Below are 57,671 nucleotides of genomic sequence, written 5' to 3'. Positions count from 1 at the left end.
GCCCGCTTCGCGCACCCCGAACGCGCCGCCGAGGGCCCGGCCTTCCATCAGTGGTTCGCCGCCCGTGAACTGCGCGCACTAACCCCCGCCACCGAAATCAACGAGGGCGAAGGCGATTTCGCGTTCGCGGGCCAACGGATCCTGGCCGGTGTCGGGTTCCGGTGCTCGCTGTCCGCGCACGCGGAGGTCGCACAATACTTCGACCTGCCGGTGATCTCCCTGGAACTGGTCGACCCGCGCTTCTACCACCTCGACACCGCCCTGATGGTCCTGGACGACACCACCATCGCCTACTACCCGGCAGCCTTCAGCCCCGCCGCCCGCGACACCCTCGCCCACCTGTACCCCGACGCGATCCTCGCCGACGACAACGACGCGGTCTCCTTCGGCCTCAACGGCCTCAGCGACGGCCGACACGTCTTCCTCGACCCCGGCGCCACCTCCCTCATCGCGGCGTTGCGCGAGCGCGGCTTCACCCCCGTACCCGTCGACGTGTCCGAACTGCGCAAGGGCGGCGGCGGCGTGAAGTGCTGCGTGCTCGAGCTGCACAACCGCCGCGACACGACCGCAGGCTAGCCCGAACACCCCCTCCGCTCTCACGAGTTCGTAATCGATGGAAGGTCAGGGTTTTTCGGGACGCTGCAGGAGGGTGGGAAGATCGCGGCTTTGATGCAGTACTCGCCACACGTCGATTCGGTCGGTGCGCTCCAGGTAGAACACCAGGTATGGGTACTTGGCGAGGGCGCGGCTGCGTAGACCCGGCACGTCCAGTTCGTGGGCGTAGAATGACGACCCGATCCCTGGGTGCAAGCCGATCAGCCGATATGTGGCTTGCAAGGCATCCACGAAACCGTTCGCGGCGGCTGGGACACCCGCATCGAGGTAGAAGTCGACCGCATCGCGGACATCAGCCGACGCGCGAACGCTGGGCTGGACAGGTTTGACGCTCACTCGCCGGACCGCGACCGGATGTGATCACGCAGACCGTCGAAGTACGCATCATCGGCGGGCTCGCCCGGTCCGGACCCTGCGCCTTCGAGAAGAAGATTGCGGAGTTGGTCCCGGTCTTGTTCACGCCGGATGAGCTCACGAACGTACTCACTGCTCGTGCCGTAGCCGCGCTGCGCTACCTGCTCCTCGACGAACGCCTTCATCGAGTCCGGAAGCGAAACGTTCATCGTAGTCATCTGGCCATACTAGAAAGCTATGGCAAAGATTGTCAATGGTTGGATCGGTAACCGTGTTCCGTTGCGACGACGTCGGTGACCGGGCCTTGTGGGCGGCCGCAGCGGCGGTCGCAGCCGGACCAGTGTTGGCGGCCTGCCACGGTGACTTCTTCGGCGGGTAGGAGCGCGTCTTCTGTTGGGGCGTCCGGGTTTTCGGGCAGGACTCGGTCGGATTCGATGGCGGCGGTGAGGTCGGCGCGGACGTCGGTGAGGGATTTGGCGCAGCCGGGGCGGCCGGCGCAGGCGCTGACCTGCAGCCAGGGGGAGGCGGCGTCGAAGATCAGGCCCATCGGGGCCAGGACCCGAACCACGGTTTCGGCGGGGCCCTCCGCGAGATCGGGGATCACCAGGCTGCGCCACGGGGTGACGAACACGGGCTGTTCGATCGCGGCGAGGAACTCGGTGGTCCTGGCCGACAGGGTCCCCAGCGGAACCCCCGCGCCGAGGGTGACCAGGCCGTTGTCCTGGTCGAGCCAGCCGATCGGAATGTCATGTGCGGCACCGAGTTCCAGCGGTGCGCCGGCGGGGGAGCGGTCCAGTGCCTCGATCACCGATTCGACGCCACCGGGGATTTCGTGCAACCGCCACTGTCCGGTGTCGCCGGTGCCGCGCAGGTCGAGGAAGCCGCGCGCCGCGTCGAGCATGACGTCCACCGCCTCGCCCGCGGTGACGCGAAGCCCGGTGTCGGCGCCGGCCAGCAGCAGCGCGAACTCGTCGTCGCCGATAGCGTGAATGCCGATGTCGCCGTGCAGCGTGCTCACATCACCGCGACCGTCGTCGAGGGTGAACAGCACCCGCCCCGGCAGATCACCCAGCCGCGGATCGGCCAGCAGCCCGGCATCCAACCCGACGGCCAGACCCTGCACGTCGGCGAAACCACCGATGCGCCCCGACAGCGGCGACGCGACAATATTGCGCACCCGCTCATGTGTTTCGCTGGGCAACAACCCCGCCGCACCCAAACGCAAGGCGAGCTCGGACGCGTCCCGCACCTGCCTGACCTGAATGTTTCCGCGCGAGGTCAACTCGAGATTGCCGTTGCCCAGATCGCGGGCAGCATCGGCCAACACCTGCAACTGCGCCGATTCCAGCCGTCCGCCGGGCACGCGAATGCGCGCCAACGGCCCATCGGCGGCCTGATGCAACCGCAGAACCCCTGGGCAAGAATCGGGCGCACTCCTGGTCATGATGGTCCAGCCTACGACCCATCCGACCGCGATAGGTCGGCGGTGAGTCACCCAGTCGGCCGCTACGGCGAGGTCGTGCGGTCCGACGTGACCGGGCCGGGTCGCGTGATGGCGCGGCCGTGCGGCCTGGACTCGCGTCACGGCGTCGCCCGACCCGATGTGACCAGGCCGACTCGCGTGACGGCCCGGTTCGCGGGTACTCGCCTAGGGTGAGTGGCGGATCCTTCGCCAGCCCAGCACCGACAGGAGAGTCACCGCATGCTGCGTGAGTTCGTGGACAAGCGTGTCGTTCCCGCCCTCGACCGGGTCGCCCACGCGCAGGCGCCCGTGGTGAACCGGTACGTCGAGTGGTTGAGCACCCGCCACCCCGACGATCCGCCCGTGGAGATCGTGCAGCGCCTGTCGCGCCAGTACCTGTTCGTGGTCACCGCCAGCGGTGTCACCGTGGGGCTCACCGCCGCGGTGCCCGGGGTCGGCACGCTGATCGGCCTGGCCGCGACCGGCGTGGACTCGCTGGTCTTCCTCGAGGCGTCGTCGGTGCTGTCGGTCGGTGCCGCCGCGGCGTACCGACTCGACACCGAGGACCCGCGCCAGGCGAAACTGGTGTCGAAGGTCGTGCTCGGCGACGCGGGCACGAAACTGCTCGACGAGACCGCGGGCCACAAGACCGGCAAATGGCTCACCGTGGTCACCGACCACATCCCCGGTCTGTCGAGCATGCCCGACTCCCCGGCCAAGCGTTTCATCGTCAACTACCTGGTCAAACGCACATTACTGCTGTTCGGCACGCTGATCCCCGCCGGTATCGGCGCGGTCATCGGCGGCGTCGGCAACCACGCGCTGGGCCAGCTGGTGATCGCCAACGTGTACCGCAACCTGGGCACCGGCTCCCCGGACATGCTGGCCGTGGGCACCGAGGTCCCCGCGACTTGACCTTCGACTCGGTCGAACCCCGAGGATGATTCGGTGCCCGACACCGACCTGATCACCATCGGAGCGTTCGCCCGCGCCTGCGGCCTGAGCGCCAGCGCCCTGCGCTTCTACGCCGACGCGGGCGTCCTCGCCCCCGCCGTCGTCGACGACGTCACCGGCTACCGCTACTACACCCCCGACCAGTCCGACAGCGCCCACCTGATCCGCCACCTACGCGCGGTGGACATGCCGCTCCCGGCGGTCGCGGCCGTGCTCGCCGAACCCGACCCGTCCCGCGCCGCCGAACTGGTCGACCTCCATCTCGCCGACCTGGACCGCCACCTCACCGAGGTCCGAGCCGCCGCGACCGCCGCCCGCACCGCACTGCGCGCCGGTCGTGCCGTGTCCGACAAAAAGCCGATATCGCCTGACGGGTGGGACGTCGGCGCACCAGGCGACCCGATACCCACCACCGACCACACCGTGTGGTTGAGCGGACCGATGCTCGCCGCCGCCATCGACCAAGTCGCCACCGCCACCATCACCGACCCGACCATGCCGGTCCTCGACACAATCCTGTTCGAGACAGCCCGCCACGAGCTGACCCTCACCGCCACAGACCGCTACCGCCTGACCACCAGAACACTGCGCCCCACCCGCGGCGCCGAGACAGCGTGGACGGCCACGATCGATGCCGAGGATCTCCGCGCAACAGTCTCCTGGCTGCGCCGCCAACACTCCGTAGCTATCCGACCCACCCCCGAGGGCATCGAATTCACCACGCCCCCTACGGATTCCGAGGTCAACCCGGCCGCCGCACAACCCAGCATGGCCACCGGCATCGATGAAAATGCCCACCGCCACTGCCGCCGTTCAACCGAAAACTTCCCCGACTACCGGGCAATGCTGACCGCACTACCCCCAGTCGTCACCAGAGTCGTGATCGCCCGCGCCGACCTGCTCACCGCACTGGAAGCCGCAAACGCACCCACCATCACCCTCCACACCCACCCAAGCACCCTGTCCGTCGGCCGACACCGCCTACCCGCCACGATCACCGGCCCCGCAATGACTCTCCACTTCCCGGTCACCACCCTCTACCCAGCCATCGCAGCCGCAGTCGGCCCCGACGTCATGCTCGACCTCATAGCCCCCGACCACCCCGCCCGAGTCCGCTCCGCCGACGAAGGCGCCCTATCCACCCTGGCCATGCCCTGCCAACCCGAACCCACCGAGGATGCCTCCCGATGACCACCGTCGACACCGTGATGACCCGAATCACCCAGGCGGTCACCGTCTTCCGTGCCGGGGATCGCGACCGTGCCCGCGCGACCCTGCTCGAGATCTGGACCGAAGTCGGCGCCGCCGGCGACCCCCTGCACCGTTGCACCCTGGCCCACTACGCGGCCGACACCTTCGACGACCCGGCCGAAGCGCTCGTCTGGGACATCCGGGCCCTCGACGCCGCCGAAGCCCTCACCGATACGCGGCTCGACGACCACCACGCGGGACTGCAGGTCGCCGGCTTCTACCCGTCGCTACACCTCAACCTCGCCGACAATTTCCGCCGGCTGGGCTCCTTCGCGGCCGCCACCCGCCACATCGACGCCGCGCGCGCATGCCTGCACGTTCTCCCCGACGATGCGTACGGCTCGATGATCCGCCGCGCAGTCACAGAAGTAGCCGCCAGCATCATCGCTCACGAAACGGACAAACGCCCCACTCCTTGATCAAGATCACCAGGCTCTGGTGGATTTTCCTTCTCGGGCGATGTTTGCGCCATTGCCTGGTGATCAATCGTCCAGGAGTGGGAACGGCCTGGAAAGTTGTGGGTGGGGTGGGCCCAGTAGCATCGACATGCTCGGCGGGCGTCGAGGAAACCGGTGGAAATCCGGTGCGGTCGCGCCACTGTGAACAGCCAGACCCTCTCCGGCGAGCACCGCTGCACCCCCGATGGGCGCGTAACCCGAGGAAGGTCTCACCCTGTGATCCTGCTGCTGTCCACCTCCGACACCGATCTGCTCAGTGCCCGCGCGAGCGGCGCGCAATACCGGTGGGGCAATCCCGCCCGGCTGCTGGTCGAGGATCTGCCGGAGCTGCTCGACGGCGCGGACCTGGTGATCGTGCGAATCCTGGGCGGCAAGCGCGCCTGGGAAGACGGTCTGGACGCGATCCGCGCGAGCGGGGTGCCGATGGTGGCGCTGGGCGGTGAGATCGCGCCCGACGCGGAGCTGATGGAATGCTCGACCGTGCCGGTCGGTGTCGCCGCCGACGCGCACAACTACCTCGCCGCGGGTGGGTCCGAGAACCTGCTGCAGCTGCACAACTTCCTGTCCGACACCGTGCTGCTCACCGGTCACGGTTTCGAGCCGCCCGCCCAGCTGCCCACCTGGGGCGAACTCGACCGCTCCGCGCGCATCCTCGAACCGCACGCCCCGACCGTCGGCGTGGTCTACTACCGCGCCCAGCACCTGGCGGGCAACACCGCCTACATCGAGGCGCTGTGCAAGGCGATCGAGGCCAAGGGTGCCCGCCCGCTGCCGGTCTACGCGGCCTCGCTGCGCACCGCCGAACCCGAACTGCTCACCCTGCTCGGCCGCGCCGACGCGCTGGTGGTGACCGTGCTCGCCGCCGGTGGCAGCAAGCCGGCGACCGCCTCGGCCGGTGGCGACGACGAAGCCTGGGACGTGGCCGCACTGGCCGCCCTCGACGTGCCGATCCTGCAGGGCCTGTGCCTGACCAGCGGCCGCGCGCAGTGGGAGGTCAACGACGACGGTCTGTCCCCCCTCGATGTCGCCACCCAGGTCGCGGTGCCCGAATTCGACGGCCGCATCATCACAGTTCCGTTCTCGTTCAAGGAGTTCGACGCCGACGGCCTGTCCGCCTACGTCCCCGACCCCGAACGCTGTGCGCGAGTCGCGGGCATCGCGGTGCGTCACGCCCGCCTGCGCCACATCCCGACCGCGGACAAGCGGATCGCGCTCATGCTCTCGGCCTACCCGACCAAACACGCCCGCATCGGCAATGCCGTAGGCCTGGACACGCCCGCCAGCGCCATCCGCCTACTCACCGAAATGCGTGCCGCCGGTTACGATCTCGGCGATATCAACGAGATTCCCGGCTTGGTCGAAGGCGACGGCGACGCGCTGATCCACGCGCTGATCGCCGCGGGCGGTCAGGACCCGGAGTGGTTGAGCGCGGAACAGTTGGAGGGCAACCCGATTCGCATCGGCGCCACCACCTACACCCGCTGGTTCGAATCCCTGCCCGCCGACCTGCGCGAGGCGGTCGTCGAAGCGTGGGGCCCGCCGCCCGGCGAACTGTACGTCGACCGCTCCGCCGACCCCAAGGGTGAAATCGTCATCGCCGCACTGCGTTTCGGCAATGTGGTGCTCATGGTGCAGCCGCCCCGCGGCTTCGGTGAGAACCCCGTCGCGATCTACCACGACCCCGACCTGCCGCCCAGCCACCACTACCTCGCCGCCTACCGCTGGCTGTCCTCGCCCGACGGTTTCGCCGCCGACGCGATGGTGCACCTGGGCAAGCACGGCAACCTGGAATGGTTGCCCGGCAAGACAATCGGCATGTCCGCCTCCTGCGGCACCGACGCCGCACTGGGCGACCTGCCGCTGATCTACCCCTTCCTGGTCAACGACCCCGGCGAGGGCACCCAGGCCAAGCGCCGCGCCCACGCCACCCTGGTCGACCACCTCATCCCGCCGATGGCGCGCGCGGAAACCTACGGCGACATCTCCCGCCTGGAACAGCTGCTCGACGAGCACGCCAACATCTCCGCTCTGGACCCGGCCAAACTGCCCGCCATCCGCCAGCAGATCTGGACCCTGATGCGCGCGGCCAAAATGGACCACGACCTGGGCCTGGCCGAACGCCCCGAAGAAGACGTCTTCGACGACATGCTGCTGCACGTGGACGGCTGGCTGTGCGAGATCAAGGACGTCCAGATCCGCGACGGCCTGCACATCCTCGGCCAGGCACCCGAGGGTGAAACAGAACTCGACCTGGTGCTGGCGATGCTGCGCGCCCGCCAACTGTGGGGCGGCGAACAGAACGTGCCCGGCTTGCGAGAAGCGTTGGGGCTCAGCGAAGCCGGTGACGAATCCCGCGAGCGTGTCGACGTGGTGGAAGGCCGCGCCCGCGAACTGCTGGGTGCGTTGCAGGCGACGGACTGGTCGGTGGACGCGGTCGATCAGCTGGTCGACGACTACGCCACCGCGATTCTCGCTGGGGGAGTAGACGATTCGGCCACGGCCGCAGGTCTTGTGGCGGATCAGGCGGACGCAGCTGCAGATGACGTTGCCGCGAATTCCGCAACTCCCGCGACCCCGGCGGACGCCAGCTCTCCCGCGACAGGCAGCGTCGCCGTGAGCGGCCGTCTGCAAGCCGTGAAAGCCGTATTGCGTTTCGCTGCAACCGAAGTCGTCCCCCGCCTACGCGAAACCAGCATCGAGATCACCCGAATCCTGCACGCCCTCAACGGCGGCTTCATCCCCGCGGGCCCCAGCGGCTCCCCCCTGCGCGGCCTCATCAACGTGCTGCCGACAGGCCGCAACTTCTACTCCGTCGACCCCAAAGCAGTCCCGTCGCGCCTGGCCTGGGAAACCGGCCAGGCGATGGCCGAATCCCTGCTGGCCCGCTACCTGGCCGACCACGGCGAATACCCGAAGTCGGTAGGCCTGTCGGTATGGGGCACCTCCGCCATGCGCACCTCCGGCGACGACATCGCGGAAGTCTTCGCCCTGCTTGGTGTTCGACCCGTGTGGGACGAAGCGAGCCGCCGCGTCACCTCCCTCGAGGTGATCTCCCTCGACGAACTCGCCCGCCCCCGCATCGACGTCACCGTCCGCATCTCCGGCTTTTTCCGCGACGCCTTCCCGCACGTGCTCGCCCTGCTCGACGACGCAGTCCGTCTCGTAGCCGACCTCGACGAGCCCGCCGAGTCGAATTACATTCGCGCACACGCACAATCGGACCTGGCCGAACACGGCGACACCCGCCGCGCCACCACCCGCATCTTCGGCTCCAAGCCCGGCACCTACGGCGCGGGCCTGCTCCAACTCATCGACTCCAAGAGCTGGCGCACCGACGCCGACCTCGCCCAGGTCTACACCACCTGGGGCGGTTACGCCTACGGCCGCGACCTCGACGGCGCCCCCGCCGCCGACGACATGCGCACCGCCTACAAGCGCATCGCCGTGGCCGCCAAGAACACCGACACCCGCGAACACGACATCGCCGACTCCGACGACTACTTCCAGTACCACGGCGGCATGGTCGCCACCGTCCGCGCGCTGACCGGCCGCAACCCCGAGGCCTACATCGGCGACTCCACCCGCCCCGACGCCGTGCGCACCCGCACGCTGTCGGAGGAAACCGCGCGCGTGTTCCGCGCCCGCGTGGTGAACCCGCGCTGGCTCGAGGCGATGCGCCGCCACGGCTACAAGGGCGCGTTCGAAATGGCCGCCACCGTGGACTACCTGTTCGGCTACGACGCCACCACCAACGTGGTCGCGGACTGGATGTACGAAAAGCTGTCGGAGAGTTACGTTTTCGACGACGTGAACCGCAAGTTCATGGAGCAGTCCAACCCGTGGGCCCTGCACGGCATCGCCGAACGCCTCCTGGAAGCCGCCGAACGCAAGCTGTGGGAGCACCCGGAACAGGAAACCCTCGACAAGCTGCGTCAGGTCTACCTGGAGACCGAAGGCGAACTCGAGTAGTCCACCGAATTCGCCTGTTCGACCTGGAGCAGAATCCGGTCACGGTAAATCCGCAGCGCCGCGATCACCGCGAAGATCGCGGTGAGCAACCCGCAGGCGACGCGCACCGCATGGGCCACCCAGATCTCCTGGACCGTGCTGTGCAACTCGTCGACGGTGTACAACGCGCGATCATCGAACAGGATCGGCCAGCGCGGCCACAGGTACAGCATCGAGAGCAGGAACATTCCCGAGATATACGGCACGATCGACGCGAGCAGCCAGCCACGAGCCCGCCTCGTCCACAGGCTGACAGCGACCGCGAGAACCGCGCTCAGCGTCACGAACATCCCCAGTGGGCGCATCACACCGCTGACGATCACCAGCGAACTCGTGCGCGACGGCAACCGCGTCCGCTCGGTGACCACCACCGCGCTGGCCAACGAACGCAGACAGATCCGCGGCGACGTCATCGACAAACTGTCCGAATCGTTCGCGGTCAAACAGCCGCAAGCCCAGTGAACGCCATCGCCACGGTCGCCCCGCACAGCACCGCCCCAACGGTCGTGGTGGTCAACAGATAACCCAGCGCGATCGCCCGCGCCACCGGCAACAACCACAACACCACCGCGGGCACCAGCAGCACCGCCAGCGTCGACCCCCAACTGACCCAATACGACACAGCGATCGGCTCGATCTTCGCGAACGAAACAGTCCGCGGCATCGGCACCTGCCACGCGTTCTGCACCGCGAAAGTCGCTGGCACCAAAACGAATACAGCCACGAACAACCCCGCCGCCACACCCCACCCCGACCGCCACCTGACCTGCCCCGCCACCGCTACACCCACACCCGCACCTTCCCACGCCGTCACCGCCGAGCCCTACTTTGCCTCAGGGAGCGTCGGCGCGCTGGGAAGGCGTGCGCGGTGAGTGTTCGCTACGCGGAAATCAGCGTGACGATGAGTTCGTCGGCGATCGACTCCGCCTTCACCATGCCCGAACCCAGATACAGGGTCGCCGCGCGCGGGCGGCCGTCGGCCAGCGGCACCACCGAAACCGCGTCGACGCGACGGCCCGCGAGCTCGTCGTAGGGCGCTTCGTCGGTGACGTCGAAAGCGGTGTACTTGCCCGAGTTGGCGACGTATTCGATGTTGACCGGGTCCACCAGCGGCTCGAACGGATCCCGCCACGGCGACCCGCCGATGCGCAGTTCCGCGCCGTCGACACCGGCATCGAACAGCAGCGTCGACCCGTCGTGGAAGGTGAATTCGATCGGGCCTTCGGTGCGGTCGATCTCGTCGCCCAGGACATAGAACATCCGGCGGACGGCGACGATAGTCCCGTCGACCGCGGCATTGAGCGCCGTGCGGCCGTGCTCGTCGGTGTCGGACATAGGGTTTCCTCTACAGCGGTCGATGCCGGGCGGATGAAACATCATGTCGCCGCGCGCCCACCGCACGCAACTCCGCCCGGCGTGTTCGCGCCGCGCACACCACTCGTACAGTGAATTCATGGTGGACGACACCACCGGGGCGGTGGAACGCGCGGCGCGGCTGCTGGCCGGGCGCCGCGTCGTGGTGCTGTCCGGTGCCGGCTGCAGCACCGACAGCGGCATCCCCGATTACCGCGGTGCCGATTCGCCACCGCGCACCCCGATGACGTACCAGCAATTCGTCGGCGACCCGGTTTTCCGGCAGCGGTATTGGGCCCGCAATCACCTGGGCTGGCGCCGCATGGACGCCGCCCGCCCCAACCCCGGCCACCGCGCCGTCGCGCACCTCGAGCGCGCGGGTGCGGTGTCGGGCGTGATCACCCAGAACGTCGACCTGTTGCATACCAAGGCCGGCGCCCGCAAGGTGATCGATCTGCACGGCACCTATGCGCGAGTACGTTGCCTGCACTGCACCACCATGATTTCCCGGATGACCCTGGCACACCGTCTCGAAATCGCGAATCCTGGTTTTCTGGAAGATGTTTCGGCCACCGGTATCGAAGTAGCGCCCGATGCCGACGCGGTCGTGACAGATACCGGACAATTCCGGATGGTCGACTGCGAATCGTGCGGGGGAATGCTCAAACCCGACATCGTGTATTTCGGCGAGAATGTGCCACCCGACCGGGTCGAAGCCAGTTTCGCCATGGTCGATGACGCCGACGCGTTACTGGTGGCCGGGTCTTCGCTGACCGTGATGTCAGGCTTGCGTTTCGTGCGCAGAGCAGCGAAAAACGGTGTACCAGTGGTGATTCTGAATCGAGGACGCACCCGCGGCGACGAACTGGCCACTCTGCGAATCGACGCGGGCTGCTCGGAAACTCTGTGCGCGCTGGCAACGGAATTGACCGGCTCGCAACCGGCGTCCGCACGCGCGGATTCGGGTCGTTTCATAACGAAATGAACGGTAACTTGATCCCTCGGTGACGGCGGCGGATTCGACGTGGGTAAGCTCTGCGCACCAGTGCATGAAGAGTTCCACCCGCGGCGCAAAGTTTTCCTCGCAGCGGGGTTGTCGGCCCTGCAGCGGGTCGAATGATCGACCCCCACTTGCCAGCCGATCAGAACCAGGGCTTCTCCATGACCGATACCGTCGTTGCCGAATCACGCCTCACGCACCGCCAGACACTCACGATCCTGTCCGGCCTGCTACTGGGGGTGTTCCTAGCCGCGCTCGACCAGAACATCGTCAGCGTCGCGATCGTGCGGATCGCGAACAGTCTCGACGGGTTCGACGAACAGGCATGGGCGACAACGGCATACCTGATCACCGCCACCGTTGCCACCCCCCTGTACGGCAAACTCGCAGACATCTACGGGCGAAAACCGTTCTACCTGCTGGCGATAGCGCTGTTCGTGATCGGTTCCGCGGCCTGCTGTTTCGCCACCACCATGTACCAACTCGCGGGCTGCCGTGCATTCCAGGGCTTGGGCGCGGGCGGTCTGATGTCGTTGGCGTTCACCATCGTCGGTGACATCGTGCCCGCCCGCGAAAGGGTCCGCTACCAGGGCTATTTCCTGATGGTGTTCGGCATCGCGACAGTGCTGGGCCCGGTCGTGGGCGGCTTCCTGTCCGACTACGAGAGCCTGGGCGGCATCGAAGGCTGGCGCTGGGTATTCCTGGTGAACGTGCCCGTCGGGGTGCTGGCGTTCGTGGTCGTGGCGAAAGTGCTGAACGTGCAGCACCCGCGCCAACGCAGCCGCATCGACTGGCTCGGTGCGATCACCCTGGTCGTGGGTGTGGTGCCGCTGCTGATCGTGGCCGAGCAGGGGCGCGTGTGGGGGTGGACCGACTCGAAATCGCTGCTGTGCTACGGCATTTCGGCCGGCGGCCTGCTGCTGTTCGTACTGGTCGAATTCCTGATGAAGGACTCGGCGCTGATCCCGCTGCGACTGTTCCGCAGCTCCACCTTCAGCCTCGCGATCCTGGGTGGCTTCCTCGTCGGCGTCGCGATGTTCGGCGCGATCACCATGGTGCCGCAGTATCTGCAGGTCGTGCGCGGATTCTCGCCGACCCAAGCGGGCCTGCTGATGTTGCCGCTGGTGCTGGGCATCATGGTCGGCGCGCAAGTATCCGGGCTGATCACCAAAGCCACCGGCCACTACAAAGTGCTCCCCGTCCTCGGCGCCCTCATCCTGGCGATCGGCTGCGCCCTGTTCGCCCGCATCACCTACAACGGACCGCTCTGGCAGCCCCTCGCGTTCAGCGCGATCATGGGTTTCGGCCTCGGCGGGTGCATGCAGACGCTGATCATCGCCGCCCAGAACGCCGTGCGCCGCACCGAAATGGGCGTATCGACCGCCGCGGCGACCTTCTTCCGTCAACTCGGTGGCACCCTCGGCGTCGCGGTGTTCCTCACGGTGCTGTTCGACCAACTGCCCGGTTCGATCCTGGCAGCCTTCGGCGGCACCCTGCCACCCGGTTTCGACGCCGCCCGACTCGCGGACCTGCAGAGCGACACCAGCGGCATCGCCGCCCTGCCCGACGAGCTGCGCATCCCCATCCTCGAAGGCTTCACCGACTCGATGCACAGCGTGTTCCTGCTCGCCGCCGACCTCGCGATCGTGGCCTGCATCGTGCTCGTGTTCATGAAAGAGATTCCGCTGCAAGATGATCCGGCCCCCGAGGAACCCGCCGACACCACCTTGCTGCGCGATGTGAGCCTGCACGACGCCCACGAAATGGGCGGCCGACTGCGCCCCGCCGCCACCGGCCGCGTCATCGCGGGCCTGCTCCGCCGCGACGACGACCGCCCCGTCCCCGCCGCCACCCTCACCCTCATCGACCAACACGGACACCAGGTAGCGCGCGGCAACGGCGACGCCGACGGCGCCTACGTCATCGAAGCGCCCCGCCCGGGCAACTACGTCCTCATCGCCGCCGCCGCAGGCCACCAACCCGAAGCGGTGAGCGTGTCGATCGGCGAACGCGCCCAACACGTGGACCTGATGCTGATCGGCGCGGGCGAACTCACCGGCGTCGTCCGCTCGGCCCGCCGCGGCGACCCACTCTGGGGAGCAACGGTCACGCTGACCGACCCCCGAGGCGAAGTGGTCGGTGCGGCGATCACCGGCGAGGACGGCACGTACGTGTGCCGCGACGTGGTGAGCGGCACCTACACACTGGTCGCGGTCGCCGACCACATGCGACCGTCGGCCGTCGCGCTGACCGTGCCGGAAACGGGCTCGCTGGTCCGCGACATCGACCTCGAACCGATGGCGATCCTGCTCGGTTCGGCCTGGGTGGACGGCGACAGACCCGTCCCCGACGTGCAGATCACCGTCCTCGACTCAGGAGGCGACCCCGCCGCGACCGCCCTGACCGACGACAAGGGCCGCTATTTGGTCCCCGACCTGCCCGAAGGCGAATACACCGTCGTCGCCCGCGGATACCCGCCGGTCGCAAGCCAGGTATCGGTCACCCGCGGGGAGATCACCCACGATGTGAGTTTGGGTTACGAGAACGAGGAGTCCATGCACCGGCACTAGCTCATCCGGTCAGCCTCGCTTCGCCACCAAAGTGGGTGTGAATAGCCCGATTTCGACCAACGGTCGGGCCGAATGATGGCACTATCGACCCCGGTTTGTCACTCGCCGCACGCTCGATCGCGCGTGACATTCATTGGTGGGCACCGACCGTCGTCGGCGCACGAATCACGGGGAGCAGCTCATGCGGGTCGTGTCGGTCATGAACTACAAGGGCGGGGTGGGAAAGACGACCCTCACCGCGAATCTCGGCGCCGCCGCCGCGGCCAGGGGGCTACGCGTGCTAGTGATTGATCTGGATCCCCAGACCAATCTGACCTTCTCGTTCTACTCGGTAGAGGACTGGCATACCGCGCTCAAAGACGGGGGCACGATCAGGCAGTGGTACCAGGGGGACATGCCGGGACGTGGCATCGAACTGGTCGATCTCGTGGTCACCCCCGAGCGAGTGAACGCAGCCATCGATTCCCCGAGCGGGCGACTTGACCTGATCTCCTCGCACTTGGGGCTCATCGACATCGATCTCGAACTGGCCGCGCTACTCGGCGGAGCAACGACGCTGGAAGGGTCGAAACGGCGCTATCTCGACCTGCACGGCTGTTTGCGACAAGCGTTGTCAGACAGTCATTTCCAGGACAACTATGATCTGGTGCTGATCGACTGCGCGCCGAACTTCGGTCTGGTCACCAAGACCGCGATCGTGGCCAGCGAACTCATCCTCGTCCCCGCCAAGGCCGACTACCTCTCGACCCTCGGACTGGACTATCTCGTAGGCAACTGCGCGAACCTGGTCGAGGAGTTCAATGACTACGTGAACCACGGAGCCGCGACCACCAGTCACGCGACGATCCACCCCAGCTTCCTCGGCGTTGTCTTCACCATGGTCCAGATCTACTCGCAGCAGGTGACATTGGCCCAGCAGACCTACATCGATGAAGTCCGCGAAGGATCTCGTGTCCCGGTGTTGAAGAGCGTGATTCGTAACAGCCCCAAGCACTTCGGCGGTGCCGGCGAGGATGGAGTACCGGCGATGCTGCGCGGTGCCAGGACTGATGAGGTCGTCAAGGAATTTGATCAACTGGTCAACGAGATTCTGGGTGCACTGATCGAACCCAGCGGTGCACACGGTGGCTGATCTGAAAAGCTTGGTCCTGCTGCAGGCCAAGTACTACGAATTCCTGGAGCGTCAGGACGAGGCGACGTTGCGGGCGATTATCGACGGCACCGCGGAGCTGACTGTGGTGCCCGTCGGTTCCGCGACGGGCAGTCACCGAACCGCTGTGACGGGTCCGCGGATTTCTCCGTCCGCGCCCGTGTCTGAGATTGACCAGGTGGTGCAGGAGTTTCGGCGATTGACGCCGGGGGTGCAACGCGGCGTCCTGCTGAATCGGGCCAAGCTGTCGGTGAAGGCGTTACAGCAGGTGGCCAAACTGCTTGGTATGAAAGGCTACTCGAAACTGAAGAAGGACGAACTCGTCGACCTTCTTGTCAGGTTTTCGGTCGACGACGGTACGGGTGGCGTCGGCCCCACGGTGAACACCGACTTCGCCACCGACTCGTCGGCCGCCCCGGCGACGACGGTCAAAGCCGACGAGCCGAAGGTGCCGGTCCAGTCTCACGCATCTCGAGGGCTCCTGCACGTGCCAGAACCGGCGCCAACCGCATCAGCCGCCGCCACGACCGCCGCGGACGCAGCCGCGATCGCAGCACACCTGCGTGTCACCGAAACCGAGGACGCCGGCGCAGCATATTTACGCGAACAAAACCTTGACCGAGCACGCCTACTTGCGGTGGCCGCCGAGCTGCAACTCACCCGTGTCGACCGACTCAGCCGCGCCGAACTGGAAAAGCGAGTGCTCAAACAAGCGATCAGCGCCCGCCGCAAGTTCGCGGGCCTACGCAGGTGGTGAGCGCTATGCGTGGCGAGGTGTCCGCGGACCGAGCCGACAAGACAACTGGTCGCTCGTCGTATTTGATCGGTGGCCGCCGGGTGACTGTGCACGACTTGGTGTCGGCCGGTCTGCTCGCACCGCAGTCACGACTCAGGTTCAGCCGCAACAGGATTGGAGCCACCTACTACGCGACGGTTACCGACAACGGCCGCATACGCGTCGAACCGGAGGGCGAGGAATTCCGGTCGCCGTCGAGGGCTGCCATGGTGGCCGCCGGAACCGGGGCGCTCGACGGGTGGCGGGCGTGGTACGTGATCGACCAGGATCGGATGTTGGATGCGGTCCGTCAGGAACTCCTCGATCGAGTGATCTCCGAGGCTGCGAACCAACACACCGAAGACGCTGTGCGCCGTCGCGTCTATGACCGGCTGCGACAAGCCCGCGCCTTCGCCGATGCCCGTGATCCACAGCAGATCTCGGTCCGGGACCTGTTGTCGCTGTGGGGGGCCGCTGATCGTGGCGACCAGGTGAGCCGCATCGAGGCGGACTTGGCCAACCACGGGCTGGTGACTTCGCCGAGTTTTCGTGCGGTCACCTTGGACACGGTGGTGTATCTGGCCACGCCGCCGAGCGAGGCGGAAGCCGCGCCACAGGAGTCAGTGCTCCACGACGACGGCACGGGTGCGGAGGACGACGAGGGCGATCGTGATCTCGAGGTCGGCTTGACGGTGGGCAACCTCTCGCCCTTGAACGGAGTAGGCGCGGTAGGACCCAACAGCTCGCTCGATGAAGCGATCACCACCATGTTGCTCAACGACTACTCGCAGCTGGCGGTGCTCAGCGGCACTCGCAACCTGCGCGGCGCGGTCACATGGGCATCAATCGCTCTGGCGATGCACCAGAGTCCGAGCGCGACCCTCGCCGACGCCATCGATCCCCACGTCGAGGTCGTCGACTACGAACGCGACCTGTTCGCTGTGCTGCCCACCCTGCAGCACAGCGGGTTCGTCTTTATCCGTGACCAGAGCAAGGCTATCGCCGGCATCGTGACCACCGCTGACGTGGCACAGCGCTTCGGGCAGATGGCCACGCCGTTCTTTCTGCTCGGGGAGCTGGACCAGACCCTGCGGTGGATTCTGAGCAGGGCCATGTCCATCGAGGAACTGCGCGGCTTCTGTGGCCGCAAGGTTGGCAGCGTCGACCAGCTGACCGTGGGCGACTACCGGCGCGTGCTCGAACAGCCGCAGGCATGGGTAAAGCTGGGTTGGCCATCGGATCGCGCGGTATTCATCGCGCGGCTCGAAGAGATCCGGCTCATTCGAAACAAGGTCATGCATTTCCATCCGGACCCTATCCCGACCGACGCGGTGGACAAGCTGCGCAACTTCAACGGTTTTCTGCACCGGTATCGCGATCCCGAGTGATCAGGCGGATTCCGGGATCTGCTCGGCGCGGTAGGACTCGGCCAGTTCGGCCAGCGGGATCGACAGGGCTTCGGCCAGGCCGACGACGGTGCCGAAGGCGGGGGAGGGCATCCGTCCCGATTCGATTTTGCGCAGGGTTTCGGGGGAAATACCTGCTTGCAGGGCCACCTCGGTGAGGCCGCGGTCGCCGCGGGCCGTGCGCAGGCGGCGGCCGAGGCGGCGGCCTGCTTCGACCTGTGCGGGGCTGAGCGGGAGGCGGACCATGCTTGCGATGGTAGGTCGTCGCGGAGGGGTTCGCCAACGTCTGTGCTGGTCCGATGCCGGGAAGGTTCGGGGATATCGGGTTTCGCTTCGCGGGGGCGGTTGCGGTGGTAGGTGTCAGGGGAGGTTATCGAGGTTCGAGAGGTATGGATATGTCGCGACGGTTCGAGGGCAAGGTCGTTTTCATCACGGGGGCGGCCCGTGGGCAGGGTAGGGCCGAGGCGGTGCGATTCGCCGAGGAAGGTGCGAACGTGATCGCGATCGACGCGTGCGCGGAGTTCGCCAGCACCTCGTACGCGGGCGCGACGGAGGACGATCTGGCCGAGACCGTGAAGCTGGTCGAGGCGGCCGGTGGCAAGATCGCCGCGAGCAAGGTCGATGTGCGCGATTTCGAGGCGCTGTCGGCCGCGTTGACGGCGGGGATCGAGCAGTTCGGACGCCTGGATGTGGTGGTGGCCAACGCGGGGATCTGTTCGGCGGCGATGTCGTGGGAGATCACCGCGCAGCAGTGGCAGGAGACCATCGACGTGAACCTGACCGGTGTGTTCCACACCGCGAAAGCCGCTGTGCCGCACCTGATCGAGCAGGGTGAAGGTGGTGCGATGGTGTTCACCAGTTCGGTCGCGGGCATCAAAGGCATTCCGTTCACCGCTCACTACGTGGCGACCAAACACGCGGTCACGGGCTTGGCCAAAACCATGGCCAATGAACTTGGCGGGCACCGGATTCGGGTCAACACTGTGCATCCGGCGGGCGTGGAGACCGGGATGCAGGTGGCCGAGATGATGCCGCTGTTCGAGGAATACGGCACCACCCTGGCGCCGATCTTCATGAACGCGCTGCCCAGCTACATCTGCCAGCCGGAGGAGATCGCGGCGACCGTGGCGTGGCTGTGCTCGGACGAGGCGGGCCAGATCACCGGTGCGCAGATCCCCATCGACATGGGCAACCTCAACCGCTGAGATTGGTATTTTTATACCACCGCGCCTACGCTCGGTATGAAAATACCGAGTGGAGGCGTGATGGTGGAATTGAAGTCACCTGCGGAGATCGAACGGATGCGGGTCACCGGCCGGTTCGTCGCCGATGTGCTGGCCGGTGTGCGTGAGCTGGCGGCCGTCGGGGTGAATCTGCTGGAGCTGGAAGCGTATGTGCGGGAACGGATTCGCGAACGCGGGGCGGTGTCCTGCTACTGGGACTACTCGCCCTCGTTCGGTCGCGGACCGTTCCGCAACACGGTCTGCCTGGCGGTGAACGATGCTGTGCTGCACGGACTTCCGCACGACTATGTCCTGCGCGATGGCGATCTGCTGACCGCCGACCTGGCCGTGTCGATCGACGGCTGGGTCGCAGACTCGGCGATCTCGTTCAATGTCGGCACCCCGGCGCCCGCGGATCAACGCCTGGTGCGCGCCACCGAGGAAGCCCTGTCCGCCGGAATTGCTGCCGCACAACCCGGCAACCACATCGGCGACATCTCCGCCGCCATCGCGAAAGTCGCACGCGCATACGGATATCCGGTCAACACCGAATTCGGCGGACACGGTCTCGGACGCACCATGCACGAGGACCCGCACATCGCCAACGACGGCCGCCCCGGCCGCGGATTCCGGCTACGCCCCGGTCTCACCGTCGCCATCGAACCGTGGTTCGCCGCAACCACTGCCCAGGTCTACACCGACGACGACGGCTGGACCATCCGCTCCGCCGACGGTTCCCGCTGCGCGCACAGCGAGCACACCATCGCCGTCACCGCCGACGGCCCGCAGATTCTCACCCTGCGAAACTGACCGGTCGCCTTGCTCGACCTGCGAATACTGTGTTCCCGCAAGCTGATTCGAATTCCGCCGATCCACTGTTATGTCGCATAGCCATGCCGCATCATTGATTCATCGGGCTGATCTCGGGGTAGGTCGGATCAGCAAGTCGGAGGGAAAATCCATGAACTTCAAGCAGTTGTTGGCTGCCTGCGTGCTCACCATCGCGGCGACCGGCATCACCGCCGTCACCGCCAACGGTGCCCCACTGAGTGGGCCGTCGGTGGCGGGCATCGACGGTGCCGTGGCATACAACGCCGCGGTAGCGCACGACGGTTCGGAGGCGACCGTCGAACTCACCGCGGGCACATTCGAACTCACGCCGGACGCCGGTGTCGCCGTCCTGGCACCCAACGGCCAGCGCATCGGCTACATCCCCACCACCGTGGCGACCGTAGCCGGTCCCGCCATCAGCGTGATCCCGCAGCTCGACGCCGCGGCCACCACCCTCACCCTCACCCCCGTCGGCGCACCGATCGCGAACCCCGCGGCCCTGCAGAACATCGACCAGACCGGCAACATCGTCGCAGGCATCGCCATCGGCTGCGTGGTCGGCGCCCTGATCGGCCTGATCTTCCTGTTCGTCAGCGCCATCCCCGGCTGCATCATCGGGGCGGTGATCGGCGGCATCATCGGCTCCAACCAGTAGTTCCGAACCCGTTGTGGTGGGCGTGAATTCGCGCCCACCACAACGGTTCGACTGAACCGGAAACGTTGCGGGGGAGGCAGCGTTCCGGTTCTTGTGCTGTTCACGAAGCGGCACACCGGCCTCGACGATGTCGCTATGGTCGAACTCTGAGTTCGGCATCGCACCAGCCCGATAGACCGACTAGGAGACCGACTGTGAAACTGCTCGTCACCGGCGGCGCCGGCTACATCGGCGGCGTCACCGCGCACCAGCTCGTCACCGCGGGCCACGAAGTCCACGTGCTCGACAACCTCGCCACCGGCTTTCGCGAGAACGTGCCCGCCGAGGCGACCTTTCACCAGATGTCGGTGCATGATGTCGCCGAAATCCTCACCGCGGAAGCGGGATTCGACGGCGTGCTGCACTTCGCCGCGTCGATCGAGGTCGCGGAATCCGTGCAGAATCCGGACAAGTACTGGCACAACAACATCGAGGGAACCCTGGCGCTGCTGCGTGCGATCCGTGCAGTGCGTATGCCGCGACTGATCTTCTCCAGCACCGGCAGCATGTACACCGGCGACGGCACCACCGCCTTCGACGAAACAGCCGAGGTGCGGCCCAAGAACCCGTACGCGGCGACCAAAGCCGCCATCGACCAGATGATCGCCGGCGAGTGCGGGGCATCGACCACGCTGGGCGCGGCATCGCTGCGCTACTTCAACGCCTCGGGCGCGGTGCTGACCAGCGACGGCGTCCACCTCGGCGAACGCCACGACCCCGAGTCACACCTGATCCCGATCCTGCTCCAGGCCGCCACCGGCGAGCGCCCCCGTTTCACCCTCTTCGGCACCGACTACCCCACCCCCGACGGCACCTGCATCCGCGACTACGTCCACGTCGCCGACCTCGCCGCCGCCCACCTGCTCGCGCTCGACGCGGTGCGACCGGGCCGGCACGAGATCTTCAACCTGGGCAACGGTCGAGGATTCTCCAACCGAGAAGTGATCGACACCGTGCGCGAGGTGACCGGCTCGGACTTCCCCGTAGACATCGAAGCCCGACGCCCCGGCGACCCCGCAGCGTGCGTCGCGTCGTCGGCCAAAGCGCACGAACAGCTCGGATGGGTCCCGCAGAAGACTGAACTGTCCGAAATCATCGGCGACGCTTGGCGATTCCACCGCTCGATGCTCGCACCCGCTGTGCCGTAAGGGTTTCACTCGCGGCCACGAGCGTCGCCTGAACCCCGTGGTCTCGACGGTGCCCTGTCGTGGGACTTACTTGTGCCCAGACCTATTCGGGCCTCGGTTGATGAACGCTCCGTCGGTGAGCACTGGGACGGTGGCGTCCGCGTCCAGTTCGATGGCGATTGCGACATCGTCGGCGAAACCTATCGCGGCGAGTTCGCGGCCGCTCGCGCAGTCGGTGATCAGGGTGCCGACATCCGCTGAACCGTCGAATAGCGTTGCGACCGTGCGTGCTTCGGGTGATGGTGTCGTGAGTCCTCGATCGATCAGGGCGGCAGCGAGTGCTCCCGCGCCGAGCAAGTCTTCGAGAGCTGGTCGCACGGTGTCGGTGCCGGGCCACTGCTCGCCGGCCGGGATGATCGCGATCGGCTGATCGGGAGTACCCCAGTTCTGCGCGACGAGCCAGTCGGCGACGGCGCTGACATTGCGTAGACAAGCAGCGACAACTGGCGTGCCTTCGACAGCGGCGGCGATCGCAGAACCGTTGGGGGAGGGTAGAACCAGGCGTTCAGTGAAGGGTGCGCGGCGCAGCGTCGCCGGGGACAACGACCACGGACCGCTCTCCCGTCGTCCGACCGCCACCTCGGCACCGCGCTCCTCGGCAAACGCTCGCGCCGTTTCATCCCGCCACCGATACGGAAACACCGCAGTTCCCGCCGCAGTCGTCACCGACACCGCAGTCGTAAACGACAGCACATCGATCACCACTACGCACGCTGCCCCGCTCGCCAGCGCCGCCGCCCCGGCCCGCCCCCACTCGAGCCGAACCCTGAATCCTCGCTGTTGTGCCCATTGTGGCGTGGATCGCACCGCTGACCTCCTGATAGACGAATCTGCCAGTCCACCACGCGAATGCGCACGCAGCCACCCATAGCCTCATCGCGCACGCAATGCTCGGGTCACTCTGGGAACGCTCGAGAATGCCGAAGTCAGGACCCGAATCATCGCGGACTCCGGTCTTGGCAAGTTGAATGTCGGTGTGGCTGGCTAGGATTCGCGTCGTGTCACATATCTTGCACGTGTACCTTGTCGATCTGGCAGAGCTCGAGGCAGTCATCGGATCCAAGGACGAGGAGTTCCTGAACAGGCTGATCGCCGAGGTGTCCGACGATCATGATCCGGAGCACGGCTGCTGCGAACCGTGCGATCTTCCTGACTGTGAAGGTCCCGACTGCGAGGAGTGTGACCCCTGCGAGGACGCGCAGCATCCGCAGGCGCTGCGAACCATCTTCGCCGGCGGGCCCTTCGACGAGGACCGCCCCGATGCCTACATCTCGGCTTTGGAACTGGTCTGCGAAGACCTCGGCCGATACATCGGCGACGTGAGTTTCTGGTTCGGCTATAACGGTCTTCCCGACGTGATTCTGAGCCTGGCCTCCAACATGGACGGCCATGACCCGTTCCCCTATACCGACTCGAACGGCTGGGGCCACATCGGGAAGGAAAGCTGCGCGGAACAACTGGCAGAGTGGGAGACCATCGCCGCAGGACCCGACGACCGCGGCGGCTACGCCGACAGCATCGTCGAGTGGTTGCGAGAATCCAAGACCGCCGACAAGGATCTCATCGGCTTCTGGGCAGGATAGGGTCGCCGCAGTACGCGCGGTGTTGCGCTACACGGGTCACTGTGCGGCGAAGTGCTTGTCCGCCAACATTTCTCTGATGCCCGACGGTTTGGCGTGCACTCACGCTGAAGCTATTCGGCGATCCGGTCTCCGAAACTCATTGGTTCGGTCGAGGAAGCGTGATCCAGAAGCGTTGCGCGGGGCCGAGATCGGTGTCGCTAACCCCTTCGAAGACGCCGCCCAGTCTCTGGATCGTTTTCGCAGAGGCGACGTTGTCGATGGCACAGACGAGCAGGACGCGGTCCATATCGAGCTGGCGGGCTTGGTCGAGTGTGCGCTCGAGTGCCCAGGTGGCCAGCCCGCGTCGGCGTGCGGTCGGGCGGATGCCGAAGCCGATGTGGCCTGCCCAGCGGACGTGGTGGCGCAGCGCGATCCCGCCGAGGATCTGCTGGTCGTCGACAATCCACCGATAGGTCGTGTGCGTAGACTCGTCGACCAGTCGTGCCACCCAGGCCGCGAATCCGGCTGGCGAATCGACCTCGTCGGCTGGTGTCAGCCCGAACCCGTCTTCGTGGGGGCCGGGACCCCACTCGTGATGCGCGTTGAGCCAGGCGCGATGCAGGTGCGTGGTTGGTGCGATGAGGTCGAGCACAAGGCGACCGTAGCGCGCTGACCGCATTCAGGAAGACCGATCCAGAGGCCGGGACAGTCGGAGTGGATGGAATTGATCAGAGGTGTCGTTCGAGAATTTCGTGCTCTTCGGCGGAGGTCAGGCCGGCCTTGCGGGGGCGGTTGAGGCCGCGGGACTGTTCGTCGGTCAAGGTGGCGTGGACGGTGTCGGATAAGGGGCGGGGTTTCAATCCGGCGGCGAGGGCGGGGGTGGGGTCGTGGGTGACCAGGCCGTGTTCCTCGGTGGGTAGCCACAGTGGGAGGGACTTCGGGCCTGACCAGGGGGTGAATCCCGATTCGGTGAGAGTCGCCGGGGGGATCGGGATCAGTTCGAGGTCGGTGGGGCCGACGAGTTGTGCGGTTTCTTGCAGGATCGATCCGAGGTCGGTGATGGGGCCGATGGCGTCGTAGGTTCCGGTCAGGCGCGCTTCGGCGGAGGTGATGATCCAGGCGGCGAGGTCTCGGACGTCGATGTGTTGGATGGGTTGGTGCGTGGCGTCGGGGATGATCGCGCGGCCACCTCGGGCGAAGCGGGCTGTCCAGTAGCCGAAGCGATCCGACGGGTCGGAGGGGCCGGTGATCAGGCCGGGGCGGACCACGAAGGAACGCTGCTCGCCCATGCGTTCGCGAACTGATATCTCGCTGGCGACTTTGATGCTGCCGTAGCGTTCCGAGGTCAGTTCGGTGCGATCGTGCGCAGGCTCCCAGATCGGTTCGCGCAGTGAGGCTTCCGTGCTCTGGCCCACCGTGGCGGAATCGGCGTAGACGCTGATGCTGGACACGAATGTCCAATGCTGGGTTCGGTCGGCCAGCACGTCCAGCGCGTCGACGACCCACCGTGATGCCGCGCGCGCCACGTCGATCACCGCGTCGAAGTGATCGTCTGCCAGAACGTCGAGGGCACCGGGGGTTTCGCGGTCGATGCTGAGCAGACGCACGCCCTCGGGTACCTGCCCGGATCGGCCGCGCGCAACGCAGGTCACCTCGTGACCTCGCGTTGCCGCCTCACGAGCGATCTGTGCGGACAGGAAGAGGGTGCCGCCGAGAACGAGGACTCGCATGGGTTTCACTGTTCCACCATTCGTTCAGCGGGTTGGGTGAGTTCGCCACTGGCGAAAGCGATCTCGATAGCGGATGTTCGACGACGCACATCAGAAGCCGTGAAATTCGGCTTCCTCGATCATCAGGTCGGGCCATTTCTGCTCGATTGCCAGGCGTTGGTGTTCGGCGAGCATTCAGCGGACGAAGGACGGGGTGAGGTCCAGTGAAGGTGGGGGGCGGAGGCGGCGGAAGGTGCCGTCGATGCTGGTGATGTGGAGGGACCAGGTGCCGGTGGTGGGGTCGGGGGACAGGCGGGCTGAGGTGGGGCCGATGGGAGGTCGGGCGGGGAGGGGGCCTTGGGGGGTGGTCCAGCCGGTGGCGAGGGTGCACCAGGTGCCGGTGGTGGTGTCGACCTGGTAGACGCTGCCGGAGTAGTCGCCGGTGACGAAGGCGAGGCCCGTGGCGGTGATGTCGAGGTCGTCGAGGATAGGGAGGAGTCCGTCCCGCACGGTGGCGATGGGCGTGGGCTGGTCGGGGGCGTCGAGGGGGATTCGGAGGAGTTGGGAGGTGAGGATGTCGCCGGTGATGACGGACTGGTGGTCGGGGGACAGCGCCAGGCCGTTGGGGCGCTGGACTGGTGACCAAGCGAGGGTGAATTCGCCGGTGGTGGGGCGGTAGCGGCTGATGCCGACGGGCGGCCACGGGATGGAGAGTTGGGAGATGAGCAGGTCGCCGTCGGGGAGTAGAAGTAATCCGTTGGGCTGCACCAGGTTCGGGAGCAGGACGGTGACTTCGCCGGTCGGGAGGTGGAGCCGGCTCAGCGTGCCGCCCCCGTTGGGTGTGGTGCCGTCGCCGGTCAGGAAGTAGAGGTCCTCGCCGATCAGGCGCAGTCCGGCGGGGTGTTCGAGGCCGGTGAGGACGGGGGTGACCTGGCCGCTGTCGGTGATGTGCAGGATCTCGCCGCGGATCAGTCCGCTGACGTAGAAGCCACCGTGGCCGTCGGATTCGAGGTTCTCCAAGCCGCCCAGATCAGCGGCCAACACGTCTGCCTGCCAGCCGTCGGCGCACGATGGCGGTCCGGCCTGGGCGGTACCCGTCGGGCTGAGTCCGAGGGTTGCGGCAACCGTGATTGCTGTTGCCAGACAACGGGTTAGCCGTCGGTTGGTGCGCTCGTGGGATCGGACTCGCATGACCGGAGCGTACTGGCTGACCGCCGGTTCAGTCGGTTGCGGTGAGCCAGACCGAGAGCAGATCGGAGGAGTCGGTGATGATCGCCGTGCGTTCCTCGGAAGTCAGTTCGACACTGTCGAATTCGGATTTCCAGTGGGCGAGCCGGTCGGTGTCCTCGGTGGCGATGGCGAGTTCGGCGAGAGCGGCGTAGGCGCGGGCCCGGTCGAGTGTGGTCGCGGTGGCGCCGAAGCGGTGCAGGCCTGCTTCCACGGCACGGGTTGCCGCGCGGTTGTCGTTCTTGAAATCGCGCAGGATGCGGGCGTTGTCGAGGACCCGAGCCAAGCCGTCGAGTTCGCGAGAGCCGCCGTATTCCAGTTCCATCGGCTCGTCGCGCTGGATCACCAGGACGGTGTTGCCGACCGGGTCGACAAGGGAGAAGCGGGACTGGCCGGGACGGAATCGGGTGATTCGCGGACAACCCTTGCTCGGGATCTTGCCGTAGTGGGCGCGAAGGGCAGCGGTGTATTCGGCATGGCGGGTGGCGACATCGTCGACCATCAGCAGGGACGCGGCACGTTCCACCGGCAGCTCGATGCCCGGCGGCGCGGGGGTGAAATGCAGCGCGCAGCCGTTTTGCTCGATCGCCGCGTAGACGTATGGGCGAGTTTGCTCGTGGGTGACGGTGTAGCCGAGCGCCCGATAGAACTCGAGGGTGCTGGGCAGGTCGCCGCTCCACAGCAGGGGCAACGCGGTATCGGTCATCGTTGGGCCTTTCGCCGAGAAGTCGATTCGCGTCCGAGGTTACGAACAGTTCCGCGCGAGCGCCCGTACTTTCTTGTCGCGCACGAGGAACGCACCGGGCCCGCGCCGATTAGGCTGCGGGCATGACCAACCGTCTCGGCGAAGTGGCGACCGCGAACTTCGTCCTACTCACCACCTTCCGCAAGGATGGCACTCCCGTGGGCACCCCCGTGTGGGCCGTGTCCCGCGACGACAAGCTGCTGGTCTGGACGGTCACCGACAGCTGGAAGGTCAAGCGCATCCGGCGCAACCCCGACGTGACCCTGCAACCGTGCAATGCGCGCGGGGACGCACACGGCGCCGTGGTGAAGGGCACCGCGCGCTTGCTCGACGCCGCCGAAACCGAGAAGGTCCGGTCCGCGCTGCGCCGGAAATACTGGCTGACCGGCCCGCTGGTGATCCTGGGCAGCACTCTGCGCCGCGGCAAGGCGGCCACGATCGGCATCGAGATCACGCCCGTCTGAGTTTGCCTCGAACCGATATGTAGAACCGCCGGTATCGGATACTGTGAGGTTTCGGCAGCACTTCCGAAGGGACTCACATGGCCGTGAAACGCAACCGAGCCGTCATCGTCGGGGGTGCGCGCACACCGTTCGTGCGCGCCTTCACCGACTTCACCCGCCTGGACAACATCGCCCTGGCCGGCGCCGCGGTGCGCGGGTTGATCGAGCGGACCGGCATCGCGCCCGGCGAGATCCAATCGATCGTGTGGGGCGGGGTGGTACTGCCCAGCCATGCGCCGAACATCGCGCGCGAGATCGCCCTCGATCTGAACCTTGATTTCGGTTGTGAGGGGTACACGGTCACTCGCGCATGCGCCTCGGGTCTGCAGGCGGTGACTTCGGCGGCCGCGGCGATCGAGCGCGGCGAGTACGACATCATGATCGCCGGTGGCAGCGATTCCACCAGCAATGCCGAGATCAAGCTGCCGCAGAAGGTCGTGCACGCGGTCGCTCCGGTCGCGCTGGGTAAGCCCAAGGCGATGGACTACCTGGACGTGGTTCGTCAGCTCGCGCCGTTCACCGACATTCTGCCGCGTCAGCCGAAGATTTCCGAGCGGACCACCGGTGAGGTGATGGGGGAGTCCGCGGAGAAGATGGCGCGGATCAACGGCATCTCCCGCGCCGATCAGGACGCTTTCGCTGCCCGTTCGCATCAGCGTGCGGCGGCCGCGATCGCCTCGGGGCGTTTCGATGACGAGGTCGTGCCGATCACCACGCCTTCGGGCAAGTTGATCGAGACCGACGGGCTCGTGCGCGCCAACACCAGCATCGAGAAGCTTGCCGCACTGCAGCCGGTTTTCGCGAAGAACGGCACGGTCACCGCGGGTAACGCCAGCCCGCTCACCGACGGTGCGTCGGCCGTTCTGCTCATGAGCGAGGAGAAGGCTCGGGCCCTCGGGTTCACTCCGCAGGCAGCCTTCCGCTCCTGGAGTTTCGTCAGCGTCGACCCCGCCGACCAGGTTCTGATCGGCCCGGCGATCTCGATGCCGCGCGCCCTCGACAAGGCGGGCATGACCCTGGCCGATATCGACCTGGTCGACATCCACGAAGCCTTTGCCGCACAGACACTTTCGGTGCTGAAGATGCTGGAAAGCGCCGAGTGGGCCAAGACTCGCCTCGACCGTGACGAAGCCGTCGGGTCGGTCGACATCGACAAGCTCAACGTCCACGGCGGCTCGATCTCGCTGGGCCACCCCTTCGGCGCGACCGGTGCTCGCATGGTCACCACAATGGCCAATGAACTGGCCCGCACCGGGAAAGAGACTGCACTGCTGGGGATTTGCGCCGCCGGCGGGATCGGTGCCTCGGCGGTGCTCGAGCGCGTCTGAGATCGAGCGGGCGCCCCGGGGTGGGGACGGTGCGCCCGGCGGATCAGCTGCGCAGGTCGGCGGAATACCGGCTCAGTGCGGCGGCGGCGTCGAGCATGGTGATGCCCTGGGCGGTGAGGTTGCGTTGCCAGTGGTCGAGGGCGGTTGCCAGGGCTTCGGTGCTGCCTGCGGTGCGGATCTGCCCGATGACGGCGGCGATGCGGTCGAGGCGGTAGTGGCCGCGGCGCAGTATGTGGGCCAGTTCGGCGTCGCGGAGATCGGTGGGGCCGTAGAGGCGGTAGCCGGTGGACGGGTCGCGTTGTGGGGTGAGGATTCCGGCGTTTTCCCAGGCGCGCAGGGTGGCCGGGGTGACCCTTAGGTGGTGGGCGAGTTCGCCGATGGTTCTGGTGTTCGCTGAAAGTGTTGTGGCAGAGGGTGGTTCGGCGATGAGGTGGTCGACGGCTCGGCGGACCGAGGTCAGTGTCTCGCGGTCTTGGAGGAGTTGGCTGTGCGCGCGGTCGATGGTGGTGAGGGCTTTGTCGAGGTCGTTTTCGTGCAGTGCGCGCATGATGTGGCCCGCGGTGGCGTGGCCGTAGGCGGGGATCAGGGTGAGGTAGGTGCGCAGTGCGGTGGCGTGCAGGTCGGTGTAGATCCGGTAGCCGGTGGGGGTGCGCCGCGCCGGTGGCAGGCAGCCGGCTTCTTCGTAGTTGCGCACCGCCTGGGTCGAGATCGCGTGTTCGCGGGCCAGGTCGGACGGTCGTAGGGTTCTCACTGGTTTGAGACTTTACGACATATCCGGTGGCGAGTTCCAGGTGAAGTCTCAACCGTTCTTTCAACGATACGATTGATACACATGAGTCAGAAAATTTGCGACTTCGTCCCTTCGTCTTGTGAACTGCTCGCACTCGGGGAACCGACACACAAGGAACCCGGCTTCGCCTCGATCCGCAACGAACTGTTCGTCGATTTGGTGGATCGGGGATTCCGGTCGGTCGCGCTCGAAACGGATCGGGTCGCCGCGCTGGCCGTGGACGAGTTCGTCAGAGGCGGTGAGGGGGTCCTCGACGAGGTGATGCGGACGGGCTTCTCCCACGATTTCGGCGAGCTCACCGGCAACCGGGAGTTGGTTGCGTGGCTGCGCGCCTACAACAAAGGCCGACCGGCCGAGGATCAGGTCGGCTTCCACGGATTCGACGCCGCGATGGAAACCATGAGCGCGCCCAGCCCGCGCACCTACCTCGAATTCGCCCGCGACTACCTGGAACTCGACTTCGACATCGCCGGACCTGCGGGCAGTGACGAGCGATGGAGTCGCAGCGAAGCCGTCTTGGACGCGAAGATGTCGCCCGGTGCCACCGAGGAGGCCGAGCAGTTGCGGGCCATGGGCGACGACATGCTCGCCCTGCTCTACACCCGCGCGCCGGAGCGGATCGCGGCCACTTCGCTGCACGAATGGCGAAGGGCTGCAATCCATCTCACCGCCGGTCTCGGACTGCTCCGCTATCACCGCCAGGCAGCCGCACCCACCGAAGACGGTGTGCGATGGAACAGTCTGGCCGCCTCCCGCGACACGCTCATGGCCCAGAACCTGCTCGACATCCGGTCCCTCGAAGCGCGCCGCGGGCCCACCCTGGTCCACTCGCACAATCTGCACCTGCGGCGAAACACCAGCACCATGGACATGGGGCCGATGGAGCTGGTGTGGTCGGGTGCGGGGGCGATCGTCGGGGCGTTGATGGAGGAGCAGTATCGGGTCGTTCTCGGCAGCTTGGGGCGCAGTGACGGCCTCGAACTGGCCGAACCCGCGCCGGGAACCTACGAAAACACCCTCCAGAACCGTATCGACACTTGGGGTTTGGTCCCGGCGGCCGAGCTCGAACCGGGACTGATCCGGATCGACGTCACCCAGGAACAGGGCTATTTTCCTTTGGACGCGGACACCATCGCGGGCGCGGACACGATCCTGCACCTGAACGCGGGCACCTGTCAGGCCGCGGAGTCGCGCACCAGTTCCTCCAGGTAGGCGGCGACGCCGTCCTCGTCATTGCTGGGCAGCACCCGGTCTGCGAGGGCGAGCACCTCGGGTGCCGCGTTGGCCGGAACCAGCGCGGTGCCCGCCCACGTCAGCATCGCGACGTCGTTGATCGCGTCACCCGCGGCCGCCACCTGCGATCGGTCGATGCCGGGGATCGCGCACAACCGTTCCAGCGCACTGGCTTTCGACACACTCTCGGCCGCCATCTCCATATAGGCGGCACCCGAATGGGTCAGCTCTACGCCGGTCACCCCGACGGCCGCCGCCGTCCGATACAACTGCGCGCCGGGCAACTCGGGATGCCGGGCCACGATCTTCACCATCGACTCCAGACCCGTCGGCAACACCTCCGACACCTCCATCTCGTGCGGGTGCCGGTGGTGATCGGTGAACGTGCACAGCGCCGCGTAAGCGGGCTCGGCGACGAACCGTGTCGCCCCGACGTTCGCGAACACCACGCCCGGAATCAGCGTGCGGATCTGCGCCATCGCCGCCATCGCCGCACCGGAATCGATCGAGACCGTGTCGATGATCTCGGGGGTGCCGTCGGCCAGGTCGAGCAGCACGGCCCCGTTGGCGCACACCGCTTTACCGCGGAACCCGCACGACTGCGCCAACTCGTGCACCGAATGCCGGGCCCGTGCCGTCGCCCACACGACCTCGATGCCGGCTGCCTGCGCGTTCGCCATCGCCTCGGCGGTGCGGGCGGAGACGGTGCGGTCGGAGCGCAGCAGGGTGCCGTCGAGGTCGGTGGCGAACATCTGAATAGCAGTCACCAAGCCATGCTGCCATGCACCCCGCCGACAACCAGGCCGGGGCAATCGGGTCGCACGATCCCCTGGACCCGCTAGGTCGCCTGGCTCACCGACGACATGTGAAAGTCGGGGATGCGTAACGGTGGCATGGCGGTGCGAGTGAAATAGTCCTTCCATTCGCGGGGCAGGGTGATCTCGGTGGCGCCTGCTTCCGAGACTCGCCGCAGCAGGTCGAGAGGACTCTCGTTGAAGCGGAAGTTGTTGACCGCGCCCGTGACCTGACCGTCCTCGACTAGGTAGACGCCGTCGCGAGTCAAGCCCGTCAGCAGCAGCGTGGCCGGGTCGACTTCGCGGATGTACCACAGGCAGGTCAGCAGCAGGCCGCGTTCGGTGCGGGCGATCATGTCGTCCAGTGAGGCGTCACTGCCGCCGGTGAGCAGCAGGTTCTCGGCGGGAAGTGTTGTCGGAGCGGAGAATTCGGCGGCGGTCGCGCGCGGGTAGACCAGCGATTCGATGACACCGTTGCCGATCCAGTCCACACGTTGCGCGGACAGGCCGTTGTCGAACACCGACAGTGACTCCGACGACGACGGTGTCGCCACGAAGGGCCGGTATTCGAGGCCGCTCGCGCTCGGGTCGGAGTACAGGGTCAGCGGAATGTCGCCCAGCCGCTCGCCGATTCGGGTGCCGCCGGCGCGGGAGAACGCGGTGTGGCCTTCGTGCGCGCCGCGACCCTCCATGCTCCACGCCAGGTAGATCATCAGATCGGCGACAGCCGAAGGGGGCAACAGGGTTTCGTAGCGGCCCGCGGGCAGGTCGATGCGGCGCTTGGACCAATCCAGGCGCCGGGACAGTTCAGTGAGCAAGCCGGGGGTGTCGACGTCGGTGAAGTCGGCGGTGCCCACGCCCACCCACGCGCTCGCCAGATCCTTGCCCTCGCCGCGCTTACCGTTGATCTCCACCGAACCGGTCGGCTGCGAAAACCGTCTCCGAACACCGGTCGAGGTGCCCAGCCACGTGGTGTGCACCTGGTGGTGGGCGAAACCGTACAGGCGGTCGGTGCCGTCGAAACCGGTCGACAGGTCGCGCGCCAACCCGGCGAACACGTCGATCTCGGTGGCACCGGGCGCGTGATCCCAGGTCGCGGTGTCGTCATCGGTGGGTTCGAGCAACGGCATCGCGTCGGTAGCGGGTGCGGCGGTGCGCGCGGCTTCCTCGCTGGCCCGCACCACGGCCTCGATGTCGGCGGGATCGACGCTGGTGGAACTGATCGACCCCACGCGCGCGGAGTGCGGCCCGTCCCGGAACACCGAGATCACCGCCCAATCCCGCGAAATCGACGAACCGTTGGTGGTCATCGAATTGCCGGCCCACCGCAGTGACGCCTCGTGCGCGTCGGTGACGATCACGATCGCCTCATCGGCTTTCGACGCCGCCAACGCACGCTGCACCACCGCGCCCGCCGGGAACAGACCTTCGCTCACTGGCCACCCTCCGTCCGGGTATTGAGAATATTGACCCCGCGCACCAGCACCGACGGGCAACCGTGACTCACCGCCGCCACCTGACCCGGTTGGGCTTTACCGCAGTTGAACGCGCCACCCAACTGCCAGGTGCTGGGCCCGCCGACGGCTTCCATCGACCCCCAGAAATCGGTGGTCGTGGCCTGGTACGCCACATCACGCAACTGCCCGGCCAATTCACCGTTGCGGATGCGGAAGAACCGTTGGCCGGTGAACTGGAAGTTGTAGCGCTGCATATCGATCGACCACGATTTGTCGCCGACGATGTAGATACCGTCCTCGACCCGAGAAATGAGCTCCGCGGTACTGGTGTCATTCGACGGATCGGGCTGCAACGACACATTCGCCATCCGCTGGATCGGAACATGGTGCGGCGAATCGGCATACGAGCAGCCGTTGGAACGGTCCAGCCCCAACCGCGGGGCGAATACGCGGTCCAGCTGGTAGCCGACCAGCACGCCGTCGCGCACCAGATCCCACTGCTGGCCCGCCACACCCTCGTCGTCGTACCCGACCGTGCTCAGGCCGTTGACCTGAGTGCGATCACCGGTGACATGCATGATCGGCGTGCCGTACTGCAAGGTACCCAGCTGATGGGGAGTCGCGAACGAGGTTCCCGCATAAGCGGATTCGTACCCGATCGCACGGTCGTACTCGGTGGCGTGACCGATGGATTCGTGGATGGTCAACCACAGGTTCGTCGGATCGATCACCAGATCGGTGGGCCCCGCGATCACACTGGGCGCCTTCACTTTTTCGGCCAGCCAACCGGGAATCTGCGCGAGTTCGCCTGTCCAGTCCCACGTTCCGTCCGCGCCGGTCACATACTCCCATCCCCGGCCCGCGGGCGCGGCGAGCGTGCGCATCGTCTCGAACACCCCCGACGCGGAATCGACGGTGACGGCTTCCAACTGGGGATGCAGGCGCACCCGCTGCTGGGTGATCGATGAACCGGCGGTGTCGGCGTAGAAGGACTGCTCCTTCACCTGCAACACCGACGCGGTCACATGGTCGACACCGTCGGCGGAGGACAGTCGTTCCGAATAGTCCTGCAGCAACGCCACTTTGTCGGCCGTGGACACCGTGAACGGGTCCAGGTCGTAGGCCGATACCCAGGAAACATCGGAATAGATCGGCTCGTCGGCCAGCTCCACCCGCTCCCGATTCAACGAACGCAGCGCACGCGCCACCGTCACCGCACGACGCGCCACCTCCGCCGCGGTCTCGGGCGTGAGCGCGGCATGGGAGGCGAAACCCCAGGTGCCGTCGACGATCACCCGCACCGCCAGACCCAGCTCGGTCGCGTCGGTCACCGCCTCGACCCGGCCATCACGTAACCGAATCGACTGCGTCACCAACCGTTGCACGCGCAGATCCGCGTGCTCGGCACCGGCGGCACGCGCGGCCGACAGCGCCGCCTCGGCCAGCGCACCCAGCCCCAGGCTCAGGAACTCGGGGTCCACATCTCGGGAAGTCGTGGTACTCACCGGACCCACGCTAGCCGGTGCCACTGACACATGTGCGCCACCTCGGTCCACGCACCCACTGCCTGCGCGCATTTCGGGTCGTCACGCGCGAAAACCCGGCTCCGGCAGCCATTACCGTGACGCGCGGACCCCGGTCCTCCCGCGGCAGCACCCGAAAATGCCGTAGGGTGCCCGCCGTGCCGCCATCTGCCCTGCGCGATCGAAAAAGGGAACGAACCCGTCGTGCGATCCTGCTGGCCGCCGTCGAACTGTTCGAGGCCAACGGGTACGAGGAAACGACCGTGGCCGACATCGCGGCGCAGGCCGAGGTCGGCACCCGCACCTTCTTCAACTACTTCGCCAGCAAAGAAGAACTGCTGTTCCCCGAAACCGACGAACGCGTGCGCGCCGCGGTGGCCGCCATCGCCACGCGTCGACCCGGTGAAGCACCGGTGGAGGTGTTGTTGCGGGCGTTGCGGGCCGCGGGCGACGAACCCGGTGAACACCTCGTCGACGATGTGGGTTCGCGGGTAGCCGCACTGCGCGCACGGGTGTCGCGGACTGTCCCGGCGGTCAGTGGTCGTGCCGCGCACGCGCAGCTGCTCGCTCAGCGCGAAATCGCCCACCAGTTGCACCTCGCGTTCCCGAACGAACTCGACGAGATCGGTGCCGCCGCCCTGGTCGGTGCCGTGGTGGGTGCGGTGTCGGGTGCGCTGACCGTGTTGTTCCAGCAACCGCAGCACGGCGTCGAAGACGGTGAACGCCTGCACCGCAAGATCCACGAAACCACCTCGCGGGTGCTGCAACCGTGGTTGGCCGCCGCCGCGTCACCGGTGAACTAGCCGAACTGCTGCCACCCCAGGCGGATCACCATCACCACCACGACAACCAGCAACACCACCCGAACGAACCCCGCCCCCTTGGCCAGCGCCATGCGCGAACCGACAAGGGCACCAAGCACATTCGCCACCGCCATGCCCGCGCCCAGACCCCACAGGATGTGCCCGGTCAAGCCGAGGAACAGCAGCGCACCCACATTCGACCCGCAGTTGATCACCTTCGCCATCGCCGCCGCCCGCACGAATTCGGTCCCGAGCAGGGTCGCGAACGTGATGATCAAGAAGGTGCCGGTGCCCGGCCCGAGCAGTCCGTCGTAGAGGCCGATCAGACCCGCGGCCAGGCCCACCACCCAGATCACCTTGCGCCGGGTCGGCGGATGCGTGGCCATCGTCAAGCCGACCGACGGCCGCAGGGTCACGAACACCGCGACGCCGACCAGCACCACCATCACCAGCGGAATGAACAGGTCGCGGTCGATCAGCGACACCGCCGCCGCACCGCACGCCGCCGTGATCGCCGCGATCACCGCACCCGGCAGCAGCACCTTCCACTGCATCGGCACCTTGCGCGCGAAGGTCGCCACCGCGGTCGCCGTGCCCGCCAACGCGGCCAGTTTGTTGGTGCCCAACGCGGTCTGCGGGGCGATGCCGGGCATGACCAGAAACAGCGTCGGCAAGATGATCAGTCCGCCGCCGCCGACCACCGCGTCGACCCAGCCCGCGGCCGCCGCGGCTATCAGTAGGACCGTCCAGTCTCCCAGTTGCACGCGTCCAGGCAATCAAGATCACGGCCGGAAAGCCAGCCGGGGCCTACGCTGGGCCGGTGCGCCGGTTCAGCCTGTGGCTACGTGGTCGACCCATCGTCGCCGATTCGATTCTCGCGGGATTGCTGCTGTTCCTCGATGCCCTCGGGGTGGGCGACGAACGCAACAAGGTCGTCTACCTGATCTTCTCGGTGATTCTGCCGTTGCCGCTGATCCTGCGACGGGTGTATCCGCGCGCGGTCGCGGCGGCGATGTTGGTGTTGTCGTTTCTCAACACCCTGATCGGCTATCTCACCGACGATCAGGCCGCCGACCACATCGCGCTGATCGGGCTGGGGGTGATGCTCTACACGCTGGTCGCCTACGTCGGGCGGCGTCAGGGGCTGATCTACCTGGCTTTCCTCGTGCTCGACCTGGCCACATCGGTGGTGCTGCTCAATGAGCCCAAGGGCGGAGATCTGGCGATGGCTGCGCTGATCTACGCGCTGTGCTGGACGCTGGCCGAGTTCAACGGGGCCCGGCACGCCTACGACTCGGAGGTCGCGGCGCGTCTGGCGGTCGCGGACTACGACAGGGAACGGCGCGCGCACGACGCGGTCGCCGCCGAACGCACCCGCATCGCTCGCGAACTCCACGATGTCGTCGCGCACGCGGTGAGCGTGATCATCGTGCAAGCAGACGGCGCCAAATATGCCCTGCGCCAAGACCCCGACACCGCCGAACGTGCCCTGGCCGCCATCGCGGGCACCGGACGCGACGCCCTGCGTGAATTGCGCCGCACCGTGGCACTGCTGCGCACCGAGCACGCACCCGAAATGTTGCCCCAACACGGCAGCGCCGGCATCGCCAAACTGGCCCAGATGATGCGCGAAGCCGGCCTGGCCGTGGACCTCGAGCTCACCGGGGAACTCGACGACATCGCCCCGGAAGTCAGTCTCGGCGTGCATCGCATCGTGCAGGAATCGCTGACCAACACCCTGCGGCACGCGGGCGCCGAACCGAAGGCGGTGGTTCGGGTGCACCGGCGTGAGCAGGACATTCTCGTCGAAGTGACCGACAGCGGTGGCGTGCCCGCGCAGGTGACAGCCGGTTCGGAGATCCCCGGCACCGGGATGGGCCTGGTGGGGATGCGCGAACGGGTCGCGGTACTGGGTGGCACGTGGCGTGCGGGCAGGCTCGACGACGGTCGCTGGCAAGTGCGGGCCGACCTGCCGCTGCACACCGATTCGGACTGAGCCGTCTTTCGCCAAAAGACGGCGAAACGTCGACGTCCGGGCCCACTAAGGTGGGGCAATGCCGATCAGCGTGCTCGTGGTGGATGATCAGGAACTCATGCGGATGGGCCTGAAGATGGTGCTGGGCGCGCACCCCGACATCGACGTGATCGGCGAAGCGGGCAACGGCGACGAAGCCGTGCGGCGCGCCAGCGAACTGCGACCCGACGTGGTGCTCATGGACGTGCGGATGCCGGTCGTGGACGGGGTGACCGCGACCGCGCGGATCGTGGCCGCGGGGCAGGGCGTGCGCGTGCTGGTGATGACGACCTTCGACCTGGACGAACACGCTCTGGGCGCGTTGCGTGCCGGTGCCAGCGGGTTCCTGCTCAAGGACACCCCGCCCGAGGACTTGATCTCGGCGATTCGCAGCGTCGCGGCCGGTGACGCGGTGGTCTCACCCAAGGTCACCAAGCGGCTGCTGGACCGGCTGGTCGCCGAGGACCCCACCAGCCTGCGCGACCCGAAAATCCTCGACGTGCTCACCGCGCGCGAACGCGAAGTGCTCGAGCAGATCGCGGTGGGTCGGTCCAATGCCGAGATCGCCGCCGCGCTGTTCCTGTCCGAGGCCACGGTGAAAACCCACGTCGGCCGGGTGCTGACCAAACTCGGACTGCGCGACCGGGTACAGGCGGTGGTGCTGGCCTACGAAACCGGGTTGGTGCGGCCCGGTGGTTGAGGTCATGGCCGGGACCGGGAGAAAAACCGGGCGCTCGTGCGTTGACCTGATAGATCGTCCGAAAGGATCGTAATGACCGCCCTGCTGTTCGTGTTGTACCTCGTCGTCGAGATCGCCGCCCTGATCGGTCTCGCCCAGCTGATCGGCATCGGCTGGGCACTGGTCGTGCTCGTGGCGGTGTCGGGCGTGGGGTTGGTGCTGCTCGGACGTCAGGGCGCGCGTGTGTTCGACCGATTCCGGCGCGCCTCCCGCGGCGAGGTGACGCCCGAGAGCGCGGTCGCCGACGGGGTGATCGTGGCCACCGGATCGGTGCTGCTGTTCGTGCCCGGCCTGGTTACCGGCGTGATCGGGCTGCTCGCGTTGTTCCCGCCGACCCGAGCGGTGCTGCGGCCTGTCCTCGAGAAGCTGGGTACAAAACGCTTCGGTCCGCTGCCGTCGTTCGCGCCCTCGCCGTATCGGGGGATGGTCGTGGACGCCGACGGTGACGTGGTCGACGGAACCGTGGTCGGGCAGTGGTACGACGACGGTCACACCGGCGGACCCCGCGCACTCGGCCCCGCCTGAGCCGACATGCCCGCGCACCGCGCGAAAGGGTTTAGAGTACCGGCATGGCCACCGAGCAGATCACCGTCACGGTGAGCGAGGAACTGGCCGACGCGGTGCGGAGAGCGAGCGCAGCGGCCGGACAGTCGATGTCGGAATTCACCATCGCCGCATGGCGGCTGGAGCTGATCGCCGTGGAGGCGGGCGGGCACTGTATCGCCGAATTCGGCGACGCCGAGATGCGCGCGGCACTGTCCCTGCCGACCTGACATTTCGCCGATACGGCAGACTGGGGCACCGTGAGTACCCAGTTGCTGATCGGTGGCCGTTTCTACAGTTCCAGCTCCCCGGACGCCACCGCGATGGCGGTGACCGACGGCACCGTGGTGTTCCTCGGCGCCGAAGCGCCCGGCCGGGCGATGCACCCCGACGCGGAGATCATCGACCTGAACGGTGCGTTCGTGGCACCCGCGTTCGTCGACCCGCACGTGCACGTCACCGCGCTGGGACTACAGCTGACCGGGCTCGACGTCAGCGGCGCGCGATCGCTGACCGAACTGCTGGACACGGTGCGCGCGCACGCCGCGCGACAGCCCGACGGGGTGATCATCGGCGAAGGATGGGACGACACCACCTGGCCCGAACAGCGCCCGCCCACCGTGGCCGAACTCGACGAGGCCGCCGGGGGCAGGCTCGTCTACCTCGCCCGGGTCGACGCGCACTCGGCCGTGGCCTCCTCGGCGCTGCTGGACGCGGCGGGCGACCTCGGCGATCAGCGAGGCCAACTGCTGCGCGCCGACGCCCACCACCGGGTGCGCGCAGTCGCATTATCGAAACTTACTCGCGCACAGCGTGATTCGGCGCGCACCGCAGCCCTGGACGCGGCAGCCGCGCACGGCATCGTCGCCGTGCACGAATGCGCTGGACCCGAGATCTCCAGCCGCGACGACATCCGCGAACTGCTCGCCTTCGAGCACGGCGTGCAGGTGCGCGCCTACTGGGGCCAGGCCGTGCGCACCGCCGACGAAGCGCGCGCGCTGATCGACGAACTCGGCGTACACGCCCTGGGCGGCGACCTGTTCATCGACGGCTCGCTCGGCTCGCACACCGCGCTGCTGCGCCAGCCCTACGCCGACGCGGCCGGCTGCGGCAAGAGCTTCCTCGACGAGGACACGGTCACCGCGCACATTCGCGCCTGCACCGAAGCGGGCATCCAAGCGGGATTCCACGCCATCGGCGACGCCGCCATGGACACCGTGGTGGCCGGATTCGCCCGTGTCGCAAGCGAACTCGGCGGACCGGCGATCGCGTCACGCGGCCATCGCGTCGAACACGCGGAGATGACCGACGCCGCCGCGATCGAACAACTCGCCGCGCTCGGGGTGATCCTGTCCGTGCAACCGGGCTTCGACGCGGCCTGGGGCGGACCCGACGGCATGTACGCCACACGCCTCGGCGCCGAACGCGCCTCCGGCCTCAACCCGTTCTCGGCGATGGCGGCAGCGGGCATCTCCCTGGCCATCGGCTCCGACGCACCCGTCACCGCCATGAACCCCTGGGCACAGGTCCGCGCGGCGGTGCACCACCGCACCCCCGGCCACGGCCTTTCCCCCCGCGCCGCCTTCGCCGCCGCCACCCGCGGCGCCTGGCGAGCGGGCGGCGTCCGCGACGGCCTGGCAGGCACGCTGGTCCCCGGCGCCCCCGCCTCCTACGCGGTCTGGGACGCCGGCGACCTGGTGGTAGCCGCAGCCGCCGACACCGTCCAACGCTGGTCCACCGACCCCCGCTCCCGCGTCCCCGGCCTACCACGCCTTGACCCCGACGCCACCCTCCCGACCTGCCTGCGCACCGTGCACAACGGCACCACCATCTACACCGCCTGACCCGCCGTCAGCAACGAATCACGGAGCGCCACACCATGATCGACCCCGCCACGGAAAACCGCCCCGACTCCGCACCCGACGAGGCGAGTCCCAGGAGGACGCACCACATGGTCGCGCGAATGCTCGCCGCTGTCGTGGGTGGGTTGCTGCTGTTCGGCAGTTTCCCGCCGCGCCCGCTGTGGTTCCTCGCACCGGTGGCCATCGCGCTCCTCACCCTGGCCGTGCGCGGACCGGGCAAGCTGCGCGCGGGGTTCGGGTACGGAATGCTGGGCGGGCTGGCGTTTTTCGTGCCGCTGCTGCCGTGGACCGGGATCTATGTGGGCCCCGTCCCGTGGTTGGCGTTGTCGACAGTGTGCGCGGTGTACTTCGGGCTGTGGGGTCTGCTCGCGCGAGGGTTGAGCGCGCTGCCGGGGTGGCCGGTATGGCTCGCGCTGGCCTGGACAACCAGTGAATGGGTCAGGTCGAGTTTTCCGTTCGGTGGATTCCCTTGGGGCCGAGTCGCTTTCGGACAGGCCGACGGCTGGTACCTGCCACTGGCCGCCTACGGTGGCGCACCGCTGATCGGCTTCGCGGTCGCCTTGACCGGCACCGGTCTCGCCGCACTGGCGCTACACCTGATCGCCTACGCGAAAACCCCCACACCCCGCACCCTGCGCACCGGAATCGCCACGGCCGCAGTGACAATGGCTATCATGCCGCTGGCCGGACTGGCCCTGCGACCGACCCTGCCGGCCCCCGACGCGGGCATCCGAACGGTCACCGTCGCCGCCATCCAGGGCAGCGTGCCGCGCCTGGGCCTGGACTTCAACGCTCAACGCCGCGCCGTGCTGGACAATCACGTCCGACGCACCGAGGAGCTGGCCGACGCCGTGTCGCGCGGCCAGGCCGCACAGCCCGACATCGTCATCTGGCCCGAGAACTCCTCCGACATCGACCCCCTGCGCAACGCCGACGCCGCTGCGGAGATCACCGAAGCGTCCGTGCGCATCGGCGCCCCGATCCTGGTCGGCGCCGTCCTGGTCAACGGCGACCGCACCACCACCAACTCGGTGATGGTGTGGAACGGCGCCGCGGGCCCCGGCGACCGCCACGACAAGAAAATCATCCAACCCTTCGGTGAATACCTGCCGATGCGTAGTTTCTTCCGTTTGTTCTCCTCCTATGCCGACCGCGCAGGCTATTTCGTGCCCGGAAACGGTGACGGAACGGTCACCGCGGCCGGGGTGCCGATCGGCGTGGCGACCTGTTACGAGGTCGCGTTCGATCGGGCATTTCGGGAATCCCTCGACGCGGGCGCGCAATTGCTCACGGTGCCCACCAACAACGCCACCTTCGGCCGCAGCGAGATGACCTACCAGCAGCTGGCCATGTCGCGGGTGCGCGCGGTCGAACACGGGCGCGCGCTGGTGGTCGCAGCTACCACCGGCGTGAGTGGCATCATCACCGCCGACGGCGTGCTCAGCCAGCACACCGAGCAGGTCGTACCCGCCGCACTGGTGGCACAGCTACCGTTGCGCGACACGACCACAATCGCCACCCGAATCGGCGCATGGCCCGAACTGGCGTCCGTTATCCTGACCGCGATCGGCGTCGGACTGCTGTTTCTTCGACGCCGCCGCGCGAATCCGACTCAGGCCGTGCGGAGTTCGGACAATTCTGAATAAGCGGTTTGTTTCAACCCGGGGGAAGCGGCACGAAGTTGCTGCTGCAGGGGTGTAATCCACTGATATAAAAATAAATCAGATCGGTAGCCATCCGGCCGCCGTAGTACTCCGAATCATGGGCGTGGATAAGCCACGCCCTGGGCCGTCGTGTGCCCGGGCGCTGCTCGGGGAGATGTGACACAAGGCAGAAACGGAGTGCTTGATGAGTTCTTTGGCCACCGACCACGTCAGCTCATGCGTCACCGACGAGGATCCGGGCCAACCGTTCGCCCTCTCGCCCGGTCAGACAGCACTGTGGTACGCGCAACGGATTCGGCCCGATATTCCGCTCACCATCGCTCATTACGTGGAACTGCACGGTGACCTCGACGTCGGCCGGTTGCTGTACGCGAACGAGCGCTACGGCGCGGAATCCCAAGTGGGACATGTCCGTCTGCTCGAGATCGACGGCGTGCCGCACCAGCGCGTGGACCCCACCTGGCGGCCCGGCTGGGCCCGGATGGACCTGCGCGACGAAGCCGACCCGCGCGCCGCCGCGCTGACCTGGATGAACACCCACGCCAGCACCCCCAGCGACATGGAGCACGAGCCGCTCACCATCAACGTGGTCATCCGCGTGGGGGACCAGGAGTGGTTCTGGTACCAGCGCGGGCACCACATCGTCATCGACGGCTACGGCGCCATGAACGCCCTGTCGCGCACCGCCGAGATCTACACCGCCACCGGCGAACAGCGCGAACCGACGGCCTCGCGCGCGGCCGCCCTGGTTGACCTGTACGCCGATGAATCCCGCTACCGCGAGTCCAGCCGATTCCGTGCCGATCAGCAGTACTGGATGGAACAGCTGGCCGGTGTGGGCGAGCCGATGACGCTGTCGTCGGTCACCGCCGCGGGCGACACCCACGACGCGGGCAGGCACCGCGCCACCGCGGTCCTGGACACCGACCTGGACACCCTGCTCACCGAGGCGATCGCCACCCACGGTTCGGCCAACTCCGCGCTCATCGTCGCCGCGCTCGCCGCCTACGTCCGTTCGGTCACCGGCGACCCGGATGTCGTGCTGAGCCTTCCTGTTTCGGCCCGCACCACCGTGGCGCTGCGCCGTTCGGCGGGCGTGGTGTCCAATGTGGTGCCGCTGCGCGTGCGGTTCGACGAGCACACCACCGTCGCCGACGTCGTGCGCCAGACCGAACTGCAGATCACCGGCGCCCTGCGCCACCAGCGGTACCGCTCCGACGACATCCGCCGCGACTGCGGGTACTCCCGCGACGCGCGCGGGTTCTTCGGGCCGATGGTCAACATCATGCTGTTCCACGACGAGTTGAAGTTCGACGACATCGCAGGTCAGGTGCACGTGCTGGCCACCGGACCCGTCGAAGACCTGTCGATCAACATCTACAACGGCGACGGCGGCCGCATCCAACTCGACTTCGAAGCCAACCCGAAACTCTACGGCGAGACCGAGAACGCCGCCCACCACGGCCGCTACCTCGACTTCCTGGCCCGCTTCCTGGCCGCCGAACCGACCACGCCGGCCAACACGCTCACCGCGATCACCACCGCCGAACACGCCAGGGTGCTGCGCGAGTGGAACGCCACCGCGATGCCGGTCCCCGCCGCGACACTGGTGTCGCTGTTCGAAGACCAGGTGCGCCGCAGCCCGCACACCATCGGTCTCGAATTCGGTGACCGCACACTGGGTTACACCGAACTCGGTGACCAGGTGAACCAGTTGGCGCGCGAACTCATCGCCCGTGGCGCGGGGCCCGAGACCACGGTCGGCGTGTGCCTGCACCGCAGTATCGATCTGGTGGTCGGGATCTACGCGGTGCTCGCCACCGGTGCCGCGTATCTGCCGTTGGACCCCGAGCATCCGGTCGACCGCATCGAAGCTGTTGTGACGCAGGCACTTCCGGTGTGTGTGCTCACCGCCGCGCGCGACGGGGTCCGGCTGCCCGAGGGTACCGAGCGGCTCGACGTGGACACCCTCGATGTCAGCGCGCACGATGTCGCGCCGATCACCGATGCCCAACGGCGCGCGCCGCTGCGCGCCGATCACCTGGCCTACGTCATCTTCACCTCCGGTTCCACCGGTAAACCCAAGGGTGTCGGTGTCACGCACGCCGCCATCGTGAACCGGTTGCGGTGGATGCAGGCCGAATACCCCCTCGATTTCACCGACGCGGTCCTGCAGAAGACCCCCGCCACCTTCGACGTGTCGGTATGGGAGTTCTTCTGGCCCTTGCAGGTCGGTGCCCGGCTGGTCGTCGCCGCCCCCGAAGGACATCGCGACCCGGCGTACCTGGCGCGGATCATCACCGAAAAGTCCATCACCACAGCACATTTCGTGCCGTCGATGCTGTCGCTGTTCGTCACCGACCCGCGCGTGCGCGGCGGGGCGGGGCTGCGGCGGGTGTTCTGCAGTGGTGAGGCGCTGCCCGGCGCCACCGTCACCGATTTCCATGCGGCACTGCACGGTCCCGACGGTGGGCCGCAGCTGCACAACCTCTACGGGCCCACCGAGGCCGCGGTCGACGTCACCTACTGGCCGTGCCCGGCCGACGCCACCACCGTGCCGATCGGTTCGCCGGTCTGGAACACCCAGACCTACGTGCTCGACCCGCAACTGCGCCCGGTGCCGCCCGGTGTCGTGGGTGAGCTGTATCTGGCCGGCGTGCAGCTGGCCCGCGGCTACCTGGGCCGCCCGGATCTGAGCGCCGACCGGTTCGTGGCCAACCCGTTCACCCCCGGCCAGCGCATGTACCGCACCGGTGACCTGGCCCGCTGGCAGGTCGACGGCGGCATCCTGGAATACCTGGGGCGCACCGACTTCCAGGTCAAGATCCGCGGGTTGCGCATCGAACTCGGCGAGATCGAAGCGGCACTGTTGGCGCAGGACGACATCGCTCGCGCGGTGTGTGTGGCCCGCGCCGCCCGCACCGGTGACGATGAACTGGTCGCCTACGTGGTCGCCGCGCCCGGCGCGCAAGCACCCGACCCGACCGCGCTGTTGGCGGTGCTGCGCCGTGGTCTGCCGTCGTACATGGTGCCCTCGGCGCTGGTCGTGCTCGACGAACTGCCGTTGAGCGCCAACGGCAAGGTCGACCGCAAAGCGCTGCCCGCACCGGAGGCGGGTGTGCGGCTCACCACCGGTGCCGACGCGCCGCAAACCGAACTGGAATGCGCCCTGGCCGAGATATTCACCGAGGTACTCGCCCTGGACGGCACCGCGATCGGGGTGCAGGACAGCTTCTTCGACCTCGGCGGCAACTCGCTGGTCGCCGCGCGGGCCGTGGCCCGGATCAACACCACCCTCGACGCGAACGTCAGCATCCGCGAGATGTTCGAAGCGTCGACCATCGCGTCGCTGGCCGCGTACATCAGCACCCACCGGTCCGAAACCTCCACGCCCAGACTGGTTCCCGTGCACCGGCCCGAACGGGTGCCGCTGTCGCTGGCCCAACAGCGGCTGTGGATTCTCAACCGGTTCGCCGAACACGCCGCCGCCTACAACATGCCCCTGGCCTTGCGACTGACCGGAACCCTCGATCTCGACGCGCTGCGTGCAGGACTGCGCGACGTGCTGGACCGCCACGAGAGCCTGCGCACCAGCTTCCCCGAAGGCCCGGAAGGTCCGTACCAGCTCATCCATCCGGCCGCGGGCGTGGAACCCGAACTCGAGCCCATCGACGTGGACGCCGCCGACATCACCGCATTGGCCGCCGAAGTGGCGGGCCGCGGATTCGATCTGCGGACCGAGACTCCGCTGCGGGTCGCGCTGTACCGGGTCGGCGGCGACGACCACCTGCTGCTGGTGGTGCTGCATCACATCAGCGGCGACGGCTGGTCGGTCGCCCCGCTGGCGCGGGACCTGATGGTCGCGGTGTCGGCGCGCGCGAGCGGTACCGCACCGCAGTGGACGGCGCTGCCGGTGCAGTACGCCGACTTCGCGATGTGGCAGCGCGAACTGCTGGGCGAGGAAACCGACCCCGAAGCGCCCATCGCGGCGCAACTCGTGCACTGGCGTGGCGCACTGGCCGGGCTGCCCGACCAACTCGACCTGCCCTTCGACCGCCCACGCCCGCTGCACCGCGCCACCGGCGGCGACACCGTCGCCTTCACCATCGACGCCGAAACCCGCCGTGCCGCAGCAGAACTGGCGACCGGTCGCGGGGTCAGCATGTTCATGGTGTTGCACGCGGTGCTGGCCACCCTGCTGGCCCGGGTGTGCGCGAGCACCGACGTCACCATCGGCACGCCGATCGCGGGACGCTCCGATCCGGCCCTGGACGAGCTGGTCGGCATGTTCGTCAACACCCTGGTGCTGCGCACCGAAGTCGATCTGAGTGCCGGGTTCGATCGCATGCTCGACCTGGTCCGCGAAACCGACCTCGACGCCTTCGCCAACCCCGACGTGCCCTTCGAGCGCCTCGTCGAACTGGTCAACCCCGACCGCTCCACCGCCCGGCACCCGCTGTTCCAGGTGATGCTGTCCTACGACCGCACCCCCGAACTGCGCGTCGAATTGCCCGGTGTGACAGCCGAACTCGTACCGATCGAGCTGGGCGTGGCCAAGTTCGACCTGCAGCTCGAGGTCCGCGACAACCACGACGACGGACCATTGCACGCCGAATTCGGTTTCGCCACCGACGTTTTCGATCGCGCCACTGTGGAAGCCATCGCCCGGCGGTTCGCCGCTCTGCTGGCCGCCGCCGTCGCCACCCCCACCACACCGATCGGCGACCTCGACGTGCTCGAACGCCGCGAGATCGCGCGACTGGTGCCCGTGGCGGGCGCTCCTGCCGAACCGGCGGGCACGCTGGCCCGGCTGCTCGGACAGACCGCGCAGCGCCTGCCCGACTCGGTGGCGGTGCGGTACCTCGGCCTCGACACCACCTACCGGGAACTCGACGAACGCTCGAACCGGTTGGCGCGCAGCCTGATCGCGCACGGCGCCGGACCCGAATCGGTGGTCGCGGTCGCGTTGCCGCGTGGTCTCGAGTCGATCGTGGCCATCTGGGCCGTCGCAAAATCCGGTGCCGCGTACGTGCCCGTGGACCCGGCCTACCCGGCCGACCGCATCGCGCACATGATCGGCGACTCCGGTGCCGCACTGGGCCTGACCCTGCCCGAACACCTCGCCGCACTGCCCACCACCACGGGAAAGCACCGGAAAGCACCGGAGTGGATGGTGTTCGGCACGGCCGACTTCGAGGCCGATTGCGCGGTCCGCTCGGGCGCTCCGCTGTCCGACGCCGATCGCCGCCATCCGATGCGTGCCGGTCAGCCCGCGTATTTGATCTACACCTCCGGCTCGACCGGCACCCCGAAGGCCGTGGTGGTCACCCACGCCGGCATCGCCTCGCTGGCCACCGAGCAGACCCAGCTGTTCAAGGTCACCGACCACGCGCGCACCATGCATTTCTCCTCGCCCAGCTTCGACGCCTCGGTGCTCGAGTTGCTGCTCGGCTTCGCCGCGGGCGCCACCATCGTGGTCGCCCCGGCCGATCTGTACGGCGGTGCGGAACTGGCGAGTTTCCTGCGCTCGGAACGCATCACGCACGCCTTCATCACCCCGGCGGCGCTGGCGACCGTGCCCGCCGGGGATTTCCCCGCGCTCAACACCGTCATCGTCGGTGGTGAGGCCTGCTCGGACGAACTCGTCGACGCCTGGGCCACCAAGTACCGGATGCACAACATGTACGGCCCGTCCGAGGCCACGGTCGCGGTCACCGCGAGCGCGCCCATGGTGGCGGGGGAGCCGGTGCCGCTGGGCGCGCCCGTGCGCGGCATGCGGCTGTTCGTGCTCGACGGCCGGTTGAACCCGGTGCCGCCGGGGACCCCGGGTGAGCTGTGCGTGTCGGGGCCTGGCCTGGCCCGCGGATACCTCGGCAAGCCGGAGCTCACCGCGCAACGATTCGTGGCCAATCCGCACGGGCGTGTCGGTGAAAGGATGTATCGCACAGGCGATCTCGTGGTCGCCGACATGACCGGCCGGTTGCGGTTCCTCGGTCGCGCCGATGATCAGATCAAGATCCGTGGCTTCCGGATCGAACTGCGCGAAATCGACCATGTGCTGCGCGAACATCCGGGCGTGCGGTCGGCGCTGACCGTGGTCCACGTCGACGAGCAGGGGCAGCAGCGGCTGGCGTCCTACGTCACCGCGCACGGCCCGATCGACGCCGCCGCCGTACTCGACACCGCGCGCGGCGCACTGCCCGGCTACATGGTGCCCGCCGCACTCGCGGTCCTGGACACCATGCCGGTCACCCCGGCGGGCAAGCTGGACCGAAAGGCGCTGCCCGCACCGGAATTCGCGGCCACCGGGGGCTCACGCGCACCACGCACCCACCTCGAGATGCGCGTCGCCGCGGTGTTCACCGAGATCCTGGGACGCCCCGTGCCCGGCGCGGAGGACAGCTTCTTCGACATCGGCGGCAACTCACTGCTGGCCACCCGCCTGGCCGCCGCCCTGCACGCCGACTTCGAAGTGGACCTGCCCGTGCGGCAGATCTTCGAGGCGCCGACCGTGGCCGGGATCGCCGGGCTGATCACGGAAGCGCCCCGGACGCAGCGGGTGGCGCTGGCGGTACACACCCCGCGCCCGGGACGCATACCACTGTCGTTGCCGCAGCAACGGCTGTGGTTCCTGAACCGATTGTCCCCCGAATCCAGTGCCTACAACATCGCGTTCGTCTTGCGAATCGGCGGAGATCTGGACGTGCATGCGTTGCGGGGCGCGGTCACCGACCTGGTGGAACGCCACGAGGTACTGCGCACCGTCTTCCCCGAAGACCTGTCCGGCGCCCAGCAGGTGATCCTGCCGCTGGCACAGGCGATGCCGACCATCGAGGTCACCGACACCGCACCCGAGCAGGCCCGCGCCGAGTTGACTTCGCTGGCCCGCCAGGGATTCGACCTCACCCAACAGACCCCGTTGCGAGTGTCGTTGCTGCGCACCGCATCCGACGAACATCTGCTCGGCGTGGTCGTGCACCACATCGCCGCCGACGGCTGGTCACTGGGCCCGCTCACGCGCGACCTGGCACTGGCCTACGTGTCCCGCACGACCGGCACCGCATCGGGTCCGGCACCACTGCCCGTGCAGTACGCGGACTTCAGCCTGTGGCAGCGCGCGGTGTTGGGCGCCGACGACGACCCGGACAGCGTCTCCGCGACACAGTTGGCGTTCTGGCGGGAAACCCTGGCCGAACTGCCCGACGAACTGCCGCTGCCCTTCGACCGGCCGCGCCCGGCCGAACCCACCGGGGCGGCGGGCACGGTGACCTGCCAGGTCTCCGCACCGCTGCAGGCCGCGCTGGACGAGCTGGCCGGCGCCACCGGTGTCAGCCTGTTCATGGTCGTGCGCTCGGCACTGTCGGTGCTGTTGCGCAGCGTCACCGGCGGCCGCGACATCCCCATCGGCACCCCCGTGGCCGGTCGCACCGACATCCAGCTCGACGACCTGGTCGGCATGTTCGTCAACACCCTGGTCCTGCGCTCCGACGTCGACCCCGGCCGCAGCTTCACCGACCTGCTGCACGCCGACCGCGACGCCGAACTCGCGGCGCTCGCGCACTCCGACGTGCCGTTCGAACGGGTCGTGGACGCGCTGGGACGGGAAAGCAGGGCCAGCAACCGGCACCCGCTGTTCCAGGTCGCGCTGAGCATGCAGGACAACCCCACACCCGAACTGGAACTGCCCGGCCTGCGCCTGGCCGCGGAAGAACTCGACATCGCCCTGGCCAAATTCGACCTGGAACTGCGGATCGCGCCCGCATCCGACACCGGTCTCCGCTTCGAATTCGTCTACGCCACCGAACTTTTCGACGCCGCCACCATCGACACCCTCGCCGACCGGTTCGTGCAGATCCTCACCCAGGTCACCGCCGACCCACGGCAACGGGTGTGCGATCTGGACCCGCTGACCGTGCCCGAACAGCGTGACCGCGTCCCCGCCCAGGGACCCGCCGCGGTCACCCCGATCATCCTGGCCGACATCCTCGACGGTGCCGCCACCAAGTACCCGCACCGGCCCGCGCTGCGCTGGTTCGCCGGCGGCAGCGTCGCGGGCGAGGTGGGCGAGCTCGATTACGCCGAAGTCGCCGACCGGGCGCATCGCCTGGGCCGTGCGCTGATCGCGCGCGGCATCGGCACCGGGGACCGGGTGGCCGTCGGCCTGACCCGTTCGCTGGACTGCGCACTGGCGATCTTCGGTGTCGCGGCCAGCGGCGCGGCCTTCGTGCCCGTCGACCCGCGCTACCCGGCCGACCGGGTGCGGCACATGCTCACCGACTCCGGTGCCCGCGCGGTGCTCACCGCGAGCACCGACGCCGACGCACTGCGCGAAGCCGCGGGCACCCTCGACACCCAGTGGTTGCTGATGGACGGCGACGATCTCAACGCCGAACTGGCAGGCTACGACGGCGATCCGATCACCGATTCCCAGCGGATCCGCCCCGTGCGCAACGCCGATCTGGCCTACCAGATCTACACCTCCGGCTCCACCGGACTGCCCAAGGGCGTGACCGTCACCCACGGCGGTCTGGCCAGCCTCGCCCTCGACCTGCACGAACGCATGGGCCTGGACCGGTTCTCCCGGACATTCTTCTTCTCCACCCCCAGCTTCGACGTCTCGGTGCTGGACATGCTGCTCGCGGTCTATTCCGGCGCCGAAATGGTGATCGGGCCGATCGACATCTACGGCGGCGACGAACTGGGCGCACTGCTGGAACGCGAACAGATCACCCACACCTTCCTCACCCCCGCGGTGCTGGCCTCCATCGACGCCACCCGCTGGCCGCTGCCCAGACTGCGCGGACTGATGGCCGGCGGTGAGGCGGTGCCGCCGGATCTGGTCGAAAGCTGGGCCCCGGGGCGTCGGTTCATCAACGCCTACGGGCCCACCGAGTTCACCGTCATCGCCGCGATGTCGGAACTGCACGTCGGCGTGCCGGTCACCATCGGCACGCCCGTGCGCGGCTCCCGTGCGCTGGTGCTCGACGAACGCCTGCGACCGGTGGTCACCGGCGTGCCCGGCGAGCTGTACATCGGCGGTGCCGGTATCGCGCAGGGCTACCACGAACGATTCGGCCTGACCGCCGGACGATTCATCGCCGACCCGTGCGGTCCGGCAGGCAGCCGCATGTACCGCACCGGTGACGTGGTGCGCTGGACCGCCAACGGCGAGATCGATTACCTGGGCCGCAGCGACCACCAGGTCAAGGTGCGCGGCTTCCGGATCGAACTCGGCGAGATCAGCGCCGTACTCGGCGCACACCCACAGGTTCGCTTCGCCCACACCGAGGTTCGACGGATCTCCGGCGACGACCGGATCGTGGCGTGGGTGCAGCTCAACGAAGGCACCGACCCCGCCGAACTGGCCGCGGTGGCCGAGCTCGCGAAGGTCCGGCTGGCCGGGCACATGGTGCCCGCGTCACTGAACCTGATCGACCGGGTACCGCTGACACCCGTGGGCAAACTCGACCGCACCGCACTGCCGGAACCGGAATTCACCGCCACCGCGGGCCGGGCACCACGCACCGGCGCCGAACGGTTGGTGGCCAAGGTGTTCGAGGACCTGGTCGGTGCGACCGAGGTCAGCGCCACCGACAGCTTCTTCGACATCGGCGGCAACTCGCTGCTGGCCACTCAGTTGGTCGCCCGGTTGGCCGCGGCCAGCAATGTGCGTCTCGAGGTGCGCACGGTGTTCGCGACGCCCACCGTCGCCGAACTCGCCGCACTCATCGAAACCGGGCCGTCCGGCGACGAACACCGACCCGACCTGGTCCCGCAGGTGCGCCCGGAACGGATCCCACTGTCCGCGGCACAGCGCCGACTGTGGTTCCTCAACCGGTTCAACGCGGGCGGCGACAACCAGTCCGCGGGCGCCTACAACATCCCGGTCGTGCTGCGCCTGCACGGTCTCATCGACCTCGATGCACTCGTTGCCGCTTTGCACACGGTGCAACGACGGCACGAGACGCTGCGCACGGTGTTCCCCGAAACCGGCGGCGAGCCCGAACAGTTGGTCCTGGACCCGGAGATCGCCGCGGTCACCCTGTTCCACGCCACGGCCACCCCCCATGAAGTCGAAACCGCCGTCACCCGCTTCGTCACCCCGGGCTTCGACCTGTCGGTCTCGGTGCCGATGCGCGCGGCGCTGATCACCGTCGACCACACCGGGAAGTCCGTCCCGGCGAAGGCCAAATACGCCGTAGCCAGTTCGACCGAACACGTGCTGGTGCTGGTCGTGCACCACATCGCGATGGACGGGTGGTCCCTGGAACCCCTCGCCGGCGAAGTCGCCGCCGCGTACCGGGGGATCCAGACCGGGGAACCGTTCGGCGAACAGATCCCGGCGATCCAGTACGCCGACTACACCCTGTGGCAGCAGGAACTTCTGGGCACCGAAGACGACCCGGACTCGCTGATCAGCAAACAACTCGAGCACTGGACCGGCGTGCTGGACGGGCTGCCCGAACTGCTCACCGTGCCCGCCGACCGGCCACGCCCGCCGGTGCCCTCCTACCGGGGCGGCACCGTCGACTGCGCGGTCGACGCCGCCACGCACCGGGCGTTGCGCGGCATCGCCACCGACAACAACGTCAGCATGTTCATGGTGCTGCACGCGGCCCTTGCGGTCCTGCTGCACCGGGTCACCGGCGACGAGGACATCACCGTGGGCACCGCCAGCGCGGGCCGCGGCCATCCGGCGCTGGACGCGATGATCGGCATGTTCGTCAACACCCTGGTGTTGCGCACCGAGGTCGCGCAGGACCGGGCGTTCATCGACCTGCTGCGCACCGTCCGCGACGGTGACCTCGACGCCTTCGCCAACGCCGACCTGCCTTTCGAACGGCTGGTCGAAGTGGTGAATCCGGCCCGCTCGCAGGCACATCACCCGCTGTTCCAGGTGATGCTGTCGGTGCGCAACACCCCCGTGCGGATGCTCGAACTGCCCGGCCTGCGGATCGAAGCCGTCGACGCCGACGCCGGCATCGCCAAGTTCGACCTGCAGTTCACCTTCACCGAAACCCAGACCGCCGACCGGATCGGCGACGGCATCGACCTGTCGGTGAACTACGCCGCCGACCTGTTCGACGAGGTCACCGCCCGCCGACTGGGGGACCGCCTGGTTCGCCTGCTCACCGCCGTGGCCGCCGACCCGCACACCGCGGTCGGCGACCTGGCACTGCTGGACGCCGTCGAATGGACCGCTCTCGCACCGGTGCACGGCGCCCGCCCCGACGCCCCGCTGACCCTGGCCGGGGTTTTCGGTGCCGCGGTCGCGCGCTCCCGCGACGGTGTCGCACTGTGCGCGGGTGACACCGTGGTCACCTACGACGCGCTGGACCGGTGGACCAACCGCCTCGCGCGGGTCCTGATCAGCCAGGGCGTCGGCCCGGAAACCCTGGTAGCCCTCGGCATTCCGCGTTCGGTGGAATCGGTGGCGACCATGCTGGCCGTGGCCAAGGCAGGCGCGGCGTTCGTGCCCGTCGACCCGAACTACCCACCACAGCGGATCAGTCACATGCTCACCGATTCCGGTGCGGCACTGGGGCTTACACTGCTCGAGCACCGCGATCGACTGCCCGGCGACACCCGCTGGCTCACCCTGGACGACCCGCAGACCAGGGCCACCGTCCTGGGCACCGACGACTCGCCCATCACCGACGCCCAGCGCACTCACCCACTGCGCCTGCACAATCCGGCCTACGTGATCTACACCTCCGGCTCCACCGGCACCCCCAAGGGCGTGGTCGTCACCCACGGCGGCCTGTCCAACTTCGCCGCCGAGACCGCCGACCGTTTCGACGTGCGGCCCGGCAGCCGGGTGCTGCACTTCGCCACGCCCAGCTTCGACGCCGCCATGCTCGACCTGCTGTTCGCCCTCGGTGGTGCGGCCACCCTGGTGATCTCCCCGGCCGGAGTGGTCGGCGGTGAGGAACTGCGGCAGGTGTTCATCCGGGAGCGGATCACCCACGCGTTCATCACCACCGCCGCACTGGGCACCGTCGACCCCACCGGCGTGCACTCGCTGGCGCACGTGCTCACCGGCGGCGAAGCACTGCCGCCGGAACTGATGGCGCGCTGGGCACCGGGCCGCAACTTCTACAACGTCTACGGCCCCACCGAGACCACCATCGTCACGCTGATGCCGCAACCGATGAGCCCGCAGGGCCCGATCACCATCGGTGGCCCCATCCGTGGCGTCGCGGCCACCGTGCTCGACCGACGGCTGCACCCCACCCCGATCGGTGTCACCGGCGAATTGCAGTTGGCCGGTGAGGCTTTGGCGCGCGGCTACCTGAACCGGCCGGGTCTGACCGCCCAGCGGTTCGTCGCCGACCCCTACGGGGCACCCGGTGCGCGGATGTACCGCACCGGCGACCTGGTGCGCTGGCGGGACGGCACTAAGTCGGCGCTGGACGTGGAATACGTGGGCCGCACCGACCACCAGGTCAAGGTCCGTGGTTTCCGCATCGAACTCGGCGAGATCGACGTCGCGTTCGCCCGCCACGCCGACGTCGAGCTCGCGCTCACCATCGGCCACACCACCGGGGCCGGCGTCACCGCACTGGTGTCGTATGTGAAGGCACGCAACGGCACCGCGCCCAGCGTGCCCGAACTGCTCGAACACGTCGCCGCGCACGTGCCCAATTACATGGTCCCGCAAGCGATCATGATGCTGGACGAGGTGCCACTGAGCCCGGTGGGCAAGCTGGACCGGTCGCGGCTGCCCGAGCCGGTGTTCACCGCGTCGGGTGGTTACCGGGCGCCGGTGACCCCCGCAGAGGTGGCGCTGTGCGCGGTGTTCACCGAGGTCCTCGGGGTACCGCGCGTCGGCGTGGACGACGGGTTCTTCGAACTGGGCGGCAACTCGCTGCTGGCCACCAAAGTCGTTGCCGCACTGCGTGAGCAGGGCTACGAGATGCCGGTGCAGATGATGTTCGGCGACGCCACCCCCGCGGGGATCGCCGCCAAGCTGGACGATCTGGACCCGGACGCGGTGATCGAGGCCGCCACCGGCCCGGTGCTGGCGCTGCGCCCGTCCACCAGCCCGCACGACACCCCGCTGTTCTGCGTGCACCCCGCCATCGGCCTGGCCTGGTGCTACGCGGGACTGCTCGCGCACCTGGCACCGCAACGTCCGGTCTACGGCCTGCAGGCCCCGCACGTGTCCGGCGACGACGGCTTCACCTCGATCCCCGAAGCCGCGGGACACTATGTCGCCCAGATCAAGTCGATCCAGCCGCACGGCCCCTACCACCTGCTTGGCTGGTCGCTGGGCGGGCTGATCGCGCAGGAGATCGCCGTGCAGCTGCAAGACGCGGGCGAAGATGTCGAACTGCTGGCCATGATGGACAGCTACCAGCTCGGCGACCGGTGGCTGGACACCTCGATGCCGACCGTGGCCGACATCCTCGGCGAATTCGGCGCGGACCTGGTCGACGGGGCACCGCTGCCCGCCGACCTGGACCTGCACGAAGCGGCGGACCTGCTACGGGCACAGCCGGGCCCGTTCGCCGCGCTCTCGGTCGATCACCTGCAACGCCTCTACACCGGTTACGCCGACGGCACCGTCATGGCCAACCGGTTCCGGCCGCGCACTTTCGACGGCGATCTGCTGTTCTTCACCGCCGCGGCGGACGAGATCAACGCCGCCGACCCCGGCCGGTGCGCCGAGGCCTGGCAGCCGTTCGTCACCGGCAACATCCACAACCACGACCTGCCCTGCAGGCACTCGGGCATGACCTCACCGGAATCGTTGGCGGCGATCGGCCCCGTGCTGCATCGCCACCTCGACGCCGTCCCGGAGATCACCGTGTGCGGCAGCGGCCAGAAGGAGATGCGTCCGTGAGTCTTGCGGTAGAAGTACGTGGCCTGGCCAAGAGTTACGGCAAGGTACGCGTGCTGAAAGAGATCGACCTGGAGATCCCGGCGGGCACCGTCCTGGGCCTGCTGGGACCCAACGGCGCGGGCAAGACCACCACCGTGCGCATCGTCACCACGCTGTTGCGACCCGACGCCGGTTCGGTGCGGGTCGCGGGCATCGACGTGCTCGCCGACCCGGCAGCCGCGCGCACCCGGATCGGGTTGTCCGGCCAGTACGCCGCGGTCGACGCGAACCTGACCGGTTACGAGAACCTGCGCATGGTGGCCCGCCTGTACGGCATGGGCCGCAAACAATCCGTGGCACGCGCGGAGGAACTGCTCACCGCGTTCGGCCTCGACCACGCGGCAGGCCGACGCGCGGGCACCTACTCCGGCGGCATGGCGCGACGCCTGGACCTGGCCGGTGCGCTGGTGGCGCGCCCGCCCGTGGTGGTCCTGGACGAACCGACCACGGGCCTGGACCCGCGCGGGCGCCTGGACATGTGGCAGGTGATCGGCGACCTGGTCGACGACGGCACCACCGTGCTGCTGACCACCCAGTACCTCGAGGAAGCCGACCTGCTCGCGGACCGGATCACCGTCATCGACAAGGGCACGGTGATCGCGCGCGGGTCCGCCGACGAACTCAAGACCTCCATCGGCGGCGACCGGCTCACCGTCACCCTGGCCGCCGGCCAGAGCCCATGGCCCGCGATGTCGGTGCTGCACCAGGTGGGCGTGGGCGAACCGATCCACGAACCCGGCAGCGACGAAGTGTCGGTGGTGGTCGGCAACGGTTCCCGCACGATGGTCGAAGCGTTGCGCCGCCTCGACGACGCCGGAATCTGCGTGCTGGATGCGAACGTGGTGCGCCCGACCCTGGACGACGTGTTCCTGTCCCTGACCGGCACCCCCGCCGAACCCATCCCCGAGTCCGAAACCGATGTTGTGCAAGAGGAGATCTTGTCGTGAGCGCGCCCGATGTCACGGTGGACGAGTACGAAACCCGCGACCTGCCGATCCAGCCCGCCACCCCGAGGCCGACCGCGCCGCAGGAGATGGAACCGCGGGCCCGGTTCGTGCGCGACAGCGCGATCGTGGCCTACCGCAACCTGCTCACCATCCTGCGCGTGCCCACACTGCTGGTCACCGCCACGATCCAGCCGCTGATGTTCGTGTTCCTGTTCGCCTACATCTTCGGCGCGTCACTGGGCGGCGACCAGTACCGGGAATTCCTGCTGGCAGGCATCTTCACCCAGACCGTGGCGTTCAACGCCGCCTTCACCACCGTCGGACTGGCGGGTGACCTGCAGAAGGGCATCATCGACCGGATGCGGACGCTGCCGATGTCGCGGCTGGCGGTGCTGATGGGCCGCACGCTGTCGGACCTGGTGGTCAACATCGTGAGCCTGGGCGTGATGTCGGTGTGCGGGTACATCGTGGGCTGGCGCATCCACGGCAGCTTCGGCGACGCGATGATCGCGTTCTCGATCATCCTGCTGTTCGCGTTCGCGATGTCCTGGGTCGGCGCGCTCACCGGCCTGGTCTCACCGACCGTGGAAGTGGCGCAGAGCGCGGGCCTGATCTGGCTGTTCCCGCTCACGTTCATCTCCTCGGCGTTCATCTCCGCCGAAACCCTGCCCGGCCCGCTGCGCGCGATCGCCGAATGGAACCCCATCACCGCGGTCTCCGCCGCAGGCCGCAAGCTGTTCGAAAACGACTCACCACCGGCGTTCGTCCCCGCGACCGGATGGGCCGCGGAGAACTGCATCCTCTACGCGATCATCTGCTCACTGGTCATCCTCGCCATCGCCATGCCGGCGGCCCTGCTGCAATACCGCAAGGTCGCCAGTCACTGAACCCCTGAAACGTCGAAGGCCGCCTTCCCACAAGGGGAGGCGGCCTTCGACGTAGCGCTGCGACCTTACCCGCGGCGGCGGGTCTTCAGGATGTCGAGACGCTCCTTGAGTAGCTCCTCGAGCTCCTCCTTGCTACGACGCTCCAGCAGCATGTCCCAGTGGGTG

Annotated in this window: 46 protein-coding genes and 1 pseudogene (2 of these 47 cut by a window edge); 29 read left to right on the top strand and 18 right to left on the bottom strand. The window is 67.8% G+C overall.

Translation table 11 applies throughout. The features are described from left to right. A protein-coding gene (ddaH, locus tag ACFWVD_RS15645; protein WP_379243176.1) for a dimethylargininase crosses the window boundary here: on the top strand, nt 1–576 show its 3' portion. It extends 288 nt beyond the left edge of the window; the window shows 576 of its 864 coding nt (coding positions 289–864); the start codon falls outside the window, past its left edge; its stop codon occupies nt 574–576. 45 nt (nt 577–621) lie between these two features. Here the strand turns inward: ddaH and ACFWVD_RS15640 are convergent, their stop codons facing one another. Genes ACFWVD_RS15640 through cobG form a run of 3 tightly spaced genes read right to left on the bottom strand, consistent with a single transcriptional unit; the run spans nt 622 to nt 2,413 of the window. Beyond that, complete coding sequence (locus tag ACFWVD_RS15640) at nt 622–951, bottom strand: type II toxin-antitoxin system RelE/ParE family toxin (RefSeq protein WP_379243174.1); 330 nt, start codon at nt 949–951, stop codon at nt 622–624. Then, complete coding sequence (locus tag ACFWVD_RS15635) at nt 948–1,187, bottom strand: type II toxin-antitoxin system ParD family antitoxin (protein WP_379243172.1); 240 nt, start codon at nt 1,185–1,187, stop codon at nt 948–950. Before ACFWVD_RS15635 ends, ACFWVD_RS15640 begins: the two co-directional genes overlap by 4 nt. Before the next feature lie 32 nt (nt 1,188–1,219). Then, on the bottom strand, nt 1,220–2,413 hold the full coding sequence (gene cobG / locus ACFWVD_RS15630) for a precorrin-3B synthase (protein ID WP_379243170.1): 1,194 nt from the start codon (nt 2,411–2,413) through the stop codon (nt 1,220–1,222). A gap of 258 nt (nt 2,414–2,671) precedes the next feature. On the opposite strand from cobG, the gene ACFWVD_RS15625 reads away from it, so the two are divergent. From ACFWVD_RS15625 to cobN, 4 genes are all read left to right on the top strand, one after another. After that, nucleotides 2,672–3,346, top strand: a complete 675-nt coding sequence (locus ACFWVD_RS15625) for a hypothetical protein (RefSeq protein ID WP_379243168.1) — start codon at nt 2,672–2,674, stop codon at nt 3,344–3,346. Between the two features lie 33 nt (nt 3,347–3,379). Beyond that, nucleotides 3,380–4,576, top strand: coding sequence for a MerR family transcriptional regulator (locus ACFWVD_RS15620; RefSeq protein WP_379243166.1), 1,197 nt, complete (start codon nt 3,380–3,382; stop codon nt 4,574–4,576). Further along, on the top strand, nt 4,573–5,055 hold the full coding sequence (locus ACFWVD_RS15615) for a hypothetical protein (RefSeq protein WP_379243164.1): 483 nt from the start codon (nt 4,573–4,575) through the stop codon (nt 5,053–5,055). The genes ACFWVD_RS15620 and ACFWVD_RS15615 overlap by 4 nt, the downstream gene beginning before the upstream one ends. Nucleotides 5,056–5,310: 255 nt before the next feature. Further along, the gene (gene cobN / locus ACFWVD_RS15610) at nt 5,311–9,063 is read left to right on the top strand and encodes a cobaltochelatase subunit CobN (RefSeq protein ID WP_379243162.1); all 3,753 of its coding nucleotides are present in this window, start codon (nt 5,311–5,313) and stop codon (nt 9,061–9,063) included. On the opposite strand, the gene ACFWVD_RS15605 is transcribed toward cobN, so the two are convergent. The 3 genes from ACFWVD_RS15605 to ACFWVD_RS15595 all read right to left on the bottom strand — a co-directional run bounded on the left by ACFWVD_RS15605 (nt 9,033) and on the right by ACFWVD_RS15595 (nt 10,437). Further along, nucleotides 9,033–9,515, bottom strand: a complete 483-nt coding sequence (locus tag ACFWVD_RS15605) for a hypothetical protein (RefSeq protein ID WP_379243160.1) — start codon at nt 9,513–9,515, stop codon at nt 9,033–9,035. The two genes, cobN and ACFWVD_RS15605, sit on opposite strands and share 31 nt — an antisense overlap. Nucleotides 9,516–9,541: 26 nt before the next feature. Continuing rightward, entirely contained in the window at nt 9,542–9,808 is a 267-nt protein-coding gene (locus ACFWVD_RS15600) for a hypothetical protein (RefSeq protein ID WP_379243159.1), read from the bottom strand. Between the two features lie 173 nt (nt 9,809–9,981). Further along, on the bottom strand, nt 9,982–10,437 hold the full coding sequence (locus tag ACFWVD_RS15595) for a hypothetical protein (protein WP_379243158.1): 456 nt from the start codon (nt 10,435–10,437) through the stop codon (nt 9,982–9,984). Nucleotides 10,438–10,555: 118 nt separating this feature from the next. Between ACFWVD_RS15595 and ACFWVD_RS15590 the strand changes: the two genes are divergently transcribed. The 6 genes and pseudogenes from ACFWVD_RS15590 to ACFWVD_RS15565 all read left to right on the top strand — a co-directional run bounded on the left by ACFWVD_RS15590 (nt 10,556) and on the right by ACFWVD_RS15565 (nt 17,338). Beyond that, a complete protein-coding gene (locus ACFWVD_RS15590; protein ID WP_379243157.1) occupies nt 10,556–11,440 on the top strand; it encodes an NAD-dependent protein deacetylase in 885 nt (294 codons plus the stop codon). A gap of 176 nt (nt 11,441–11,616) precedes the next feature. Continuing rightward, complete coding sequence (locus ACFWVD_RS15585) at nt 11,617–14,025, top strand: MFS transporter (protein WP_379243156.1); 2,409 nt, start codon at nt 11,617–11,619, stop codon at nt 14,023–14,025. A 136-nt stretch (nt 14,026–14,161) separates the two neighbouring features. Continuing rightward, nucleotides 14,162–15,157, top strand: a complete 996-nt coding sequence (locus tag ACFWVD_RS15580) for a ParA family protein (RefSeq protein ID WP_379243155.1) — start codon at nt 14,162–14,164, stop codon at nt 15,155–15,157. A gap of 10 nt (nt 15,158–15,167) precedes the next feature. Then, entirely contained in the window at nt 15,168–15,932 is a 765-nt protein-coding gene (locus tag ACFWVD_RS15575) for a Rho termination factor N-terminal domain-containing protein (protein ID WP_379243153.1), read from the top strand. Nucleotides 15,933–15,937: 5 nt separating this feature from the next. After that, a pseudogene (locus ACFWVD_RS15570) lies at nt 15,938–16,267 on the top strand (hypothetical protein); the annotation flags it as partial. Nucleotides 16,268–16,318: 51 nt separating this feature from the next. Then, nucleotides 16,319–17,338: a hypothetical protein gene (locus ACFWVD_RS15565; protein WP_379243335.1), complete on the top strand. Its 1,020-nt coding sequence runs from the start codon at nt 16,319–16,321 to the stop codon at nt 17,336–17,338. Here the strand turns inward: ACFWVD_RS15565 and ACFWVD_RS15560 are convergent, their stop codons facing one another. Continuing rightward, nucleotides 17,339–17,602: a helix-turn-helix domain-containing protein gene (locus tag ACFWVD_RS15560; protein WP_379243151.1), complete on the bottom strand. Its 264-nt coding sequence runs from the start codon at nt 17,600–17,602 to the stop codon at nt 17,339–17,341. It abuts the gene before it with no gap. Nucleotides 17,603–17,745: 143 nt separating this feature from the next. Here ACFWVD_RS15560 and ACFWVD_RS15555 point away from each other — a divergent pair, with 143 nt between their 5' ends. The 4 genes from ACFWVD_RS15555 (at nt 17,746) to galE (ending at nt 21,252) form a co-directional block, all read left to right on the top strand. Continuing rightward, nucleotides 17,746–18,561, top strand: a complete 816-nt coding sequence (locus ACFWVD_RS15555; RefSeq protein WP_379243150.1) for a mycofactocin-coupled SDR family oxidoreductase — start codon at nt 17,746–17,748, stop codon at nt 18,559–18,561. A gap of 60 nt (nt 18,562–18,621) precedes the next feature. After that, nucleotides 18,622–19,389, top strand: a complete 768-nt coding sequence (gene map, locus ACFWVD_RS15550) for a type I methionyl aminopeptidase (RefSeq protein WP_379243148.1) — start codon at nt 18,622–18,624, stop codon at nt 19,387–19,389. Between the two features lie 151 nt (nt 19,390–19,540). Beyond that, on the top strand, nt 19,541–20,065 hold the full coding sequence (locus ACFWVD_RS15545; protein ID WP_379243146.1) for a hypothetical protein: 525 nt from the start codon (nt 19,541–19,543) through the stop codon (nt 20,063–20,065). Nucleotides 20,066–20,259: 194 nt separating this feature from the next. Next, a complete protein-coding gene (gene galE / locus ACFWVD_RS15540) occupies nt 20,260–21,252 on the top strand; it encodes a UDP-glucose 4-epimerase GalE (RefSeq protein WP_379243144.1) in 993 nt (330 codons plus the stop codon). A gap of 66 nt (nt 21,253–21,318) precedes the next feature. Here galE and ACFWVD_RS15535 read toward each other — a convergent pair whose 3' ends face one another. Further along, the gene (locus ACFWVD_RS15535; RefSeq protein ID WP_379243142.1) at nt 21,319–21,993 is read right to left on the bottom strand and encodes a 2-phosphosulfolactate phosphatase; all 675 of its coding nucleotides are present in this window, start codon (nt 21,991–21,993) and stop codon (nt 21,319–21,321) included. A 296-nt stretch (nt 21,994–22,289) separates the two neighbouring features. Here ACFWVD_RS15535 and ACFWVD_RS15530 point away from each other — a divergent pair, with 296 nt between their 5' ends. Beyond that, on the top strand, nt 22,290–22,874 hold the full coding sequence (locus tag ACFWVD_RS15530; protein WP_379243140.1) for a hypothetical protein: 585 nt from the start codon (nt 22,290–22,292) through the stop codon (nt 22,872–22,874). Between the two features lie 136 nt (nt 22,875–23,010). Here the strand turns inward: ACFWVD_RS15530 and ACFWVD_RS15525 are convergent, their stop codons facing one another. The 4 genes from ACFWVD_RS15525 to ACFWVD_RS15510 form a co-directional block, all read right to left on the bottom strand. Next, nucleotides 23,011–23,505, bottom strand: coding sequence for a GNAT family N-acetyltransferase (locus tag ACFWVD_RS15525; RefSeq protein WP_379243138.1), 495 nt, complete (start codon nt 23,503–23,505; stop codon nt 23,011–23,013). Nucleotides 23,506–23,581: 76 nt separating this feature from the next. Then, a complete protein-coding gene (locus ACFWVD_RS15520; RefSeq protein ID WP_379243136.1) occupies nt 23,582–24,583 on the bottom strand; it encodes an NAD-dependent epimerase/dehydratase family protein in 1,002 nt (333 codons plus the stop codon). 174 nt (nt 24,584–24,757) lie between these two features. After that, complete coding sequence (locus tag ACFWVD_RS15515; RefSeq protein ID WP_379243134.1) at nt 24,758–25,753, bottom strand: hypothetical protein; 996 nt, start codon at nt 25,751–25,753, stop codon at nt 24,758–24,760. 28 nt (nt 25,754–25,781) lie between these two features. Beyond that, nucleotides 25,782–26,495, bottom strand: a complete 714-nt coding sequence (locus tag ACFWVD_RS15510; RefSeq protein ID WP_379243132.1) for a glyoxalase — start codon at nt 26,493–26,495, stop codon at nt 25,782–25,784. 122 nt (nt 26,496–26,617) lie between these two features. Here ACFWVD_RS15510 and ACFWVD_RS15505 point away from each other — a divergent pair, with 122 nt between their 5' ends. Continuing rightward, entirely contained in the window at nt 26,618–26,998 is a 381-nt protein-coding gene (locus tag ACFWVD_RS15505) for a PPOX class F420-dependent oxidoreductase (protein ID WP_379243130.1), read from the top strand. Between the two features lie 77 nt (nt 26,999–27,075). Beyond that, nucleotides 27,076–28,365, top strand: a complete 1,290-nt coding sequence (locus ACFWVD_RS15500) for an acetyl-CoA C-acyltransferase (RefSeq protein WP_379243128.1) — start codon at nt 27,076–27,078, stop codon at nt 28,363–28,365. Nucleotides 28,366–28,408: 43 nt separating this feature from the next. Here the strand turns inward: ACFWVD_RS15500 and ACFWVD_RS15495 are convergent, their stop codons facing one another. Beyond that, the gene (locus ACFWVD_RS15495) at nt 28,409–29,116 is read right to left on the bottom strand and encodes a TioE family transcriptional regulator (RefSeq protein WP_379243126.1); all 708 of its coding nucleotides are present in this window, start codon (nt 29,114–29,116) and stop codon (nt 28,409–28,411) included. Nucleotides 29,117–29,197: 81 nt separating this feature from the next. Here ACFWVD_RS15495 and ACFWVD_RS15490 point away from each other — a divergent pair, with 81 nt between their 5' ends. After that, on the top strand, nt 29,198–30,367 hold the full coding sequence (locus ACFWVD_RS15490) for an erythromycin esterase family protein (RefSeq protein WP_379243124.1): 1,170 nt from the start codon (nt 29,198–29,200) through the stop codon (nt 30,365–30,367). Here ACFWVD_RS15490 and ACFWVD_RS15485 read toward each other — a convergent pair. The 3 genes from ACFWVD_RS15485 to ACFWVD_RS15475 form a co-directional block, all read right to left on the bottom strand. Beyond that, complete coding sequence (locus tag ACFWVD_RS15485; RefSeq protein ID WP_379243331.1) at nt 30,331–31,140, bottom strand: HAD family hydrolase; 810 nt, start codon at nt 31,138–31,140, stop codon at nt 30,331–30,333. The genes ACFWVD_RS15490 and ACFWVD_RS15485 overlap by 37 nt on opposite strands. Nucleotides 31,141–31,226: 86 nt before the next feature. After that, nucleotides 31,227–32,606, bottom strand: a complete 1,380-nt coding sequence (locus tag ACFWVD_RS15480) for a metallopeptidase TldD-related protein (RefSeq protein WP_379243329.1) — start codon at nt 32,604–32,606, stop codon at nt 31,227–31,229. Nucleotides 32,607–32,614: 8 nt separating this feature from the next. Then, nucleotides 32,615–34,144 carry a TldD/PmbA family protein gene (locus tag ACFWVD_RS15475; protein WP_379243122.1) on the bottom strand — a complete coding sequence of 510 codons (1,530 nt, stop codon included), beginning with the start codon at nt 34,142–34,144 and terminating at the stop codon, nt 32,615–32,617. Nucleotides 34,145–34,320: 176 nt separating this feature from the next. On the opposite strand from ACFWVD_RS15475, the gene ACFWVD_RS15470 reads away from it, so the two are divergent. Then, nucleotides 34,321–34,965 (top strand): TetR/AcrR family transcriptional regulator, encoded by a 645-nt coding sequence (locus ACFWVD_RS15470; RefSeq protein WP_379243121.1) that lies wholly within the window; start codon nt 34,321–34,323, stop codon nt 34,963–34,965. Here the strand turns inward: ACFWVD_RS15470 and ACFWVD_RS15465 are convergent. Next, complete coding sequence (locus ACFWVD_RS15465) at nt 34,962–35,729, bottom strand: TSUP family transporter (protein WP_379243119.1); 768 nt, start codon at nt 35,727–35,729, stop codon at nt 34,962–34,964. The genes ACFWVD_RS15470 and ACFWVD_RS15465 overlap by 4 nt on opposite strands. A gap of 56 nt (nt 35,730–35,785) precedes the next feature. Between ACFWVD_RS15465 and ACFWVD_RS15460 the strand changes: the two genes are divergently transcribed. The 9 genes from ACFWVD_RS15460 to ACFWVD_RS15420 all read left to right on the top strand — a co-directional run bounded on the left by ACFWVD_RS15460 (nt 35,786) and on the right by ACFWVD_RS15420 (nt 57,506). Next, a complete protein-coding gene (locus tag ACFWVD_RS15460) occupies nt 35,786–36,961 on the top strand; it encodes a sensor histidine kinase (RefSeq protein WP_379243117.1) in 1,176 nt (391 codons plus the stop codon). A gap of 58 nt (nt 36,962–37,019) precedes the next feature. Next, on the top strand, nt 37,020–37,679 hold the full coding sequence (locus ACFWVD_RS15455) for a response regulator (RefSeq protein ID WP_379243115.1): 660 nt from the start codon (nt 37,020–37,022) through the stop codon (nt 37,677–37,679). Nucleotides 37,680–37,751: 72 nt separating this feature from the next. Then, entirely contained in the window at nt 37,752–38,243 is a 492-nt protein-coding gene (locus tag ACFWVD_RS15450) for an FxsA family protein (RefSeq protein WP_379243113.1), read from the top strand. 44 nt (nt 38,244–38,287) lie between these two features. Beyond that, on the top strand, nt 38,288–38,491 hold the full coding sequence (locus ACFWVD_RS15445) for a hypothetical protein (protein ID WP_379243111.1): 204 nt from the start codon (nt 38,288–38,290) through the stop codon (nt 38,489–38,491). Nucleotides 38,492–38,521: 30 nt separating this feature from the next. Further along, nucleotides 38,522–40,105 carry an amidohydrolase gene (locus ACFWVD_RS15440; protein ID WP_379243109.1) on the top strand — a complete coding sequence of 528 codons (1,584 nt, stop codon included), beginning with the start codon at nt 38,522–38,524 and terminating at the stop codon, nt 40,103–40,105. Nucleotides 40,106–40,212: 107 nt separating this feature from the next. Continuing rightward, nucleotides 40,213–41,769 (top strand): apolipoprotein N-acyltransferase, encoded by a 1,557-nt coding sequence (gene lnt / locus ACFWVD_RS15435; protein ID WP_379243327.1) that lies wholly within the window; start codon nt 40,213–40,215, stop codon nt 41,767–41,769. 202 nt (nt 41,770–41,971) lie between these two features. Continuing rightward, on the top strand, nt 41,972–55,633 hold the full coding sequence (locus tag ACFWVD_RS15430) for an amino acid adenylation domain-containing protein (protein ID WP_379243107.1): 13,662 nt from the start codon (nt 41,972–41,974) through the stop codon (nt 55,631–55,633). Continuing rightward, on the top strand, nt 55,630–56,619 hold the full coding sequence (locus tag ACFWVD_RS15425; protein ID WP_379243105.1) for an ATP-binding cassette domain-containing protein: 990 nt from the start codon (nt 55,630–55,632) through the stop codon (nt 56,617–56,619). Before ACFWVD_RS15430 ends, ACFWVD_RS15425 begins: the two co-directional genes overlap by 4 nt. Before the next feature lie 86 nt (nt 56,620–56,705). Further along, the gene (locus tag ACFWVD_RS15420) at nt 56,706–57,506 is read left to right on the top strand and encodes an ABC transporter permease (RefSeq protein WP_379243325.1); all 801 of its coding nucleotides are present in this window, start codon (nt 56,706–56,708) and stop codon (nt 57,504–57,506) included. Nucleotides 57,507–57,571: 65 nt separating this feature from the next. Here the strand turns inward: ACFWVD_RS15420 and ACFWVD_RS15415 are convergent, their stop codons facing one another. Next, nucleotides 57,572–57,671: the end of an RNA polymerase-binding protein RbpA gene (locus ACFWVD_RS15415; RefSeq protein ID WP_379243103.1), read on the bottom strand. Its footprint extends 236 nt past the window's final position; the window shows 100 of its 336 coding nt (coding positions 237–336); the start codon falls outside the window, past its right edge; it ends in the stop codon at nt 57,572–57,574.

It is taken from the genome of Nocardia sp. NPDC058666, from assembly GCF_042714895.1.
Classification (GTDB): domain Bacteria; phylum Actinomycetota; class Actinomycetes; order Mycobacteriales; family Mycobacteriaceae; genus Nocardia.
Note: the sequence above shows the minus strand (reverse complement) of the source record. Positions and strands in the feature narration are given on the sequence as shown.

Bases quoted from the DNA above. Each gene is read 5' to 3' on its own strand.
- ACFWVD_RS15635 (WP_379243172.1), bottom strand. From the start codon at position 1,187: ATGACTACGATGAACGTTTCGCTTCCGGACTCGATGAAGGCGTTCGTC.
- cobG (WP_379243170.1), bottom strand. From the start codon at position 2,413: ATGACCAGGAGTGCGCCCGATTCTTGCCCAGGGGTTCTGCGGTTGCAT.
- ACFWVD_RS15625 (WP_379243168.1), top strand. From the start codon at position 2,672: ATGCTGCGTGAGTTCGTGGACAAGCGTGTCGTTCCCGCCCTCGACCGG.
- ACFWVD_RS15615 (WP_379243164.1), top strand. From the start codon at position 4,573: ATGACCACCGTCGACACCGTGATGACCCGAATCACCCAGGCGGTCACC.
- ACFWVD_RS15605 (WP_379243160.1), bottom strand. From the start codon at position 9,515: ATGACGTCGCCGCGGATCTGTCTGCGTTCGTTGGCCAGCGCGGTGGTG.
- ACFWVD_RS15595 (WP_379243158.1), bottom strand. From the start codon at position 10,437: ATGTCCGACACCGACGAGCACGGCCGCACGGCGCTCAATGCCGCGGTC.
- ACFWVD_RS15590 (WP_379243157.1), top strand. From the start codon at position 10,556: ATGGTGGACGACACCACCGGGGCGGTGGAACGCGCGGCGCGGCTGCTG.
- ACFWVD_RS15585 (WP_379243156.1), top strand. From the start codon at position 11,617: ATGACCGATACCGTCGTTGCCGAATCACGCCTCACGCACCGCCAGACA.
- ACFWVD_RS15560 (WP_379243151.1), bottom strand. From the start codon at position 17,602: ATGGTCCGCCTCCCGCTCAGCCCCGCACAGGTCGAAGCAGGCCGCCGC.
- ACFWVD_RS15555 (WP_379243150.1), top strand. From the start codon at position 17,746: ATGGATATGTCGCGACGGTTCGAGGGCAAGGTCGTTTTCATCACGGGG.
- map (WP_379243148.1), top strand. From the start codon at position 18,622: ATGGTGGAATTGAAGTCACCTGCGGAGATCGAACGGATGCGGGTCACC.
- ACFWVD_RS15545 (WP_379243146.1), top strand. From the start codon at position 19,541: ATGAACTTCAAGCAGTTGTTGGCTGCCTGCGTGCTCACCATCGCGGCG.
- ACFWVD_RS15520 (WP_379243136.1), bottom strand. From the start codon at position 24,583: ATGCGAGTCCTCGTTCTCGGCGGCACCCTCTTCCTGTCCGCACAGATC.
- ACFWVD_RS15515 (WP_379243134.1), bottom strand. From the start codon at position 25,753: ATGCGAGTCCGATCCCACGAGCGCACCAACCGACGGCTAACCCGTTGT.
- ACFWVD_RS15510 (WP_379243132.1), bottom strand. From the start codon at position 26,495: ATGACCGATACCGCGTTGCCCCTGCTGTGGAGCGGCGACCTGCCCAGC.
- ACFWVD_RS15505 (WP_379243130.1), top strand. From the start codon at position 26,618: ATGACCAACCGTCTCGGCGAAGTGGCGACCGCGAACTTCGTCCTACTC.
- ACFWVD_RS15500 (WP_379243128.1), top strand. From the start codon at position 27,076: ATGGCCGTGAAACGCAACCGAGCCGTCATCGTCGGGGGTGCGCGCACA.
- ACFWVD_RS15490 (WP_379243124.1), top strand. From the start codon at position 29,198: ATGAGTCAGAAAATTTGCGACTTCGTCCCTTCGTCTTGTGAACTGCTC.
- ACFWVD_RS15485 (WP_379243331.1), bottom strand. From the start codon at position 31,140: ATGTTCGCCACCGACCTCGACGGCACCCTGCTGCGCTCCGACCGCACC.
- ACFWVD_RS15455 (WP_379243115.1), top strand. From the start codon at position 37,020: ATGCCGATCAGCGTGCTCGTGGTGGATGATCAGGAACTCATGCGGATG.
- ACFWVD_RS15450 (WP_379243113.1), top strand. From the start codon at position 37,752: ATGACCGCCCTGCTGTTCGTGTTGTACCTCGTCGTCGAGATCGCCGCC.
- ACFWVD_RS15445 (WP_379243111.1), top strand. From the start codon at position 38,288: ATGGCCACCGAGCAGATCACCGTCACGGTGAGCGAGGAACTGGCCGAC.
- lnt (WP_379243327.1), top strand. From the start codon at position 40,213: ATGGTCGCGCGAATGCTCGCCGCTGTCGTGGGTGGGTTGCTGCTGTTC.
- ACFWVD_RS15430 (WP_379243107.1), top strand. From the start codon at position 41,972: ATGAGTTCTTTGGCCACCGACCACGTCAGCTCATGCGTCACCGACGAG.
- ACFWVD_RS15420 (WP_379243325.1), top strand. From the start codon at position 56,706: ATGGAACCGCGGGCCCGGTTCGTGCGCGACAGCGCGATCGTGGCCTAC.